Annotated in this window: 50 protein-coding genes, 4 tRNA genes, 1 other RNA gene and 1 pseudogene (2 of these 56 only partly in view); 23 read left to right on the top strand and 33 right to left on the bottom strand. The window is 72.3% G+C overall.

The window, feature by feature from the left end; all coding sequences use genetic code 11:
• Positions 1-1,010: pseudogene (locus M3148_RS00780) on the bottom strand (IS3 family transposase) (it extends 332 nt beyond the left edge of the window).
• A gap of 1,537 nt (positions 1,011-2,547) precedes the next feature.
• Here M3148_RS00780 and M3148_RS00785 point away from each other — a divergent pair.
• Positions 2,548-3,504 (top strand): class I SAM-dependent methyltransferase, encoded by a 957-nt coding sequence (locus M3148_RS00785; RefSeq protein WP_251302745.1) that lies wholly within the window; start codon positions 2,548-2,550, stop codon positions 3,502-3,504.
• On the opposite strand, the gene M3148_RS00790 is transcribed toward M3148_RS00785, so the two are convergent.
• From M3148_RS00790 to M3148_RS00815, 6 genes are all read right to left on the bottom strand, one after another.
• Positions 3,491-4,156 carry a hypothetical protein gene (locus M3148_RS00790; protein ID WP_251302746.1) on the bottom strand — a complete coding sequence of 222 codons (666 nt, stop codon included), beginning with the start codon at positions 4,154-4,156 and terminating at the stop codon, positions 3,491-3,493. The two genes, M3148_RS00785 and M3148_RS00790, sit on opposite strands and share 14 nt — an antisense overlap.
• Before the next feature lie 188 nt (positions 4,157-4,344).
• Positions 4,345-4,723, bottom strand: an RNA gene (gene rnpB, locus M3148_RS00795) — RNase P RNA component class A.
• 14 nt (positions 4,724-4,737) lie between these two features.
• A complete protein-coding gene (locus M3148_RS00800) occupies positions 4,738-5,916 on the bottom strand; it encodes a histidine phosphatase family protein (protein ID WP_251302747.1) in 1,179 nt (392 codons plus the stop codon).
• Positions 5,913-6,650: a zinc ribbon domain-containing protein gene (locus M3148_RS00805; protein WP_251302748.1), complete on the bottom strand. Its 738-nt coding sequence runs from the start codon at positions 6,648-6,650 to the stop codon at positions 5,913-5,915. Before M3148_RS00805 ends, M3148_RS00800 begins: the two co-directional genes overlap by 4 nt.
• The gene (locus M3148_RS00810) at positions 6,647-7,831 is read right to left on the bottom strand and encodes a Nif3-like dinuclear metal center hexameric protein (protein ID WP_251302749.1); all 1,185 of its coding nucleotides are present in this window, start codon (positions 7,829-7,831) and stop codon (positions 6,647-6,649) included. Before M3148_RS00810 ends, M3148_RS00805 begins: the two co-directional genes overlap by 4 nt.
• 229 nt (positions 7,832-8,060) lie before the next feature.
• Positions 8,061-8,495 (bottom strand): OsmC family peroxiredoxin, encoded by a 435-nt coding sequence (locus tag M3148_RS00815; protein ID WP_251302750.1) that lies wholly within the window; start codon positions 8,493-8,495, stop codon positions 8,061-8,063.
• A gap of 146 nt (positions 8,496-8,641) precedes the next feature.
• Between M3148_RS00815 and M3148_RS00820 the strand changes: the two genes are divergently transcribed.
• Positions 8,642-9,631 carry an aldo/keto reductase gene (locus tag M3148_RS00820; RefSeq protein ID WP_251302751.1) on the top strand — a complete coding sequence of 330 codons (990 nt, stop codon included), beginning with the start codon at positions 8,642-8,644 and terminating at the stop codon, positions 9,629-9,631.
• Positions 9,632-9,705: 74 nt separating this feature from the next.
• Here M3148_RS00820 and M3148_RS00825 read toward each other — a convergent pair whose 3' ends face one another.
• Positions 9,706-10,542, bottom strand: coding sequence for a formate/nitrite transporter family protein (locus tag M3148_RS00825; RefSeq protein WP_251302752.1), 837 nt, complete (start codon positions 10,540-10,542; stop codon positions 9,706-9,708).
• 132 nt (positions 10,543-10,674) lie between these two features.
• Between M3148_RS00825 and M3148_RS00830 the strand changes: the two genes are divergently transcribed.
• Positions 10,675-10,881, top strand: a complete 207-nt coding sequence (locus M3148_RS00830; RefSeq protein WP_251302753.1) for a DUF2945 domain-containing protein — start codon at positions 10,675-10,677, stop codon at positions 10,879-10,881.
• A 3-nt stretch (positions 10,882-10,884) separates the two neighbouring features.
• Complete coding sequence (locus M3148_RS00835) at positions 10,885-11,190, top strand: hypothetical protein (RefSeq protein WP_251302754.1); 306 nt, start codon at positions 10,885-10,887, stop codon at positions 11,188-11,190.
• Between the two features lie 10 nt (positions 11,191-11,200).
• Here the strand turns inward: M3148_RS00835 and M3148_RS00840 are convergent, their stop codons facing one another.
• Positions 11,201-11,614 carry a DUF3052 domain-containing protein gene (locus M3148_RS00840; protein ID WP_251302755.1) on the bottom strand — a complete coding sequence of 138 codons (414 nt, stop codon included), beginning with the start codon at positions 11,612-11,614 and terminating at the stop codon, positions 11,201-11,203.
• A 9-nt stretch (positions 11,615-11,623) separates the two neighbouring features.
• Positions 11,624-12,148, bottom strand: a complete 525-nt coding sequence (locus M3148_RS00845) for a beta-class carbonic anhydrase (protein ID WP_251302756.1) — start codon at positions 12,146-12,148, stop codon at positions 11,624-11,626.
• A 229-nt stretch (positions 12,149-12,377) separates the two neighbouring features.
• Between M3148_RS00845 and M3148_RS00850 the strand changes: the two genes are divergently transcribed.
• From M3148_RS00850 to M3148_RS00860, 3 genes are read left to right on the top strand one after another with little or no spacing between them, the layout of a single operon-like run.
• Positions 12,378-14,084, top strand: a complete 1,707-nt coding sequence (locus M3148_RS00850; protein WP_251302757.1) for an FAD-dependent oxidoreductase — start codon at positions 12,378-12,380, stop codon at positions 14,082-14,084.
• A gap of 17 nt (positions 14,085-14,101) precedes the next feature.
• Positions 14,102-14,377 (top strand): metal-sensitive transcriptional regulator, encoded by a 276-nt coding sequence (locus M3148_RS00855; protein ID WP_251302758.1) that lies wholly within the window; start codon positions 14,102-14,104, stop codon positions 14,375-14,377.
• A 40-nt stretch (positions 14,378-14,417) separates the two neighbouring features.
• Entirely contained in the window at positions 14,418-14,564 is a 147-nt protein-coding gene (locus tag M3148_RS00860) for a hypothetical protein (RefSeq protein ID WP_251303016.1), read from the top strand.
• A 54-nt stretch (positions 14,565-14,618) separates the two neighbouring features.
• Here M3148_RS00860 and M3148_RS00865 read toward each other — a convergent pair whose 3' ends face one another.
• The 5 genes from M3148_RS00865 to M3148_RS00885 form a co-directional block, all read right to left on the bottom strand.
• Positions 14,619-17,057, bottom strand: coding sequence for a glycosyl hydrolase 53 family protein (locus M3148_RS00865; protein ID WP_251302759.1), 2,439 nt, complete (start codon positions 17,055-17,057; stop codon positions 14,619-14,621).
• Between the two features lie 69 nt (positions 17,058-17,126).
• Positions 17,127-18,008 carry a sugar ABC transporter permease gene (locus M3148_RS00870; protein WP_251302760.1) on the bottom strand — a complete coding sequence of 294 codons (882 nt, stop codon included), beginning with the start codon at positions 18,006-18,008 and terminating at the stop codon, positions 17,127-17,129.
• A gap of 2 nt (positions 18,009-18,010) precedes the next feature.
• A complete protein-coding gene (locus M3148_RS00875) occupies positions 18,011-19,618 on the bottom strand; it encodes an ABC transporter permease subunit (protein ID WP_251302761.1) in 1,608 nt (535 codons plus the stop codon).
• 65 nt (positions 19,619-19,683) lie between these two features.
• Positions 19,684-20,952 (bottom strand): sugar ABC transporter substrate-binding protein, encoded by a 1,269-nt coding sequence (locus M3148_RS00880; protein ID WP_251302762.1) that lies wholly within the window; start codon positions 20,950-20,952, stop codon positions 19,684-19,686.
• Positions 20,953-21,063: 111 nt separating this feature from the next.
• On the bottom strand, positions 21,064-23,076 hold the full coding sequence (locus M3148_RS00885) for a beta-galactosidase (RefSeq protein ID WP_251302763.1): 2,013 nt from the start codon (positions 23,074-23,076) through the stop codon (positions 21,064-21,066).
• Positions 23,077-23,251: 175 nt separating this feature from the next.
• Between M3148_RS00885 and M3148_RS00890 the strand changes: the two genes are divergently transcribed.
• Complete coding sequence (locus tag M3148_RS00890; protein WP_251302764.1) at positions 23,252-24,295, top strand: LacI family DNA-binding transcriptional regulator; 1,044 nt, start codon at positions 23,252-23,254, stop codon at positions 24,293-24,295.
• Position 24,296: 1 nt separating this feature from the next.
• Here the strand turns inward: M3148_RS00890 and M3148_RS00895 are convergent, their stop codons facing one another.
• Complete coding sequence (locus M3148_RS00895; protein ID WP_251302765.1) at positions 24,297-24,722, bottom strand: VOC family protein; 426 nt, start codon at positions 24,720-24,722, stop codon at positions 24,297-24,299.
• A gap of 103 nt (positions 24,723-24,825) precedes the next feature.
• Here M3148_RS00895 and M3148_RS00900 point away from each other — a divergent pair, with 103 nt between their 5' ends.
• A complete protein-coding gene (locus tag M3148_RS00900) occupies positions 24,826-25,785 on the top strand; it encodes a helix-turn-helix transcriptional regulator (protein ID WP_251302766.1) in 960 nt (319 codons plus the stop codon).
• Positions 25,786-26,268: 483 nt separating this feature from the next.
• On the opposite strand, the gene M3148_RS00905 is transcribed toward M3148_RS00900, so the two are convergent.
• The 4 genes from M3148_RS00905 to M3148_RS00920 form a co-directional block, all read right to left on the bottom strand.
• A tRNA-Val gene (locus M3148_RS00905) sits at positions 26,269-26,342 on the bottom strand.
• Positions 26,343-26,379: 37 nt separating this feature from the next.
• Positions 26,380-26,526, bottom strand: coding sequence for a hypothetical protein (locus M3148_RS00910; RefSeq protein WP_251302767.1), 147 nt, complete (start codon positions 26,524-26,526; stop codon positions 26,380-26,382).
• A 92-nt stretch (positions 26,527-26,618) separates the two neighbouring features.
• Positions 26,619-27,065: a redoxin domain-containing protein gene (locus M3148_RS00915; RefSeq protein WP_251302768.1), complete on the bottom strand. Its 447-nt coding sequence runs from the start codon at positions 27,063-27,065 to the stop codon at positions 26,619-26,621.
• Positions 27,049-27,471, bottom strand: coding sequence for a DUF3052 domain-containing protein (locus tag M3148_RS00920; protein WP_251302769.1), 423 nt, complete (start codon positions 27,469-27,471; stop codon positions 27,049-27,051). Before M3148_RS00920 ends, M3148_RS00915 begins: the two co-directional genes overlap by 17 nt.
• A 267-nt stretch (positions 27,472-27,738) precedes the next feature.
• Between M3148_RS00920 and aceE the strand changes: the two genes are divergently transcribed.
• Positions 27,739-30,480, top strand: coding sequence for a pyruvate dehydrogenase (acetyl-transferring), homodimeric type (gene aceE / locus M3148_RS00925; RefSeq protein WP_251302770.1), 2,742 nt, complete (start codon positions 27,739-27,741; stop codon positions 30,478-30,480).
• Between the two features lie 85 nt (positions 30,481-30,565).
• Here aceE and adhP read toward each other — a convergent pair whose 3' ends face one another.
• Complete coding sequence (gene adhP, locus M3148_RS00930; RefSeq protein WP_251302771.1) at positions 30,566-31,597, bottom strand: alcohol dehydrogenase AdhP; 1,032 nt, start codon at positions 31,595-31,597, stop codon at positions 30,566-30,568.
• A 187-nt stretch (positions 31,598-31,784) separates the two neighbouring features.
• Positions 31,785-32,453, bottom strand: coding sequence for a hypothetical protein (locus tag M3148_RS00935; protein WP_251302772.1), 669 nt, complete (start codon positions 32,451-32,453; stop codon positions 31,785-31,787).
• 131 nt (positions 32,454-32,584) lie between these two features.
• Between M3148_RS00935 and M3148_RS00940 the strand changes: the two genes are divergently transcribed.
• From M3148_RS00940 to M3148_RS00960, 5 genes are all read left to right on the top strand, one after another.
• On the top strand, positions 32,585-33,778 hold the full coding sequence (locus M3148_RS00940) for a PucR family transcriptional regulator (RefSeq protein WP_251302773.1): 1,194 nt from the start codon (positions 32,585-32,587) through the stop codon (positions 33,776-33,778).
• Between the two features lie 122 nt (positions 33,779-33,900).
• Positions 33,901-34,827 (top strand): ACP S-malonyltransferase, encoded by a 927-nt coding sequence (locus M3148_RS00945; RefSeq protein ID WP_251302774.1) that lies wholly within the window; start codon positions 33,901-33,903, stop codon positions 34,825-34,827.
• Positions 34,824-35,831, top strand: coding sequence for a beta-ketoacyl-ACP synthase III (locus M3148_RS00950; RefSeq protein WP_251302775.1), 1,008 nt, complete (start codon positions 34,824-34,826; stop codon positions 35,829-35,831). The genes M3148_RS00945 and M3148_RS00950 overlap by 4 nt, the downstream gene beginning before the upstream one ends.
• A gap of 82 nt (positions 35,832-35,913) precedes the next feature.
• A complete protein-coding gene (locus tag M3148_RS00955) occupies positions 35,914-36,165 on the top strand; it encodes an acyl carrier protein (RefSeq protein ID WP_251302776.1) in 252 nt (83 codons plus the stop codon).
• A gap of 69 nt (positions 36,166-36,234) precedes the next feature.
• Positions 36,235-37,476 carry a beta-ketoacyl-[acyl-carrier-protein] synthase family protein gene (locus tag M3148_RS00960; RefSeq protein WP_251302777.1) on the top strand — a complete coding sequence of 414 codons (1,242 nt, stop codon included), beginning with the start codon at positions 36,235-36,237 and terminating at the stop codon, positions 37,474-37,476.
• A 38-nt stretch (positions 37,477-37,514) separates the two neighbouring features.
• Here M3148_RS00960 and M3148_RS00965 read toward each other — a convergent pair whose 3' ends face one another.
• The 4 genes from M3148_RS00965 to M3148_RS00980 all read right to left on the bottom strand — a co-directional run bounded on the left by M3148_RS00965 (position 37,515) and on the right by M3148_RS00980 (position 42,207).
• Positions 37,515-38,015, bottom strand: a complete 501-nt coding sequence (locus tag M3148_RS00965) for a DUF3145 domain-containing protein (RefSeq protein ID WP_251302778.1) — start codon at positions 38,013-38,015, stop codon at positions 37,515-37,517.
• 148 nt (positions 38,016-38,163) lie between these two features.
• Entirely contained in the window at positions 38,164-39,600 is a 1,437-nt protein-coding gene (locus tag M3148_RS00970) for a dicarboxylate/amino acid:cation symporter (protein ID WP_251302779.1), read from the bottom strand.
• A 317-nt stretch (positions 39,601-39,917) separates the two neighbouring features.
• Entirely contained in the window at positions 39,918-40,406 is a 489-nt protein-coding gene (gene def, locus M3148_RS00975) for a peptide deformylase (protein WP_251302780.1), read from the bottom strand.
• Between the two features lie 151 nt (positions 40,407-40,557).
• The gene (locus M3148_RS00980; RefSeq protein ID WP_251302781.1) at positions 40,558-42,207 is read right to left on the bottom strand and encodes an FAD-binding dehydrogenase; all 1,650 of its coding nucleotides are present in this window, start codon (positions 42,205-42,207) and stop codon (positions 40,558-40,560) included.
• Positions 42,208-42,391: 184 nt separating this feature from the next.
• On the opposite strand from M3148_RS00980, the gene M3148_RS00985 reads away from it, so the two are divergent.
• Positions 42,392-46,405 (top strand): endo-1,4-beta-xylanase, encoded by a 4,014-nt coding sequence (locus M3148_RS00985; protein ID WP_251302782.1) that lies wholly within the window; start codon positions 42,392-42,394, stop codon positions 46,403-46,405.
• A gap of 53 nt (positions 46,406-46,458) precedes the next feature.
• Here M3148_RS00985 and M3148_RS00990 read toward each other — a convergent pair.
• The 4 genes from M3148_RS00990 to M3148_RS01005 form a co-directional block, all read right to left on the bottom strand.
• Positions 46,459-46,533 (bottom strand) — tRNA-Asn (locus M3148_RS00990).
• Between the two features lie 83 nt (positions 46,534-46,616).
• Positions 46,617-47,471, bottom strand: a complete 855-nt coding sequence (locus tag M3148_RS00995) for an aldo/keto reductase (RefSeq protein ID WP_251302783.1) — start codon at positions 47,469-47,471, stop codon at positions 46,617-46,619.
• Positions 47,472-47,631: 160 nt separating this feature from the next.
• A tRNA-Asn gene (locus M3148_RS01000) sits at positions 47,632-47,704 on the bottom strand.
• Between the two features lie 82 nt (positions 47,705-47,786).
• Complete coding sequence (locus M3148_RS01005; protein WP_251302784.1) at positions 47,787-48,293, bottom strand: hypothetical protein; 507 nt, start codon at positions 48,291-48,293, stop codon at positions 47,787-47,789.
• A gap of 66 nt (positions 48,294-48,359) precedes the next feature.
• Between M3148_RS01005 and M3148_RS01010 the strand changes: the two genes are divergently transcribed.
• From M3148_RS01010 to M3148_RS01020, 3 genes are all read left to right on the top strand, one after another.
• A tRNA-Ile gene (locus tag M3148_RS01010) sits at positions 48,360-48,433 on the top strand.
• 293 nt (positions 48,434-48,726) lie between these two features.
• Positions 48,727-48,879, top strand: a complete 153-nt coding sequence (locus M3148_RS01015) for a hypothetical protein (protein ID WP_251302785.1) — start codon at positions 48,727-48,729, stop codon at positions 48,877-48,879.
• 317 nt (positions 48,880-49,196) lie between these two features.
• Positions 49,197-49,853, top strand: a complete 657-nt coding sequence (locus M3148_RS01020) for an SMI1/KNR4 family protein (RefSeq protein ID WP_251302786.1) — start codon at positions 49,197-49,199, stop codon at positions 49,851-49,853.
• A gap of 10 nt (positions 49,854-49,863) precedes the next feature.
• On the opposite strand, the gene M3148_RS01025 is transcribed toward M3148_RS01020, so the two are convergent.
• Positions 49,864-50,430 carry a nucleotidyltransferase family protein gene (locus M3148_RS01025; protein WP_251302787.1) on the bottom strand — a complete coding sequence of 189 codons (567 nt, stop codon included), beginning with the start codon at positions 50,428-50,430 and terminating at the stop codon, positions 49,864-49,866.
• Between the two features lie 57 nt (positions 50,431-50,487).
• Here M3148_RS01025 and M3148_RS01030 point away from each other — a divergent pair, with 57 nt between their 5' ends.
• The gene (locus M3148_RS01030; RefSeq protein ID WP_251302788.1) at positions 50,488-51,258 is read left to right on the top strand and encodes an endonuclease/exonuclease/phosphatase family protein; all 771 of its coding nucleotides are present in this window, start codon (positions 50,488-50,490) and stop codon (positions 51,256-51,258) included.
• A gap of 2 nt (positions 51,259-51,260) precedes the next feature.
• On the opposite strand, the gene dnaG is transcribed toward M3148_RS01030, so the two are convergent.
• Positions 51,261-53,276 (bottom strand): DNA primase, encoded by a 2,016-nt coding sequence (gene dnaG, locus M3148_RS01035; protein ID WP_251302789.1) that lies wholly within the window; start codon positions 53,274-53,276, stop codon positions 51,261-51,263.
• Between the two features lie 109 nt (positions 53,277-53,385).
• Between dnaG and M3148_RS01040 the strand changes: the two genes are divergently transcribed.
• Positions 53,386-53,922, top strand: a complete 537-nt coding sequence (locus tag M3148_RS01040) for a hypothetical protein (protein WP_251302790.1) — start codon at positions 53,386-53,388, stop codon at positions 53,920-53,922.
• Between the two features lie 21 nt (positions 53,923-53,943).
• On the opposite strand, the gene M3148_RS01045 is transcribed toward M3148_RS01040, so the two are convergent.
• Positions 53,944-55,212, bottom strand: a complete 1,269-nt coding sequence (locus M3148_RS01045; RefSeq protein WP_440136880.1) for a deoxyguanosinetriphosphate triphosphohydrolase — start codon at positions 55,210-55,212, stop codon at positions 53,944-53,946.
• 78 nt (positions 55,213-55,290) lie between these two features.
• On the opposite strand from M3148_RS01045, the gene M3148_RS01050 reads away from it, so the two are divergent.
• Positions 55,291-55,710: a pyridoxamine 5'-phosphate oxidase family protein gene (locus M3148_RS01050; protein WP_251302791.1), complete on the top strand. Its 420-nt coding sequence runs from the start codon at positions 55,291-55,293 to the stop codon at positions 55,708-55,710.
• A gap of 4 nt (positions 55,711-55,714) precedes the next feature.
• Positions 55,715-55,925 carry the beginning of a GNAT family N-acetyltransferase gene (locus tag M3148_RS01055; protein ID WP_251302792.1) on the top strand. 401 nt of this gene lie beyond the right edge of the window, so the window shows 211 of its 612 coding nt (coding positions 1-211); its start codon is at positions 55,715-55,717; its stop codon lies off the right edge, out of view.

The raw sequence follows: 55,925 nt of genomic DNA on the forward strand, positions 1-55,925 counted from the left end.
TGCAACACCGGGCTATTGGAGCGACTGTAGCTGCTCGGTGAACGCCTCGGCTGGTGTCTTCCAGCCGAGGACTTTGCGGGGCCGGTTGTTGACCGCCAGAGCGACGGCCTCGAGGTCCTCGGGCGACCAGCGGGACAGGTCGGTGTGCATCGTGGCAGCCACGTGCCAGGCCACGATCCGCTGGGAGAACACGTCGATGATGAACGCGACGTAGACGAACCCGGCCCACGTGCGGACATAGGTGAAGTCCGTGACCCACACGCGGTTGGGTGCCGCAGCGGTGAAGTCCCGGTTCAGGAGGTCACCGGCGCGGATGCCGTCCTTGGCCCGGATCGTGGTGCGGGTGCCCTTGTCGCGTCGCACGCCGACGAGTCCAAGGGTGGTCATTGCCCGGTCTACTGCCCCTGCGGCGGCGTCGGGGACGGTGGTGCGGCGCAGGTAGGCCGTCATCTTCCGGCGCCCGTACAGGCCCTCTGGGGTGAGCCGGCGCCGGCCGTGGTGGTCGGTGGTCCAGGCGGCCTCGCGCACCGCGTCAACGACCTGGGCGTCGCTCATTGTGCGGGCGGCGATCACGCGGCTGGCGCTCTTCCAGCTGCGATAGGTCCGCGCAGCGATCTGGCAGCCCTGCTCGCGCAGCACCCGACAGATCGACTCGACTGCGTGGCCCTGGGACCTCATGGTCTCGATGAATCCCATGATCAGCGGTTGCGGGGGTCGAGTTCCCCGACGAAGAAAACTGTGGCGGCTTTCAAGACCGCGTTGTCCTCTTCGAGGCGGCGGACCTTGGCCTTGAGCGTCTTGATCTCGGCCAGCTCCTCGGTGGTGGATCCGGAGCGCTGCCCGTCGTCGACCTGGGCCTGCATCACCCAGCGACGCACCGACTCCCTGCTGACGCCGAGCTGCTTGGCAACGGCGAACGACGCCGCCGTCAACGACGGGTACTCACCGGCGTGCTCGGTCGCCAACCGCACAGCACGGGCTCTCAGCTCTGGATCAATCTTCTTGGGCATGGTGCTCATCCTCCTGGACTCAAACAGGAGCGGCATCAAACCTGGGGCGCTTCAGACTGCTGCGTCTGGGCGCCCTCAACGAGCACACCCGCCGCGCCTGGCTCCACGCTGCAGCCGCCATCGCCCGAGGACTATGACGCATTATCCGGACTGCATGGTCGGGCCCCAATCTCCGCCTGGCTGCTGAGGGCTGTCGCGGGGCGCCCGGATAGTTCTCACAGTAAAGCGAATATCAGCTCCGAGGTGGTCCACAAAATGAATCCAAGTAGCTGAGCGCCTAGCAGGCAGCTGGGGAGGCCCACAGTGAGCATCTTACGCGGCCGCCACGGCGGTCTCTGAACTGCACGACGTGACGACCGCGCTTTCGGTTCTATTGCACCGACATTTGGGCCGGGCTCGACGGATTGTGCCCAGCCGCGAATCGTGTCCGCTATTCGAGCGTACCGGGGACTCGATCGAAGACCCTGTAGTTGAGAAGGGCCGTACGCCTCTACAATGCAGCGGTAGCCAGAGCGCGTCTCGATGATTATCCCGTTATGGCTCGTAACATCGGCGATGTCGTTTCTCTTGAACTCGACGATCGAGATTCCGTTGATGATGACCATTGTCGTGGAGTCGACCGCTACCCGCATCGAGGCCATGCTCCCTACAGCCCAAAGCAAAACTCCGAGTATCAGCATGTACTGGACATAGCCAGAGTAAGGGAGCTGCCAGCTCACTGGCGTAAGCGAGAGTCCTATCACGGCCAATAGTCCAGCGGCCGAAAGAAGAACGACGATTGGAAGTCGGGGAGGTGCAATCAAATGCCGCTTTTCTCGCCCGCTGGCGCCAGTCTCGGAGTGCGCAGGCCAGCTCACCATCTTCCACCTGTACGCCGGTTAACGCCGATCCGTGAGCCCGCCAGTATGCCACCTGAGATCGCGTTGGTTCTCACATTACGTGCTGTCCGGTGCGCGGCTGGACTTGGTCCTCTCGCCGCAGAATGTCTCGGACCTGGGCGGCGGACTATAGCCGAGCGCGACCAGCCCCTCGAGAGGACACGCCCGATTCCACCGCCGGCGGCCGCGAAGCCAATATCTGTGGCGAGTCGTCGACCATTGAATCCCAAGGGCACCCCGAACCACTCGAGGGCCGAACGCCGCGCACGGCGAGCCAAATAAAGCTCGTCAACAACCACGCCAGACTCCCCTGACCCAATCCCCGTCACCGGGACATCCAAAGCCGGACCCTCCCCTGTGGGAGCCCGGCCCCAGTCAGTTCGCGATCCGTCGCGCTGTGCGTGGTGGCAAGAAGGTAGCGCATGCCAGCCACGTCACGGAACACGATCCAAGAACGGGCGACCTCGGCGCAGGAGGAGGATCCAGGAGCACCACATGACACCCGGAAGCGCCAGGGGCTGGAAGTCCCTTACCCCGCGGCTGAAGGCAAAGCACCGCGACCCGCACCGGCCCGCGCCCGCTGAGGTCGCGCGGGAGCGGTGCCCACGGGCGTTGAAAACCGCTGGGCCCGGGGCCGTTGCGGCGGTACTGTCCCGGCGATGAGCACCTTCCCGCCGGCCGGTGACGCCCTGCCCGCCGACGCCCTGCCCGCCGACGCCCCGTCCGGCGACGCCCCGTCCGGCGCCAACGCCCCATCCGGCGCCGACGTCTCCGTCGACCGCGAGGACGCCCTGCGCGCCAACCGGGAGAACTGGGACGACCGCGCCGACATCCACGCCGCCTCGGCGATGTACGACCTGCCCGGGTTCGCCGCCGACCCGGGCCAGCTCAGCGAAGTCGCCGCCGAGGACCTCGCGATCCTCGGGCCGCACCTGCCGGGCGGGACCGTCGCCCGTCTGGACGTCGTGCACCTCCAGTGCCACGTCGGCAAGGACACGCTCTCCCTCGCCCGGCTCGGCGCCCGCGTCACCGGCGTCGACCTGTCCCCGCGCAGCCTGGAGATCGCCCGCGGCCTCGCGCGCGAGTGCGGCCTCGAGGCGCGCTTCGTCGAGGCCGACGTGCAGCACGCGGCCGACGCCGTCGACGACACCTTCGACGTCGTCTACACGAGCATCGGCACGGTCACCTGGCTGCCCGACCTCGGCGCCTGGGCACGCAGCATCTCCCGGCTGCTCCGCCCGGGTGGCACCTTCTTCATCCGTGACGGCCACCCGATGCTCTACACGCTCGACGACGCCCGCAGCGACCTCCTGGAGGTGCGCTACCGCTACTTCCCCTCGGCGCTCTCCCAGACCTGGGTGGACACCTTCTCCTACACCGGTGACCCGACACCGATCGAGCACCCGCGCACCTACGAGTGGCCCCACTCCCTGGCCGAGATCATCGGCTCCCTCCTCGGGGCCGGGCTGCGCATCACGAGCTTCGACGAGCAGCAGACCGTCCCGTGGCCAGCCCACCCCCTCATGGAGGAGACCGACGGCGTGTGGGCCTTCCCGGAGCCGCTACGGCAGACCGTGCCGACGACCTACAGCATCACGGCCGTCAAGGACGCCTGAGCCCCTCGGGGCACGGGCCCTCCTGCACGGCCTGGGTGGTGAGCATCCACCTCCCCCCGTGGTCGGTGAGGCTCACGACGACGAGGACCGGGTCGCCGTCGAGCGTGTGCACGACGGTGCCGTCGGTCTCCTCGAGGTCCCCCTCGATGTGCAGGCAGACGTCGAGCACCACGCCGAGCCCTGAGCCGTCCTCCTCCGGCACGACGAGGGAGTACAGCTCCATCCCCAGCACCTCGGCGTGACCGTCGACCACCTGGCCTGTCCCTGCGATAGCGCTCGCTTCCTGCTCCAGCGCGGCGAGGACGTCACCGGTCGCGGTGGCGAAGAGCGCGTCCACCAGGTCGGTGTCGCTGAACCCGGTGCGGGCGGCAGCGTCGTAGGCCGCGCGGTGGGCGAGGTAGGCCGCCTTCGCCTCCTCCACCATGCCGTCGACCTCCTCCTCCGGCGGCATGCGCGCGGCCAGCTCCGGCGGCAGCGTCGGCCCCTCGGGGGTGGCCGGCTCGGGCGTCACCGGCGGTTCGGTGGTGGCACTCGTCGCGGCCGTCGTCGACGTCGCGGCCGTCGGAGGTTCTCGCGCGGGCTCGTCCGCGGGCGCGCACGCGGCGAGGGCGAGTACGGCGAGGGCCGTGACGGGGACGAGAGCTGCGCGCATGCGGACCTCCTGCGGTACGCGGCGGACGGGCCCGCCGGGACCCCAGGATGGCGCGGCAGCGCAGCCGGTCGCCGGCGCGGGGGCGCCATCTGTGGACAGGGCCAGCCAGACGCAGGCCTGTGCACCAGCGCACGCCTGCGCCGCCGCTCCGCGGCCGGCGGGGGCCGGCCGCCGGGCGGCCCGAGGGGCGGATGAGTCGGCCGGTACGCCGGGTTCTGTCCCGCGGCCCGTTGCCGGTCCGCGGTGGCGGCCATCCATCTACGACGTGCGTTGCCGCACGCCTCCAGCGACCTACCCGCAGGCTCGGGCGAGCAGCCCTCGGGCGCCTGCTGTCTGGTCTTGCTCCGGGTGGGGTTTACCTAGCCGCACCGGTCACCCGGCACGCTGGTGGTCTCTTACACCACCCTTTCACCCTTACCGCCGCGGCCCGGAGGCTGCGACGGCGGTCTACTTTCTGTGGCACTGTCCCGCGGGTCACCCCGGGTGGGCGTTACCCACCACCCTGCTCTGCGGAGCCCGGACGTTCCTCGTCGCCCCGAGGGGCGCCGCGACCGCCTGGCCGACTCATCCGCCCGTCGAGTCTAGCCGACCTCGCTGCCCACCAGCTGCGCCGGGCAGCCCATGACGTGGACCTCGCCGCGCCCGCTCCACCGGCGGACCACGCTGATCGTGCCGGGCGCGATGCGGAACACGTCCCAGGCCTCGGTGGGCGCCTCCACGACCGTGCCGATGACCGCGGCGATGACGTCGGCGTGGGCGGCGACGACGATCGTGCAGCCGCCGCAGGTGTCGTCCAGCCGTGCCATCGCCCGCTCGACCCGGACGGCGAGCTCGGCGCGGGACTCGCCCGGCGCGGCGGCGGCGAAGTCGTCGTCGACCGTGGGGATGCCGAGGTCGGCGACCTCGCTGATGAGCACGGCGGTCTGCTGGGCGCGCACGAGCGGGGAGGCGAGGAGCATGCTCGGACGCGCCAGGTGCGGCCACAGCGTGAAGCCGATCGAGTCGACGACGGCGGCCGCAGCACCCGCGAGCTCCAGACCGTCGTCGGTGAGCTGGGGGTCCTCCTCGCCGTCGCGCGGGGTCCAGCCCGGGCTGACGAGGACGAGGGTGATTGCGTCGGGGTCTGACAGGGACGGCGCGTTGGTGTCGACGTCGGGGATGGGCGGCTCGTCGTCCCAGTCCTCGTCGGTGTCCGACGCCGGCCGCGCGCCGTCGTCAGCGCCGGCTGCACCGTCAGCGGGTCCTGCGCCCTCGGCGGAGGCGGCGTGGGTGCGGTCGATGGCGCCTCGGCTGTCCATGACGGCGTTGGCGAGCGCGTCCGCGGCGCCGTTCTCGGCGCGTGGCACCCATGTGTACGTGACCTGGCCGGCAGGCAGGATCCCGCGAGCCTCGTCGGCGAGGCGGCGCATGTCTGCGTGCTTGATCTTCCAGCGGCCCGACATCTGCTCGACGACGAGCCGGGAGTCCATACGGACCTCCACCTGCGCCGTGGGGTCGATCTGGGCGGCCGCGCGCAGCCCGGCGACCAGGCCGCTGTACTCGGCGACGTTGTTCGAGCACTCCCCGAGGTACTCGGCCCGCTCGGCGAGGACGGCCTCCCCCTCACGCACGAGCGCGCCGTAGCCGGCCGGGCCGGGGTTGCCGCGGGAGCCGCCGTCGGCCTCGACGACGAGCACGCGCCCGGAGGTGACCAGCCCCCGCTCGGCCGTGCCCTCCGCGGTGGCGAGGGGCTCGGCGTCGAAGAGGCTGGCCTGGCTCACTTCGGTTCCATCCTCACGATGATGTAGCCGTAGTCCTCGTGCTGGACGACCTGCTCGGCGGGCGCCGAGTGGATGGCGTCGAGCTCGGTGAGGGAGAAGTCGAGCTGGGTGCCCTCGGTCCGCGAGCCGTAGAGCGCGACGGCGGCGAGGCCACCGGTGCGGTCCCGGACGCGGTCGTACAGGGTCAGGAGCCCGGCGTCGGTCTGCTCGGCGGCAGCGGCACGCTCCCGGGCGACCGACTCGAGCTGGCCGTCGATGGTGCTCCACTCGGCGTCGCGGGCCGCGACGTGCCGGGCGACGTCCGCGGCGATGGCGGCCTCCTGCTCGCCGAGCTCGGCGAGGCGGGACTCGGCCTCCTCCAGGCGCTCCATGACCTCCAGCTCGGTCTCCTCGAGGTCGCCCTGGCGGCGGGCCAGCTGCTCGAGCTCGGACTGCAGCGCCTGGGCCTCCTTGGCGGAGACTGCGCCGGAGTCGAGGCGGGCCTGGTGGCGGGTGGCGCGCTGGCGCACCTGCTCGACGTCTGACTCCGCCTTGGCGACCTCGCGGCGGATGTCACCGACGACGGTGCGCTCCTCCACCTGGGCGCTGCGCAGGTCCTCGAGCCGGCCCTCGAGCTCGGCGATCGTCTCGAGCACGGGCAGGGTGCGGCGCTGGTGGGCCAGCTTCGCGGCGCGCGTGTCGAGCGTCTGGATGTCGAGCAGTCGGCGCTGGTCGGCCACCGGGGCTGTGGTCACGGGGTGACTCCCTCGTTGTCGGTCGTGGTGCCATTGTCGGGGGCGCCGAGGCGCAGCGTCCACGGGTCTGTGACGATCGTGCTCACGTGTGTGCGGAGGTTCGCGCCGCTCTCGCGCGCGTCCTCCTCCAGCCGGGCCGCGGCGACGGGCAGCCAGGGCCACTCGCTGGCCCAGTGCGTCGCGTCGATGAGGGAGGGCGGGCCGGCCTCCAGCGCCTCGGAGGCCGGGTGGTGGCGCAGGTCGGCGGTGAGGTAGACGTCGGCGCCCAGCGCGCGCACGGTGCCGAGCAGCGAGTCGCCCGAGCCGCCGCACACGGCTACCCGGCTCACCTCGGCGTCGAGGTCCCCGGCCACGCGGATGCCCTGCGCGGTGGCAGGCAGGACGGCGGCGACGCGCTCGGCCAGGGCGCGCAGCGAGGTGGGCTTCGGGAGGACGCCGATGCGGCCGATGCCGGTGCCCGCCGGGTGGGTGGCGTGCTCGACGACGGAGAAGGCCGGCTCCTCGTAGGGGTGGGCGGCGCGCAGCGCGGCGACGACGGCGGTGCGGCGCTCGCGCGGCAGGGTCATCTCGAGGCGGTCCTCGGCCACCTCGGTGACCTCGCCCCGCTCGCCGATCGTCGGGTTCGCGGCCGCGCCGGCGCGGAAGGTGCCCTGGCCGGCGACCGTGAAGGCGCAGCGGTCGTAGTCGCCGATGTCGCCCGCGCCGGCCGCGGCGAGCGCGTCGAGGACGGCGGCGGTGTCCTCACGCGGGACGAAGACGGTGAGCGTGTCGAGCGCGGCGGCGTCGTGCGGGGTGAGCGGTCGGCGCTCGCGCAGGCCGAGGAGGTCGGCGAGCGCGTCCGCCACTCCCCCGACGGCGGAGTCGGCGTTGGTGTGCGCGGTGTACAGCGCGCAGCCGGCGCGGACGAGGTCGTGAACCACCCGGCCCTTGGGGCTGGTCGCGGCCACCGAGGTGGTCCCGCGCAGGTAGAGGGGGTGGTGGGTGACGAGGAGGTCCACGCCCGCGGCAATGGCCTCGTCGACGACGGCCTGGACGGGGTCGACGGCGAACATCACCGTGCGGACGGGCGCGTCCGGGTCACCCGCCACGAGGCCGACGGCGTCCCAGGCCTCCGCCGTCCGCGGCGGGTATCGCTGCTCGAGGAGGCCGACGACGTCGGCCACGGTCAGGGTGCTCGCCATCCGCCCAGGCTATCGGTGCGGGCCCACCTTCCCGGCACGCGCCGTCGCCCGCGACCGGCGGTGCGGCTCGCTCACCGGAACGACTGGTGGCGCCCGCATCCGTCCCGCGCCGCAGGAGAGCACTTGGGGAGCGTGGTGCGGAGACGTTAGATTGATCCACCTGGCGGATCAATCTAACGTCTCGTGCACGCTCTCCCCTGCGGCAGCGGCGCGGCCGGAGGGCGGGGGCTCAGGCCAGCTGGACGTCGGCGAGGGTGATCTCGGTGCCGGCGAGCGCCTGGCTCACCGGGCAGGTCTCCTTGGCCTTGCGGGCCAGCTCGTCGAAGCTCGCGGCGTCGATGCCCTCGACGGTCCCGCGCACGGTGAGCTCGATGCCGGTGATCCCGGTGCCGGCGACGAAGGTGACCGCGGCGCTCGTGTTGAGCTGGGTGGGCGGGGTGCCGTTCTCCTTGAGCATGTTGGAGAACTGCATGGCGTAGCAGGTCGCGTGGGCCGCGGCGATGAGTTCCTCGGGGGTGGTCGTCCCGCCCTCCTGCTCACCGCGGGACTGCCACGCGACGTCGAAGGTGGCCTTGCCGGAAGTCTCCAGGGTGGTGGTGCCGGAGCCGGTGAACAGCTCGCCGTTCCACTCGGTGCTCGCCTTGTTGACCACGGGGTTGGGCATGGGACTCTCCTTCGCACACGGGGCGGCCCTGAGGCCGGCGGCGCCGGAACTGCGCCGACACAGCCATCCCACCACAGGGCGGTCCCGAACACATCGCAAAGGCGCCGGTAGCCTGGACGCACCCCCACCCGCATCGAAGGAGAAGCATGCAGTCGCGCACCCTGGGCCGTACCGGCCGTACCGTCTCGCCCATCGGCCTGGGCACCTGGCAGCTCGGCGCGGACTGGGGGGACGTGGCCGAGGCTGACGCCCTCGCCGTCCTCGACGCGTCCGCGGAGGCCGGCGTCACCTTCTTCGACACCGCCGACGTCTACGGTGACGGCCGCAGCGAGTCGATCATCGCCCAGTGGCGCCGCGCCAACCCCGGCGCGGACGTCACGGTCGCGACGAAGATGGGCCGGCGCCTGCCGCAGGAGCCCGAGAACTACTCGATGGACAACTTCCGGGCGTGGACCGACCGCTCCCGCCGCAACCTCGGCGTCGACACCCTCGACCTCGTCCAGCTCCACTGCCCGCCCACCGAGGTGTACGGCATCGACCGCGTCTTCGACGACCTCGACACCCTCGTCGCGGACGGCGTCACCGCCGCCTACGGGGTGAGCGTGGAGAAGGTCGAGGAGGCGCTGGCCGCGATCGCACGCCCGAACGTCGCGACCGTCCAGATCATCCTCAACGCCTTCCGCCTCAAGCCGCTGGAGCAGGTGCTGCCCGCGGCCCGCGAGGCCGGGGTCGGGATCATCGCCCGGGTGCCGCTCGCCAGCGGCCTGCTCTCGGGCCGCTACACCCCTGAGACGACCTTCGCGGAGAACGACCACCGCAGCTTCAACCGCCACGGTGAGGCCTTTGACGTCGGTGAGACCTTCTCCGGCGTCGACTTCGAGACGGGGGTGCGTGCCGCCACGGAGTTCGCCTCGGTCGCGCGCCTCCTCGTCCCGCAGGCGACGACGGCGCAGGTGGCGCTCGCGTGGGCGGCCGCCCAGGACGGCGTCTCCTCCGTCATCCCCGGTGCGCGCAACCCCGAGCAGGCCCAGGCCAACGCCGCGGCCGGCTCCCTGGAGCTGCCCGTCGAGATCGACGACGCGGTCCGCAGGATCTACGACCGCGACCTGCGGGAGTCCATCCACCCGCGCTGGTGACACCGGCTCCCGCCCCTCGTACGCGTCTCGTGCGGCGGGCGGGGGTTGTCGCCGCGTGGTGAGGCTGGGCCGGGCTACCGCTCGTGCGCGGCGTCCGGGTCCGCGGGCGCCTGCTCGCGCCAGTGGACGACGAGCTCCTTGGACCTCACCACCCGGAGCGTCGTCACCAGGACGATGCCGCCGACGACGTTGAAGAAGACGGTGTAGCCGAACCAGGCGAGCCAGTCGAGGAAGGCGATGTTCGCGCCCGCGTGGATGGCGCCGAAGATCAGCAGCGAGTCGAGGATCGAGTGGAAGAGCTGCAGGCCGGCGAGCAGGAAGCCGCTGGTCACGCCCGCGACGACGCGGACGATGTCGGAGTCCGTGCCCTTCTGCATGCGGGTCATCAGCGTCATGGTGCTGCCGCCGAGGACCGCGAGGCAGACCGTCTGCAGGGTGAAGGGGGCGTCGACGAAGTGCCGGGCGGACTCCTCGAGCGTGCCCCACCACTCCGGGAACGCCTGCACGACGATCCACATGAACACCCAGCCGCCGGCGAGGTTGGCCAGCAGCGTCCCCGCCCACAGCTTGCCGAGCTGCCAGACGCTCGCCTGGCGGGTCACCAGCCCCATGACGGGCACGAGGAAGTCCTCGGTGAACAGCTCGCTGTGCGCGAGGAGCACGGCGATGAAGCCGGCGCCGAAGGCGAGACCCGCGAGGAGGTGGTTGTCGGTCTCGTGGAGCACGGCCAGGTAGGCCATGACACCCAGGCCCACCTCCATCCCACCGAACAGCCCGGTGATGAGGACGGAGCGGAACGTGCGGTGCAACCGCTGGGCACCCTCGTCCATCACCTTGTCGAAGGCGTCCTTGAGCTCCTGCTCCACGGGGAAGTCGGTCTCGCCGAGCTCTCGGCGTCGTTCCTCGCTCATCCCGCTCCCCTGACGTGTCGGTCGCACCCCTCGGCCTGGACACGGTGACACGTCGCCCGTCGGTGCGCCTTCGCGGGCGTGCCGGTGGCCAGCCGCTGTGTCACCGTGGTGGCCCGACGGAACGGAGGAACCATGGCACTGTCCCAGGGCGACCGCGTCTCGTGGAACACGCCGCAGGGGGTCACCCACGGCGTCGTCGTCGACACCCGCACGAAGGACTTCCAGCTGGCCAAGCAGCACTTCACCGCGAGCGAGGACGAGCCGATGCTCATCGTCGAGTCCGAGAGCAGCGGCAAGCGCGCCGCGCACCGGCCCGAGGCCTTGACGAAGGAGGGCTGAGCCGTGGCGACACCACCCAAGGGCGTCCAGCAGGCGGCCGCCAGGGCCGTCCGCTGGATCGAGGAGGGCAAGGCGGGCAAGGGCTTCACCGAGGTCGGCCGGGGCCGCGCCTACCAGCTCGCGCGCGGTGAGGACGTGAGCGAGGCGGACCTCGCGAAGATGCACGCCTACTTCGCCCGGCACGACGTCGACCGCGACGCCCCCGGCTTCCGCGGCAACACTCCCGGCTTCCCCTCCCCCGGCCGCGTGGCCTGGGACGCGTGGGGCGGTGACGCCGGACGGCGCTGGGCGGACCGCCTGGCGGGCTGAGCGAACCGCCTCAGGCGCCGGGCAGCGTGCCGTAACTGTTGGCGTAGACCGTCCCTCGCTTGGGACGGGTGAACTTCAGGGCCGCCCACGTGTCATCCACGCGCAGGCACGTGCTCTCGACGAGGCCCAGGTCGTAGCCGATGGCGATGACCGACCGGATCGTGAGGTCGGTGCCGAGCCGCCCGCCCTTGGGCCACGACACCCACAGGGTGCCGCCCGGAGCCAGCCGGTCCCGCAGCGGCGGGAAGGCCGCGCGCATCTCGTCCTGTCGGGTGACGAAGAGGTGGCCGTAGTCGAGATCGCCGTCCGCGGCGTGCGCGAGCTCGGGGAGCTGGAGGGCCGCGATGGCCTCGGCCGGTGCCCCGACGACGTGCGCGCGGGATCCCGCTCGCACGCCCATCTTCTCCGCCACCGTGCGGCTCATGACCAGAGGCTAGTCCTGCTGCACCAGAGTGGAGGCGTCGCGCTGCTCGACCTCGGTGAGCGTCCCGTCGGTGACGGAGTAGACGAAGCCGCGGACCTGGCCCTTGTGGGGGACGAACGGGTTTGCCGCGATCCGCGCGAGGGACTGCCGCACGTCGTCGGCCGGGTCGCGGAAGGACTCCGGGGCCCACGGCGGTCGGATGCCCGTGTCGGCCTCGATCTGGGCCTTGAGGTCGTCGTCGGTGAAGGTGAGCATGCCGCAGTCGGTGTGGTGGATGAGGATGATCTCCCGGGTCCCGAGGAGGCGCTGGCTGATGACGAGCGAGCGGACCTCGTCCTCGGTGATCACCCCACCGGCGTTGCGGATGACGTGGGCGTCCCCCTCCTCCAGCCCGAGGAGGCCGAAGGGGTTGAGCCGCGCGTCCATGCAGGCGACGACGGCGACGTGCCGCGCCGGCGGCATGGGCAGGTCGCCCTTGGTGAAGCCGGCGGCGTAGGCCTCGGCGTTGCGGAGGAGCTCGTCAGTGACGCTCATGGTGCGGCCTCTCGGTGGACGGGCACGTCTCGCGGCCGACCCGGCCGCTGCGCCCATCCTCGTCCCTGCCCTCGCCGGCCCGGCGCCCGCCACCGATGCATCTCGCATCCTGGTCCGCCGGGCCTCCTCGTCCCACGGCTCGGGCCGCACGGTCGGCGCGACGCGGACGTGGCGGACGTCATGCCTCGCTCACGACCGCCCAATACCCCCAGGGGTATATTGTCGTCACATGGTTACTTCCACCCCTACCCGGATCGTCGTCGTGGGCGGCGTGGCCGGCGGCATGAGCTGTGCTGCCCGGGCGCGCCGGCTCGACGAGAGCGCGGAGATCATCGTCCTCGAGCGCGGCGAGCACGTCTCCTTCGCCAACTGCGGCCTGCCCTACTACGTGGGCGGGGAGATCGCCGAGGCAGACAGCCTCCTCGTGCAGACCCCCGAGCGGCTGCGCGCCGCTCTCGACCTGGACGTGCGTCCCGGCCACGAGGTCGTCGGCCTCGACGCGGAGGCACGCGAGGTCGTCGTGCGCACCGACCACGGCGAGGAGCGCATCGGCTACGACGCCCTCGTCCTCTCCCCCGGCGCCCGGGCCGTGCGGCCACCGCTGCCCGGCCTCGACTCCTCGCGCGTGCGCACCCTGCGCACCGTCGACGACGCCGTCGCCCTGCGCGAACAGGTCGACGAGGGCGCCCGCCGCGCCGTCGTCCTCGGGGCCGGGTTCATCGGTGTCGAGGCCGCCGAGGCGCTCGCTGCCCAGGGGGTGGCCACCACTCTCGTCGAGCTCACTCCGCACGTGCTGCCGCCGCTCGAGACGGAGCTCGCCTGGCCGGTCACCGAGGAGCTGCTTGGGCTCGGGATCTGCGTCCATGCCGGGGCCGGCGCACAGAAGGTGATCGCCGGCATCGACCACGATGTCGTCGTCCTCGCGGACGGTACCCGCCTCGAGGCGGACCTCGTCGTCCTGTCGGTCGGGGTCCGGCCCGACACCGAGGTCTTCGAGCGCGCCGGTGTGGCGACCGAGCGCGGCGCCATCGTCGTCGACGAGCACGGCCGCACCTCCCTGCCCGGCGTGTGGGCCGTCGGTGACGCGACCGTCAGCACCGACCCGGTCACGGGGGTGCGCCGCCCAGTGGCCCTGGCGGGACCCGCCAACCGGGCGGGCCGCCTCGTCGCCGACCACATCCTGCGCCCGCACACGGCACGCCCGGTGCCACAACCGCTCGGCACCGCGATCGTCCGGGTCGGTGGGCTGACGGCGGCGATGACGGGAGCCAACCGCGCCGCCCTCGACGGCGCCGGGATCGCCTACCGCACCCTGCACCTGCACCCGAACCAGCACGCCGGATACTTCCCCGGCGCCGACCAGATCCACCTCGTCGTCCACGTCCGCGAGGAGGACGGCCTCCTGCTCGGGGCGCAGGCGGTGGGCACGGACGGCGTCGACAAGCGCATCGACGTCCTCGCCACGGCGATCCGCCACCGGACGGTGGTCGCCGACCTCATCGACCTCGACCTCGCCTACTCCCCGCCCTACGGGCAGGCCAAGGACGCGGTCAACCTCGTCGGCATGGTGGGCGCGAACGTCCTGGACGGCACGCTGCGGCTGTGGGACGCGCGCGACGTCGACGACGTGCTCGCCGCCTCGCTCGTCCTGGACGTCCGCAGTGCGGGCGAGGTCGCGACGGGCATCCTGCCGGGCGCCCTCCACGTCCCCCACACCGAGCTGCGCGGCCGCCTCCAGGAGGTGCGGGAGGCCGCGGCCGGCCGCCCGGTGCGCGTCATGTGCGCCTCGGGCGTGCGCTCCGCCATCGCCCATCGCGTGCTCGTGCAGGCCGGGTTCGACTCCGCGTCGCTGTCCGGCGGCACACTCACCCTGCGCGCCGTCCTCGGCGACCGAGCCGCCACGCTGCTCGCCCCCCGCGTCCACCAGCCCGCCTGACCAGAGGGAGACCACCCGTGAAGACCCCCGACGACGCCGCCCGGCGCCGCATCGTCAACCGCCTGCGCCGCGCTCGCGGACAGCTCGACGGCGTCATCACCGCCGTCGAGACCCAGGCGGACTGCCGTGACGTCCTGACCCAGCTCGCCGCGGTCACCCACGCGCTCAACCGCGCGGGCTTCAGCATCGTCTCCACCGCGATGGAGGAGTGCCTCGCCGACCCTGGCGCCACGCAGGAGCGCGAGGGCCTCACCACCGCCGAGCTCGAGAAGCTCTTCCTGTCCCTCGCCTGACCACCACCATCCCCGAGGAGAGTCCCCGATGTGCCGACCAGTGACCTGCAAGACCTGCCGGAAGACGACCTGGGCCGGGTGCGGCGAGCACGTGGACGACGTCATGCGTGACGTGCCGCCCGCCGAGCGCTGCCCAGGCCACGAGAAGACCGACGCCGGCTTCCTCGCCCGCCTCCTCGGTCGCTGAACGAGAACGGGCCGTGACCACCCGCTCGGGGTGGCCACGGCCCGTTCGCCCGCGCTACCCCTGCCCGCCCACCCGGCGGCGCGTCACGAGCGCCGTGGCACCGAGGCCGAGGAGGAGGGCAACCGTGAGCAGCGGCACGGAGACGCCGGTCCGGGGCAGCTCGCCGTGTCCGTCACCCGTGCCGGGCCGGTCAGCGGGGCCTTCCACGTCGGCGTCCTCGGTCGGCGGCGCGACCGGGCCGGTCGGGTCCGTCGGCGGGTCGGTGGGGTCGTCCGTCGGCGGGTCGGTCGGGTCGGGCCGCTCCGCGAGGGCGTCCAGCGCCGCCTGCAGCTCGAGGACCGCCGCGTCCACGCTCGCCTGGCTGGGAGCGGGCGAGTCGAGGACGAAGCCGGCGCGCGCGAGCGCGGCGTCGAGGACAGCCAGCGACTCCTCCGTGTACGCCTCCCGGTCCAGCGCCTCGGCGGCCGCGACGAGCTCGACGAGCGCCGTCGTGTCCGCCGGGGCGGCGTCCTCACTCACCGCGACCAGTGAGAAGGTGTCGAGCGCGCCCCATGCTCCCCCGCTGAGGCTGAGGTCCGCGCGGATCGTCACGACGCCGTCGGCCCCGACGGTGACCGGCTCGGTCTGCGGGCGCTGCCAGCTCTGCCACCCGTCGATGGTGAAGTCCGCGGACACGGTCGAGATGCCCGAGGCCGCGGAGATGCTCATCGTGTCCCCCGGGCCGGCGCCGCCACCGTGGGCCACGGCGGAGAGCCGGTACTCACCCGGCGGGACGTCCCGGAGCACCTGCTCGATCGAGAAGCTGTAGGGCGTCGCGGAGTAGAAGTGCGCCGAGCGGGCTCCCTCGTGCGGGTCGCTCGTCGAGCTGATCGTGTACCCGGTGCCCGAGCCGGTCCACGGCTCCACGCCGTCCTCGAAGCCCGGGTTGACGACGAGGTTGACCCCCTCGGCGTCCTCGGACCGGACGGTGACGGTCGCGGTCACCGCGTGACCTGCCTCGGTCGTGCCGCGCACCGTGTAGGTGCCGGTGCCGAAGATCCAGTCGGTGGAGTCGTGCCAGGTGACCCCCTGCTCCTCGGTGGTGCCGTCGGTGTAGGAGACCGAGACCGTCTCCGGGAGCAGCACCGGCTCCCCCTCGAGCACCGACAGCTGCGGGCTGCTCACGGCGTCGAGCTCGCGCGGGGCCACCGAGCCGGTGCGCGCGTACTCGTAGACGCGCAGGGACTCCAGCGGGGTGCCGTCGTGGGCGAAGAGCGCCTGGTTGTCCCAGCCGGAGCCGCCGAAGTCGTCCGCCCAGTCGGTGGGGTCGAGGTCCTCGGACCAGCCGCCCGCGGGGTCGTAGAACTCCTGGGAGTAGGTGGTGGCCCAGCCGGAGCCGTCGCGCTGCCACAGCTCCCAGTTCTCCTCCACGTCCTCGGGCGGGCCGACCGGGATCCACGCGGGCTCCCAGTAGAAGGTGCCGATCCCACGCCCGTCGGACACGTTGGCCACGGCCTGCATGACGTCCCGCACCGCGAGCGCCTGGCCCTGGACGGAGGCCGAGTAGGGGCCGTCGACGCTGCGCACGGAGTTGGGCTGGCCGTCCCCGTCCTCCAGCGTGTAGGTCCACGACGTCTCGGCGACCGCCACCTCCTTGTCGTAGGTGGTGGCGACGTGGTCGAGCACGGCCGTGAGGTTCTCCGGCGTGCCGTGCCAGAAGGCGTAGTAGGAGCTGAGGAACACGTCGTAGTCGACGTCGCGCTCGTCGAGCTCCCGGGCGACGGACGCGTACTGGCCGGCCCGCTCGGGGTTGGTGAAGTGGACGGCGACCTTGACGTCGTCGCCCAGGGTGTCACGCACGGCGCGCGAGCCGGCGTCGAAGAGCTCGGCGGTCCGGTCCCAGCCGCGGGTGCCGGCGATCTCGCCGTTCGTCGTCTCGTTGCCGATCTGGACCATCCCGACGTCGACGCCGGCGGCCTCCATCTGCTCGAGGGTCTCGGTGGTGTAGTCGTACAGCGCCTCCACCCGCTGCTCCTGGCTCAGCTCGCGCCACGCCCGCGGGGAGTACTGCTGGCCGGGGTGGGCCCAGAAGTCGGAGTAGTGGAAGTTGACGAGCACCCGCATGCCCGCCTCGGTGGCGCGCACGCCGATCTCGGTGGCGCGGTCGGCGTCGACGTTGCCGGCGCCGTAGCCCTTCGTCGGGTCCGCCTCGAGGTAGGGCTCGTTCCACACGCGGATGCGGGCCCAGTTGACGCCTGAGTCGGCGAGCACCTCGAAGAGGTCGGCCTCGTTGCCCGCGAAGTCGTGGAAGGTCACGCCGCTCTCCTCGAGGGACAGCACCGAGGAGAAGTCGGCGCCGTTGATCCAGCCCTCCCCCATGCCCTCGACCCGGGGCACGGTGATCCCCGCGTCCACGGGTCCGTCGTCGGCCCCGGCGGGTGCGACGAGCGCCCCGCCCACGAGCGCGGCGCTCGCCGCGGCGACCACAGCCGCCCGTCCTGTACGTCCTGCCATGTCAGTCCTTCCGTCGATCGTCGTCGATCTGCTCCCGCGCGGGCCGCGCGGGAGGTCCTGCAGGTGTGCTCAGCCCTTGACGGAGCCGGCGGACAGGCCGCCGACGATGTACCGCTGGAGGGAGAGGAAGAGCACGAGGATGGGGACGGCAGCGACCATCGAGCCGGCCGCGAACAGGCCCCACCGCGAGGTGAGCTGGTTGGACACCCACTGGTACATCCCCACCGCGAGCGTCCAGTTGTCCTCCCCGGTGAGCACGATGCGGGCGAGGATGAAGTCACCGAAGGAGGAGATGAAGGCGAGGAGGCCGACGACGGCGAGGATCGGCGTCACGAGCGGCACGATGATCTGCCAGTAGATCTTCGCGTGCCCGGCGCCGTCGATGCGGGCCGCCTCGTCGATCTCGATCGGGATGGTGTTGAAGAAGCCGTACATGAGGAAGGTGTTGGCCCCGAGCGCGCCGCCGAGGTAGACGCAGATGAGCGCGATCTTGGAGTTGATGCCCAGCTGCGGCACGACCTCCCCGAGCGCGATGAGGAGGAGGAAGACGGCGACGAAGGCGACCGTCTGGGGGAACATCTGGATGATGAGCAGCGTGGTGAGCGACGCGCGCCGCCCCTTGAAGCGGAAGCGGGAGAAGGCGTAGGCGGCCGCGCCACCCATGAGCACCGCCCCGACGGCGGCCGCGCTGCAGACGAGCAGCGTGTTGGCCACCCACGTCCAGTACATCGTCCCGCCGAGCGCGGCGTAGTTCGCCTGGCTGAGCTCGCTGAACAGCGAGGAGGAGCCGGCGAGCGAGCCGCGCGGGTCCAGGGACGCGGACAGCGCGTAGACGAGCGGGAAGGCCGCGTAGAACACGACGACGACGGCGACGGGGTACTTCCAGCCGACCTCCGCCCACCAGCGCCGACGGCGGGTGGTCGGGCGGGGCGTCTTCTGCGACGAGGCCATGGCTAGATCTCCTCGAGCTTGCGGGTGCGGCGGAAGGCGAGGGCCGAGATCACTCCGATGACGATGAACACGATGATCGACAGCGCGCTGGCCAGGCCGTAGTCGGCCCGTCCACCGGAGACGCCGGAGATCTGGTAGATCGCGGAGATGAGGATGTCGGTGGACCCGAGCGGCACGGTGGCGCCGGGGAAGGCCGGGCCGCCGCCGGTGAGCATGTAGATGATCGTGAAGTTGTTGAAGTTGAAGGCGAAGGACGCGATCGCCAGCGGCGCCGTCGAGACCATGAGCAGCGGCAGCTGGATCGAGCGGAACTGGCGCCAGCGCCCGGCGCCGTCGATGCGGGCCGCCTCCATCGTCTCGGCCGGCAGGGCCTGCAGCGCGCCGGTGGTGACGAGCAGCCAGTACGGGTAGCTGAGCCACAGGTTGACCCACAGCACGGCAATCTTCGCCAGCCACGGGTCACTGAGCCACGGGACGCCCGCCCCGAGGAAGAACCACTCGTTGATGACGCCGAACTCCTGGTTGAGCATGCCGCGCCACAGGAGGGCGGACATGAACGCGGGGAAGGCGTAGGGAAGGATGAACACCGTGCGCAGCACCTTGCGGCCGCGCACCCGGGTGTCGTTGTAGATGAGGGCGATGAGCAGGCCCAGGCCGAAGCTCGAGAGCACCGTGAGGGCGGCGAAGGCGAAGGTCCACAGCGTGACCTTGAGGAGCGGACCGGCGTAGGCGGCGTCGGTGAAGGCGCGGACGAAGTTGTCGAAGCCCACGCCCACGTACCAGCCGGCCGCGAGCCGGTCCCCCTCGGGGCTGACGAAGCTGCCGCGGTCGTTCGGGGAGTAGACCGTGCCGGTCTCGGTGTCGGTGAGGGTCTGCGCCTGCGCGTCCCACTCGAGGCTGGAGGTGTAGACGGTGCCGGTGGAGCCCTCACGGGTGCGGATCGCGCCGTCCTCGGCGTCCTCGGACACGGGCACGCGCAGGTCGGCGGCCGCGCCCTGGAGGGCCGCGTCGGAGAAGAGGTCGGCGCGCGGGACGACCTCCCAGCCGGGGACCTCGACGGCGGCACCGCGCTCGTCGACGACGGCGCCGGAGACCGGGGTGAGCGGCTGCTCCTCCGTGCCCACGCGCACGACGCCGTCCTCACCGGTGACGGCGAAGCCCAGCTCCCCGCCCTCGCGGACGAGGGCCAGCGGGTAGGAGGGCGCGCCCTCGACCCGGCGCTCGTCCTGGATGAGGGCCGCGTCCACGGCCTGCTCCATCGAGCCGAGGTGCCCGGTGCCGTAGTTGGTGAAGGCGACGTAGCCGGTGTAGCCCATCGTGAAGATCTGGAAGACCCCGAGGAACACGAGCCCCGGGTAGAGGTACTTCAGCGGCACGGCCCGGCGGGTGAAGTAGATCCAGTCCGCCAGGACGAGCAGCAGCACGAGGACGCCGAGAATGACCCAGGACCGGGCGCTGTAGGCCGACAGGATCGCGGCCACGCCCAGGGCGTTGACCACCATCATGACGGCGAGCTTGAGCAGGAAGCCCCAGCCGGGTCCTCTCCAGCTGCGGGCGTGGCCCTCGGTGGGCGCGGACGGGCGCGTCACGCCCTCCTGACCGACGGACATCTCGACTCCTTCGGGTCTGTGCCGGCCGGGTCGGGGCGCGCTGCGCCCCGACCCGGCAGGCGCTGTCAGTCGGCGATCGCGGACTCGATGTTGCTGACCATGGTCGGCCAGACGTCCTGCGGGTCCTCACCCTTGATGAGGGCGATCTGGACGGGGTTCCAGAACTCCCACACGGCGCCCATCTCGGGGATGTTGGGCATGGGCACGCCGTTCTGGGCGGAGGACAGGAAGCCGGCGATGACCGGGTCGTCGGCCACCTGCTCGGCGACGGTGGTGAGGGCCGGGATGCGCGGGTCGGCCTCGTAGAGCGCCTGCTGCGCCTCGTCGGTGGACATGTAGTTGGCGAGGAACTCGTTGGCGAGCAGCGCGTTGCCGGACTGCGCGGAGAGGTAGAAGCCCTGGACGCCGACGAAGGGCGCGGCGGTCTCCCCGCCCGCGGACGGCACCGGGCCGACGGCGACGTTCACGCCGGCGTCCTGGTAGGTCGGGATGGTCCAGGGGCCCTGGACGATGAAGGGCGACTCACCGGTGGAGAAGAGCTCGTTGCCGATGTCGTAGTCGACCGTGTCGGTGAAGTAGCCGGTGCCGGCCTGGCCGTTGTCGTACAGCCACTGCGCGTAGGCCAGGCCCGGCTCGCCGCCGAGGCCGACCTCGCTGGTGTAGGAGCCGTCCTCGTCCTGGACGAAGACCGGTGCCCCGAAGGAGGTCTGGAAGGCGTAGGAGGTGTACATGTCACCCTCCGTGCCGTTGGTGTAGAAGACGATCGGGCGCTCGGCGAAGCCGGCCTCCTCGGCCATGGCGATGAGCTCGTCCCAGGTCTCGGGGGTCTCCTCGCCGACGAGGTCGACGTTCTGGATGAGCGCGACGGTCTCCTGCGCGTAGGGCAGCGCGTAGAGCTGGCCGTCGTAGGTGAGGGCGTCGAGGGTGACCTGCTCGAAGTCCGCGGCGCGCTCGCCGAGGTCGATGGTGTCGACGACGCCGGACTCGACGAACTCGCCGAGCCAGTCGTGGGCGCCGACCGTGATGTCGGGGCCCTCCCCGGTGGGCACCTGCGCGAGGAAGTCCGCGCGCAGGTCCTCGAAGTTCTTCTGCACCACCGTGACGGTGGCGCCGGTGTCGGCCTCGAAGGCCGCTGCTGCGGCGGCGATGGCCTCGTTGCGCTCGGCGTCGGACCACACGACGAGCTCGGCGCCCTCCGCGTCACCCCCGCCGGTCTGCTCCTGGGTGGCGGCGGGCTCGGCGCTCTCCGCAGGCTCGGGGTCGTCGCTGCCGCAGGCCGCGACCAGGGCGACCGTCGCCACGAGCGAGGCACCGACTCCTAGATACTTGCGCATTGCTCTTCCTCTCTGAAGGGGCACCTTCGGTACCTCTGGTGGTGGCCACGTCGTCGCGGCCACCGTCGTGCTGCTGTCCTTCACCGCCCCCCACGGGCCTCCCCGGCCGCGTCAGCGACCACCCCCGGGCGTCGTGCGGACCACGGCCACCTCGCCCGCCGGGAGCGTGAGCGTGCCGGTCACGGCGGCGCCGCTGAGCAGCTCGGTGCCCTCGACGGGCACGGTGACGGCGTCGTCGCGGTGGTTGACCGCGACGACGTAGTCCGCGGTCTGGCCGTGGCGGGTCATGAGCTCCACGCCCTCGGGGGCCGACGACGGCGCGATCCCGGCGTCGTCGTACACGGCGGCGAGGACGGGGGCGAGCGCCGCGACGTCGAGCCGGGTGCTCACGTACCAGCCCACGCCGTCGCCGTGCTCGTGACGCGTGACGGCTGGGGCGCCGTCGGCCGGCCCGCCGCGGTAGGTGCCGCGGACCTGCGCGCCGTCGACGGCGAGGTCCTCGGCCCACACGTCTGCGGGCAGGCACTGCCCGTCCAGCTCGACGGCGCAGCTCTCGCCCTCGCGCATGGGGAGGAACTCCTCGACGGTGAGGCCCAGCGCGTCGCGCAGCGGGGCGCCGAAGCCGCCACGGTGGACGGCGTCGTGCTCGTCGACGACGGCCGCGAAGCAGGAGACAAGCAGGGTGCCGCCGCCCGCGACGTAGCGGGTGAGGTTCTCCCCCTGCGCCTCGGTGAGGAGGTAGGAGGCCGGGGCGACGACGAGGCGGTAGCCGGAGAGGTCGTCGCCCGGGTGGGCGAAGTCGACCTGGACGCCGTCACGCCACAGCCGCTCGTAGTAGGCGCGCATGCGCTCGCGGAACTGCAGGGCGTCGGAGGGACGCCACTCGAGGTCCTGCGCCCACAGCGACTCCCAGTCGTAGAGCACGGCGACCTGCGCCCGCAGCCTGGTGTCCTGCAGCTCCCCGATCGCGCCGAGGCGCGCGCCGAGGGAGGCGACCTCGCGGAAGACGCGGCTCGTGGGGCCGGCGTGGGGCACCATCGCGGAGTGGAACTTCTCCGCGCCGGAGCGGGAGGCGCGCCACTGGAAGAACATGATCCCGTCGGCGCCCCGGCCCACGTGGGTGAGCGCGTTGCGGTGCATCTCCCCCGGGCGCTTGGCGATGTTGCGCCCCTGCCAGTTGACGGCTGAGGTGGAGTGCTCCATGAGGATCCACGGGCGGCCGCGGGCGACGGAGCGGGTGAGGTCGGCGGACAGCGCGAGCGCGACGTGGGCGTCGGGGTCCGGTGACCACAGGTAGTGGTCGTCGGAGACGATGTCCACCTCCTGCGCCCACTTCCACAGGTCGGTGTTCCACGACTGGTGGGCCATGAAGTTCGTCGTCACCGGCTGGTCGGCGTGGGCGCGGATCGCGTCGCGCTCGGCGCGGTAGCAGGCGCGCAGCTGGTCGTCGGTGAAGCGGGCCCAGTCGAGCTTCATCGCCGGGTTCACCGTGGTGGGGGTGGCGGCGGGGGCGACGACGTGCTCCCAGCGGCCGTAGCGCTGGCCCCAGAAGGCGGTGCCCCAGGCGGCGTTGAGGGCGTCGAGGCTGCCGTAGCGCTCCTGCAGCCACTCGCGCCAGGCAGCGACGGCGTTCGGGGAGAAGTCCTCGCCCACCGGCACGCCGTACTCGTTGTGGACGTGCCACATGACGACGGCGGGGTGCTGGCCGTAGCGGCGGGCCAGCTCCCCTGCGATCCGGGTGGCGGCCTGCCGGTACTCCGGCGCGGAGTGGGAGGCCATGCCGCGCGACCCGAAGCCCTGGACGACGCCGTGCTTGTCGACGGAGAGCGCATGGGGGTAGGTGGCGAAGAACCAGGCGGGCGGGGAGGCGGTCGGGGTGCCGAGGTCCACGGCGATGCCGTTGGCGTGGAGGAGGTCGAGGAGCTCGTCGAGCCAGGAGAAGTCGAAGACCCCCTCCTCCGGCTCGAGGAGCCCCCAGGAGAAGATGCCGACGCTCACCATCGTCACGCCGGCCTCGCGCATGAGGACGACGTCCTCGTCCCACACCTCCCGAGACCACTGCTCGGGGTTGTAGTCACCGCCGTACGCGATCGTCGCGGGGGTGGGCCAGGGGTGGTTCGACATTGACGCTCCGTCGCCTCGGTGTGACCGGCGCCGATCCTGCGCCGTGCGCTCACTGTGACCGTGCACAGGCAGGAATGTCAAGTGCGACAACGGTCGGGAATGTTCGAGGACGGGACTAATCTGTGATCGTGCACAGTTCACCCGCGGACGACCGCGACGGCGTAGGGTCTGGCGCGTGAGAACGACGTCGACAGCGCCCGCCACGCCGACCGGCGACGTGCAGCGCCGCCGCCCCACCATCCGCGACGTCGCGGCCGAGGCCGGCGTCTCGCGCGGGACGGTGTCGCGCTACCTCAACGGCGGCAAGTGGGTTTCCCCCGAGGCGCGGGACGCCGTCCAGCGGGCGATCCACCAGACCGGCTACCGCGCCAACCAGCACGCCCGCTCCCTGGTGACCGGCCGCGCGAACGCCATCGCCTTCCTCCTCGCCGAGCCGCAGGACCGTCTGTTCGCCGACCCGACCTACGCCCCGCTGCTGCGTGGGGCCGCCGAGGCGCTGGCCGCGCGGCAGATGACGCTCACCCTCCTCGTGGCGGGCACGCCGGACGAGCGGGAGAACGTCGTCGCCTACCTGGCGGCCGGGCACGTCGACGGGGCGATGCTCATCTCCTCCCACGAGAACGAGCCGCTGCTGGACGAGCTCCTTGCGGGCGGCGTCCCGATCGTCTCCTGCGGCTTGCCACTGGGACGCACCGACCGCGTCGCGTCGGTCTCGGTCGACGAGGCCGGCGGCGCCCGGGAGATGGTCGCCCATCTGCGTTCGCGCGGCCGACGGCGCATCGCGACGATCACCGGGCCGCTCGACCTGCCCGGTGGCCGCTACCGCTTCGAGGCCTACCGCGAGGAGCTCGGCGCGGACTACGACCCGGCCCTGGTGGCCCACGGCGACTTCGGCACCGAGTCCGGCGTGGCAGCGATGGCCGAGCTCCTCGAGCGGGCCCCGGACCTCGACGCCGTCTTCGCCGCCTCCGACGCCATGGCCGCCGGCGCGATCACCGTGCTGCGGCGGGCCGGGCGGCGCATCCCGGAGGAGGTCGCCGTCGGCGGCTTCGACGACTCCGGCCTGGCCGTCAACCTCGACCCGCCCCTCACGACGATGCGCCAGCCCTTCGACCGGATCAGCGCCGAGATGGTCTCCCTCCTGCTCGAGGTCGTCGCCGGCAGCGCGACGAAGTCCGTGACGATGCCGGCGACGCTTGTCGTGCGGGAGAGCACCTAGCTCAGACGCTCACCCACGCGGCCTCGACGTCGAGCACCCAGGTGACGCCGAAGGGGTCGGTGAGCATGCCGTACAGCGGGGCCCACGGGGCCGGGCCGAGCGGGACGAGGACCGTGGCGTCGGCGGCCAGCGCCTCCCAGTAGCCGCGGACCTCCTCGGCGTCGGTGCCGCGCACCGAGACGAAGAACGTCATCGTGCCCGGCTCCCACGCATCCGTGGAGGGGACGTCGTAGACCATGACGCGCACGCCGGCGGCGGAGACGAGCTGGCCCCAGCTGATGTCACCCTCCTCCCCCGCCGGGACGGGGCGGCCGGTGTCTGCGTGCGTGATCGCGAAGGCCTCACCGCCGAAGACGGACCGGTAGTGCTCGAGCGCCTTGCGCGCCTGGCCGCGGAAGTTGAGGTGAGGGGTGACGGCGACGGTCATGGTGGCTCCTTCGAGAGGTGTGACGCCCCCGCTGCGGGGACGTGTCCCACGCTGCCAGCAGTGGCGGTCAGATCGTGTCCTCGACATCCCCTACCGTGGAGGCATGACGACGCCGACGTCCCGGCTGCTCCGGCTGCTGTCCCTCCTCCAGACGAGACGGGACTGGCCCGGACAGCACCTGGCCGAGCGGATGGGCGTGAGCCCGCGGACCGTGCGCCGCGACGTCGAGCGCCTCCGGGAGCTGGGCTACCGCGTCACGGCCGTCATGGGGCCCGACGGCGGGTACCGGCTCGAGGCGGGCTCCGAGCTGCCGCCCCTGCTCTTCGACGACGACCAGGCCGTCGCGCTCGCCGTCGCCCTGCGCACGGCCTCTGCAGGCGGCGTGGCCGTGGACGACGCCGCGGCGCGGGCTCTCGCGACGGTGCGCCAGCTCATGCCCGCGGCCCTGCGCCACCGGGTCGACGCCGTCGACGTCACCGCCGTCGGCCGCCCGGGCGACGCGCCCGCCGTCGCCCCGGCGGTCCTCGTGGCCGTCAGTGCGGCTGCCCACCGCCACGAGGTGCTGCGCTTCGACTACGGCGCGGGCGACGACGACCGGCCCCCGCGCCGCGCCGAGCCGCACCACGTCGTGAGCTCCGCGGGGCGCTGGTACCTCGTCGCGTGGGACCTCGACCGGGAGGACTGGCGCACCTACCGGCTCGACAGGCTCCGTCCCCGGATGCGCACGGGCGTGCCCTTCATGCCGCGGCCACTGCCCGGCGGGGACGTCACGGCCTTCCTCACCGGGACCTTCCGAGGCGCGGTTGGCGGCAGCGACTGGCCGTGCCGTGGGGAGGCCACGCTCGCCCTCCCGGTGCAGGAGGTTGCCCCCTTCGTCGGTGACGGCACGGTCGTCGCGCTGGCCGACGGCCGCTGCCGGGTGTCGGTCGGCTCGTGGTCGTGGGCTGCCCTGGCCGCCGCGCTCGGCCGCTTCGACGCGGACATCGACGACGTCTTCCCCGTCGAGCTGCGCGAGGCGTGCACCCTGCTCGCCGAGAGGTACGCCCGCGCGGGGCAGGGCTGACAGCGGCCGGGCGTCGACGCACCCGATCGTCGGCAGGGCGCTCGAGCGGGACCTGGGCCGAGCCACTCGGCAGTAGTGCGTACGCAGTCTGTGACCACGGGCTGGACCTGCGCGCTCCGTTGGAGCGCGCGTGGGCGCGTTCGCCCGTTCGAACGTCCGGGACTCACGTGACAGGGACGTGCCCGGCCTCGACCACACGTCGGTGCACGAGACCCCATCCCTTGTCAGCTCCAGCCCCGAGGAACGCGTCACACAGTCCGGACCGGGCGGACTGCGCGCCTTCGGCCGCGCCCCGCGCGCCCGTGGCACTCGACATCGCTCGCGGGATCGCTCGCGACGGCAGCCGCGCGCACAAGGCCGCCCTCCGCGGTGAGCTGCGTTGGGACGACCCGTCGACGTGGGTCGACCTCGCGCTCGGCCGCGGGCCCCTGGAACGTCTCACCGCCCGGGTGCCTGCGCGGCTGGCACCTCGCCCCATGACGGTGGGCCCGGCCGGCCTCGAACCGACGACCTCCGCGGTGTAAACGCGGCGCTCTGACCAACTGAGCTACAGGCCCCACGCAGCCGAGCGGCTGCCAGGGTCAAGCGTACTGGTCACGGCCGGTCGTCCGCGCCGAAGCCCTTGCGCGCACCGCGCTCCTCCCGCGTCTCGGTCTGCTGGAAGAGGGTGGTCTGCAGTCCGGCCGGTGCCTCCAGGAGGGAGCTCACCGACCGCCACGGCGTCATCGCCGGCTCCGACACCACCCGTCCTCGGCGCAGGCGAGCTCCACCGCCACGGCCTGACCGCTCGTGCGGGTCGCCGACGGCAGGTGGGCAGGAGCTGTCGGCGGCGGTCATCCCGTGAGGGCGCCGACGGCGGCGCGGTAGTCGGCGACGGACCGCGCCACCCCGGCGGGCGAGCGCACGGACCAGGCCACGACGCCGTCGTGGTCGAGGAGGAAGGTGGCCCGCAGCGGGGCGCCGGACCCGTCGTCGAGCGCCCCGTAGGCGCGCGCGGCCTGCCCGTGCGGCCAGAAGTCCGACAGCAGTGGGAAGGTCGCGCCCTCCTGCTCCGCCCACGCGCGGAGGGTGAAGACGGGGTCGCAGGTGACGGCGACGACGTCCGCGCCGCCTACCGGCTCCTCGACGAGCGCACGCAGCTCACCGCCACACACGCGCGAGAACGCGAACGGGAGGAAGACGAGGAGCTGGGGCCGCGCGCGCACACCACCGACACGCACGGGGGTGCCGTGCGTGTCGGGCAGCTCGAGGACTGGCGCCCGGTCAGCGACCGCGACCACGGGCGAGCAGGCGCAGCCCGTTCCAGTCGGCCCCGGCGCCGACGGAACCGGTCGGCTGGAGGCCGGCGGTGCGGGCCGCGTCCTCCACGACGGCGGGGCCGACGTGGCCACCACGGCCCGGCTTGGGGGTGAGGACGACGATCGTCCCGGCGTCGTCCAGGTTGTCGAGGGCGTCGACGAGGAGGTCGGTGAGGTCACTCTCGTCGCCGTCGTCCTCGCGCCACCAGATGATGGCGCCGTCGACGACGTCGGAGTACTCCTCGTCCACCAGGTCCGTCCCCGTCACGTCCGAGACGGCCGAGCGGACCGCCTCGTCGACGTCGGTGTCGTACCCGAACTCCTGGATCTCCTGCCCGGGGGTGAAGCCGAACCGGCTGCCGGCATCAGGGCCAGCGGTCGCTGCCACGTGTACTCCCACTCTCATCTCGGTGGCGCTCGGTCGCGCCGATCCACCCCACCGGTCGTGGGGACGGGCCCAACGCTACTGCCGCGACGTTCCCAATCCCAGACGAACCGCCTCGCGTCGCGTCAGCGCCTGTTGCGAAGGTCATAGGAGTGCACGCTCCAGGCCATGGTTTCGACTGCCACGACGCGCAAGAATGGGCCTAGTCTGGTTGATACCGAGCACCAGCCACGCGCGTCGGCGCGCCGACGCCTGAGGGAAAGAGGACGTGTGAGTCCACAGGACGGATCTGGACCGCTCATCGACGGCCTGCTGAGCCAGGTGAGGGACATCGACACCGCTGAGACCCAGGAGTGGCTCGAGTCTCTCGACGGTCTCATCGACGAGCGCGGCGGCCCCCGGGCCCGCTACATGCTGCTCAACCTGCTGCGCCGCGCACGGCAGCGCAACGTGGCCGTGCCGGCCCCCATGACCACCCCGTACGTCAACACCATCGGCATCCACGAGGAGCCGTACTTCCCGGGCGACGAGGCCTCCGAGCGCAAGTACCGCGGCTGGATCCGCTGGAACGCCGCCGTCATGGTCACCCGCGCCCAGCGCCCCGGCGTCTCCGTCGGTGGCCACATCTCCTCCTACGCCTCGATCGCCACGCTCTACGAGGTGGGCCTCAACCACTTCTTCCGCGGGAAGGACCACCCCGGTGGCGGCGACCAGGTCTTCTTCCAGGGCCACTCCGCGCCGGGAAACTACGCCCGCGCCTACCTCGAGGGCCGCCTGAGCGAGGACGACCTCGACGGCTTCCGCCAGGAGCACTCCCACCCCGGTGGCGGGCTGCCCTCCTACCCGCACCCGCGCCTCATGCAGGACTTCTGGGAGTTCCCCACGGTCTCCATGGGGCTGGGCCCGGCCGAGGCCATCCACCAGGCCTTCACCAACCGCTACGTCCACGAGCGCGGGATCAAGGACACCTCCCAGCAGCACGTGTGGGCGTTCCTCGGCGACGGCGAGATGGACGAGCCCGAGTCGCGCGGCATGCTCCAGCTCGCCGCCCAGCAGGGCCTGGACAACCTCACGTTCGTCGTCAACTGCAACCTGCAGCGCCTCGACGGCCCGGTCCGCGGCAACGGCAAGATCGTCCAGGAGCTCGAGGCCTTCTTCCGCGGCGCCGGCTGGAACGTCATCAAGGTCCTGTGGGGCCGCGAGTGGGACTCCCTGCTCAACGCCGACAAGGACCGTGCTCTGGTCAACCTCATGAACCAGACGCTCGACGGCGACTACCAGACCTACAAGGCGAACGACGGCGCCTACGTCCGTGAGCACTTCTTCGGCCGCGACCCGCGGACCAAGGAGCTCGTCAAGGATATGACGGACGACGAGATCTGGGCGCTCAAGCGCGGCGGCCACGACTACCGCAAGATCTACGCCGCCTACAAGGCCGCCATGGACCACACCGGGCAGCCCACGGTCATCCTCGCGCAGACGGTCAAGGGCTACGGCCTGGGCCCGAGCTTCGCTGGTCGTAACTCCACGCACCAGATGAAGAAGATGAAGACGACGGACCTCAAGATGCTCCGGGACGCCCTGCGCATCCCGATCCCCGACGAGCAGCTCGAGGACCCGTACAACGCGCCGTACTACCGCCCCGAGGACGACGACCCCGCGCTGCAGTACATGCTCGAGCGGCGCAAGGCGCTGGGCGGCTTCGTCCCCGAGCGCCGCGGTGACAAGGGCACCTTGCCCCTGCCCGACGCCAAGCCCTACGAGGTACTCAAGAGCGGCTCGGGCAAGCAGGAGGTCGCCTCGACCATGGCCTTCGTCCGGCTCCTCAAGGAGCTGATGAAGGACAAGGAGATCGGCAGCCGGATCGTGCCGATCATCCCGGACGAGGCGCGCACCTTCGGCCTGGACGCCATCTTCCCGACCGCGAAGATCTTCAACACCCACGGCCAGAACTACACCGCCGTGGACGCCGACCTCATGCTCTCCTACAAGGAGTCCGAGACCGGCCAGATCATGCACATGGGCATCAACGAGGCGGGCTCGGCGGCGGTCTTCCAGACCGTCGGCACGTCCTACGCCACCCTCGGCGAGCCGCTCATCCCGGTCTACATCTTCTACTCGATGTTTGGCTTCCAGCGCACCGGTGACGCCTTCTGGGCCGCCGGGGACCAGCTGACCCGCGGCTTCGTCATCGGCGCCACCGCCGGACGGACCACGCTGGCCGGTGAGGGCCTGCAGCACATGGACGGGCACTCCCTCGTGCTCGCCCAGACGAACCCCGCGTTCGTCAACTACGACCCGGCCTACGCCTACGAGATCCGTCACATCGTCCGCGATGGCCTGCAGCGCATGTACGGCGCCGACGACCCGCGCGACCCGAACGTCATGTACTACCTCACGGTGTACAACGAGCCGATGGTCCAGCCGGCCGAGCCGGAGGACGTCGACGTCGAGGGCATCCTCAAGGGCATCCACCGGCTCGCGGCGTCCGAGGGCGAGGGGCCGTGGGTCCAGCTGCTCGCCTCCGGCGTCGGGGTGCCGTGGGCGCTGCACGCCCGCGAGATCCTCGCCGAGGACTGGGGCGTTCGCGCCGGCGTGTGGTCGGTGACGAGCTGGGGCGAGCTGCGCCGCCAGGCCCTGCAGGTCGAGCGCCAGCGGCTGCTCGAGCCGGGCGGCGACCACGGCGAGGCCTACGTCACCGCCAAGCTGCGTGACGCCGGTGGCCCGTACATCGCCACGAGCGACTGGGACCACATGGTCCCGGACCTGATCCGTCAGTGGGTGCCGGGCGACTACCACGTCCTCGGTGCGGACGGCTTCGGCTACTCCGACACCCGCCCGGCGGCCCGCCGCCAGTTCCTCATCGACTCCCACTCGATGGTGGTCAAGGCGCTGCAGGCCCTCGCGGCCCAGGGCGCGATCGACGCCGACGCCCCGCGCCAGGCGGCCGAGAAGTACCGCCTGTCCGACGTCAACGCCGGCGAGTCCGGCACGGCGGGCGGTGACTCCTAAGACCCCCGCACCACACAAGAAGCGCCGAGCGCTGAGTTGTTCCTGGAACAACTCAGCGCTCGGCGCTTTTTCGGGGGGGCGGGTGTCAGTCGGCCATGCTCATCACCACGCGGCCGTCGATCCGGCCGGCCTCCATCTCGGCGAAGATCTCGTTGATCTCCGCCATGGGCCGCACCGTGTAGGTGGGGCTGATCTTGCCGCGCGCGAAGAAGTCGAGCGCCTCGGCCATGTCCTTGCGGGTGCCGACGATCGAGCCGCGCACCGTGAGGCCGAAGAGCACGGTGGTGAAGATGTCGAGCGGGAACTGCTCCGGCGGCAGGCCGACGAGGGACACCGTGCCGCCCCGGCGCAGCGCCCCGACGGCCTGCGGGAAGGCGTGGGCATTGACGGCGGTGACGAGGGCACCGTGCACGCCACCGGTCGCGGCCTTGATCTCCGCGGCCGGGTCCTCGCTCGTGCGGGCGTTGACGGCGACCTCCGCCCCGTGGCGGCGGGCGAGCTCGAGCTTGCTGTCGTCGACGTCGACCGCGGCGACGCGCAGCCCCATGGCGACGGCGTACTGGACGGCGATGTGGCCGAGCCCACCGATCCCCGAGATGAGCACCCACTCCCCCGGCTTGGTGTCGGTGACCTTCAGGCCCTTGTAGACGGTGACCCCGGCGCACAGGACCGGCGCGGCGGCGGCCGCGTCCACGCCGTCGGGGATGACGGGGCAGTACCGGGAGTCGACGAGCATGTACTGGCCGAAGGAGCCGTCGACCGAGTAGCCGCTGTTCTGCTGGGACTCGCACAGCGTCTCCCAGCCGGTCTGGCAGTACTCGCACTCGCCGCACGCGCTGGCGAGCCACGCGTTGCCGACGGTGTCACCGACCGTGACGCGCTCGACGCGGTCGCCGACGGCGACGACGGTCCCCACACCCTCGTGGCCGGGGATGAAGGGGGCGACGGGCTTGACCGGCCAGTCGCCGTGGGCGGCGTGGAGATCGGTGTGGCAGACGCCGGTGTACTCCACCTTGACGAGCGCCTCGTAGGGCCCGGGGGTGGGGACGGGGACGTCCTCGATGCTCAGCGGCTGGCCGAGCTCGGGGACGACGGCGGCGCGCATCGTGTCTGACATGTTTCCTCCTCGGGTGGCCGAGGGCCGCGGGTGATGACCCTCGGGGGTGGCACCGGGTGCGGTGATGCCACCAGTCAAGCAAGCGAAAAGGGTGCGGAGGAGGGACCGATGTCCCCCCGTTTCATCCCTACATGCGCCGAGAGCCGGATTCCTCCGGGGAGGAATCCGGCTCTCGGCGAAAGGGGTGTCAGAGGCGTTCGGCGGCCGCCACGCGGGGCTCGAGCTCGGTGACGGCGGCGCGGGTCTCGGCGTCGTCGCGGGCCTTGAGCTCCTCGAGGTGGCGGCGCGCGTCGAGCGGGCGCTCGGCGTCCAGGGCGGCGAGCACGATCTGCCGCCCGGCCTCGACGACGTGGTCGCGCGGGGACCACTGGCCCACCCCCAGGCCGAGCCCGTCGCCCGGCAGTTCTGCCTCGCGGAGCGTGCGGACGCCCTCGGCCAGCGCGAGACCGGTGTGCTCGCGCTCGCAGGCGGCGTTGAGGCGGCGCATCGCCCCCTCGTGGTCGTCGTGGAGGGACAGGCGGGCGAGCTCGATGAGCGGGTACCAGGCCCGCGGGTTGCCCGCGAGCTCCTCGGCCAGTGCCCAGATGGCGACGTCCGCGCCGATGTGGTGCTCCGCGCGCTCGTGCTCGGCGATGAGCGGGTCGACCGGCTCCACCGAGTCGGCGCGGCGGCGGACCAGCTCGGCCAGCTCCCGGAACGCCTGGATGTCGTTGGGGTCGTCCACCAGCTTGGCCCGCAGGGTGGCCTCCTGGGGGAGGTCCTCGCTGCGGGCAGCGGTGGTGGCCTGCCGGGTACCCGGCCGCCGCATCGGGCTGCGCCGGGTGAGCAGCGCCTTCAGTCGTGCGAGGAGAGCCATGCCGTCGACCCTACTGTCAGATGGCTCTCCCCTCATGCCGACGGCGTCGCCCACCTCAACATCGGCCACAGATTCTCATCAGCCGGGCGCTCTTGTCGGCTCCCCACAAGCGCTCCCCTATGCTCTGGCCCATGGTCCCTGGCAGCACGTCCGCCGACGCGCACGACAGCTCCGACGTCGTCCGTCGCCTGCGCGGCGGGACCGACTTGCTCACCACGGCCGCGCTCAAGCGCCTGGACGCCGAGATCCCCTGGTACCGCGAGCTCGCCGCCGAGGACCGCTCGTGGATCGGGCTCGTCGCCCAGTCCGGCATCGCCGCCTTCATCACCTGGTTCGAGAGCTCCTCGGCGGCCACCTACAACGCCGCCGAGATCTTCCGGGCGGCGCCCCCGGAGCTCACCCGCTCGATCTCCCTGCAGCACACGCTCCAGCTCGTGCGGCTCGTCGTCGAGGTCGTCGAGGACAACGCCGTCCAGCTCGCCGCCCCGGGGCAGCAGCGCGACCTGCGCGACGCCGTCCTGCGCTACTCCCGCGAGGTCGCCTTCTCCGCCGCGGAGGTCTACGCCCGCGCCGCCGAGGCCCGCGGCGCGTGGGACGCCCGCCTCGAGGCACTCGTCGTGGACTCCCTCGTCCGCGGGGACACCGACGCCTCGCTGCGCTCGCGCGCCTCGGCGCTCGGGTGGTCGGGCACCGGCTCGACCGTCGTCCTCGTCGGCACCACCCGCGGCCCGCTCGACGAGCGCAGCACCGCCGAGCTGCGCCGCGCCTGCCGCCGCGCCGCCTCCGACGCCCTCGTGGGGATCCAGGGCGACCGGCTCGTCGTCGTCCTCGGTGGTGAGGAGCTGCGCGCCGCCGCCGACTCCCTCATGCCGCGCCTGCGCCCCGGCACCGTCGTCATCGGCCCGCAGGTCGCCGACATCGCCGACGCCGGACGCTCGGCCCGCGCCGCGCTCGCCGGCCTCATCGCCGCGCCGGCCTGGCCCGACGCCCCCGAGCTCGTCGAGGCGGACGAGCTCCTGCCCGAACGCCTCGTCAACGGCGACCCACTCGCCCGCCGCACCCTCCTCACCGAGATCTACCGGCCCCTGGCCACGACCGGCGGCCCGCTCCTGGAGACCCTGGGCGAGTACCTCGCCCAGGGCCGCTCCCTCGAGGCGGCCGCCCGGGCGCTGTACGTCCACCCCAACACCGTCCGCTACCGCCTGCGCCGCATCTCCCAGGTGGTCGGCTGGGACGCGACCGTCCCGCGCGAGGCCTTCGTCCTCCAGGTGGCGCTCGTCGTCGGCCGGCTCTCCGCCGGGGCGGGAGACCACTCGGGCGTGTGACCGGCGTCGCACCCTGACGACGCCAGAGCCCGACGTTTGTGGACACTCCACAAGGCCTCGGAAACGAGTTGGTAGGCGTCGTAGGCGTGGACGGACATCGTTTTGTTGGCAGAGTGGAATCCGTGCTTGCCATCCTCTGCCCCGGTCAGGGCGCCCAGGCCCCCGGCATGCTCAGCCCCTGGCTCGAGCTGCCCGCTCTCGACGCGTCCCTCGAGGCTTTCAGCGAGGCCGCACAGGCGGACCTGCGCCAGCTCGGCACCCAGGCTGACGCCGAGACGATCCGGGACACGCAGTACGCGCAGCCGCTCATCGTCGCCGCGTCCCTGCTCTCGCTGCAGGCCCTGCTCGGTGAGGACACCGGCGCAGTCGGCGTCACCGCCGGCCACTCCGTCGGTGAGCTCGCCGCCGCGGCCGTCGCGGGCACGCTGAGCGCCACGGACGCCCTCACGCTCGTCGGGGTGCGTGGACGAGCCATGGCCGCGGCCGCCGCCGTCACGCCCACCGGGATGAGCGCCGTCGTCGGTGGGGACCCGGCCGAGGTCGAGGCGACGCTCGCCGCCCACGGGCTCACCGCCGCGAACGTCAACGGCGGTGGGCAGGTCGTCGCCGCGGGCACACTCGAGCAGCTCACCGCGCTCGCCGACGCGCCGCCCGCCAAGGCCCGCGTCGTCCCGCTCCAGGTGGCCGGCGCCTTCCACACCGAGCACATGGCCCCCGCCGTCGAGCAGGTCCGCGCGGCCGCCGGGCAGATCACGCCGGCCGACCCGAGCGCCACCCTCCTGTCCAACGCCGACGGCGCCGCCGTCGGCTCGGGCGCCGACGCCCTCGAGCGGATCGTCGCGCAGGTCGCGCGCCCGGTCCGCTGGGACCTGTGCTGCCAGACGATGCTCGAGCTCGGCGTCACCGCCGTCATCGAGCTCGCGCCCGCCGGTGTCCTCACCGGCCTGGCCCGACGTACGCTGCCCGGCGTGCAGACCCTCGCCCTGAAGTCCCCCGACCAGATCGACGCGGCCCGCGAGCTGGTGCGCGAGCACGGAGGCTCCCGATGACCCGTCCCACCCTGCGCTCGGCGCAGCCGACCACCTACTCGCGCATCCTCGGGATCGGCGGCGTGCGCGGTGAGAACGTCGTGCCCAACGACGACATCGTCGGACCCATCGACAGCTCCGACGAGTGGATCCAGCAGCGCACCGGCATCATCGAGCGCCGCCGGGCCACCGAGGAGCAGACGATCGCGGCGATGACCGAGGAGGCCGCCCGCCGGGCGCTGGCCGCCGCGGGCGTCGAGGGCTCCCAGCTCGGCGCCGTCATCGTCGCCACCGTCACCCACCTCGAGCAGACGCCCGCGCTGGCGACGATCATCGCCGACCGCATCGGCGCCACCCCCGCCGCCGCCTACGACATCTCCGCCGCGTGCGCCGGGTACTGCTACGGCATCGCCCAGGCCGACGCGCTCGTGCGGGCCGGCACCGCCGAGTACGTGCTCGTCGTCGGCGCGGAGCGGATGTCGGACTTCATCGACCCGACCGACCGGACGATCTCCTTCATCCTCGGCGACGGCGCGGGCGCCGCCGTCGTCGGCCCGTCCGACACCCCGGGCATCGGCCCCACCGTGTGGGGCTCCGACGGCGGTCAGGCCGACGCGATCTACCAGACCCACTCCTGGCTCACGTTCCGCGACGGGACCGACACCTCGTGGCCGACCCTGCGCCAGAAGGGCCCCACGGTGTTCAAGTGGGCGAGCTTCGAGATGGCGAAGGTGGCCAAGGAGGCCATCGAGGTCGCGGGGCTGCGCCCGGAGGACATCGAGGTGTTCATCCCCCACCAGGCCAACATGCGCATCATCGACCAGCTCGCCAAGCAGCTGGGGCTGCCCGAGTCCGTGGTCATCGCGCGTGACATCGCCCAGACGGGCAACACCTCCGCCGCCTCCATCCCCCTCGCGACCGAGCGGCTGCAGCGGGAGGGTGCGGTGGAGTCCGGCGCCCTGGCCCTGCAGATCGGCTTCGGCGCCGGTCTCGCCTACGCCGCCCAGGTGGTGGCGCTGCCGTGACGGGCGCGTCGCCCGGAACGACGAGCACGTCGTAGACCACACTGTTTTTTCGACCAACCCACACCGAATTGGAGCAACACCCATGGCTTACAGCGAGCAGGAGATCCTGGCCGGACTGGCGGAGATCGTCAACGAGGAGACCGGCCTGCCGGTCGACGCGGTCCTTCCGGAGAAGTCCTTCACCGACGACCTCGACATCGACTCCCTGTCGATGATGACGATCGTGACGCTGGCCGAGGAGAAGTTCGAGGTCCGTATCCCCGACGAGGAGGTCGCGGGCCTCGCGACCGTCCAGGACGCCGTCTCCTTCATCCAGGGCGCCCAGAACGCCTGACCGAGTCGACCGGGGCGGCGCTGCCGCCCCGGTCGTCCCCCACACCCCCGCCACACCCGAGGAGCTGTCATGGCCACCCCCACCGTCGTCGTCACCGGGCTCGGCGCCACCACGCCGCTGGGCGGCGACGTGCCCTCCACCTGGGCCGGTGCCCTCGCCGGGCGCTCGGGTGTGCGCACCCTCGAGAACGACTGGTCCGAGCGCTACGAGATCCCGGTGACCTTCGCCGGCCAGCTCGCCGTGCCCGCCGCCGACGTCCTGGCGCGCAACGAGACCCGCAAGATGGACCCCAGCGCCCAGTACGCCGTCATCGCCACGCGCGAGGCCTGGGCCGACGCCGGCGCCCCCGAGGTCGAGCCGGAGCGCCTCGGCGCCGTCGTCTCCTCCGGGATCGGTGGCGTGTGGACGCTGCTCGACGCCTGGGACACGGTCAAGGAGCGCGGCGCACGTCGCGTCATGCCGCTCACCGTGCCCATGCTCATGCCCAACTCCCCCGCCGGGTACGTCTCCCTCGAGGTCGGCGCCCGCGCCGGGGCCCACGCCCCGGTGTCCGCCTGCGCCTCCGGCGCGGAGGCGATCGCCATGGGCGTCGAGATGATCCGCTCGGGCCGCGCCGACGTCGTCGTCGCCGGCGGCACCGAGGCCGCGATCCACCCGATGCCGCTCGCCGCCTTCGCCAAGATGCAGGCGCTGTCCACCCGCAACGACGACCCGGCGGGCGCCTCGCGGCCCTACGACACCACCCGTGACGGCTTCGTCATGGGTGAGGGCGCCGGGATCGTCGTCCTGGAGAGCGCGGAGCACGCCGCCGCCCGCGGCGCGCGCGTGTACGCCGAGATCTGCGGCGTCGGCATGACGTCCGACGCGTACGCCATCGCCCCGCCCGACCCCACCGGCGCCGGGCAGGAGCGCGCCATGCGCCTTGCGCTGGAGGACGCCGGTGTCACCGGCCGCGACGTCGTCCACGTCAACGCCCACGCGACGTCCACGCCCGTGGGCGACGGCATCGAGGCCGCCGCGATCCGCCGCGGCCTGGGCGCCGAGGCCGACCACGTGACCATCTCCGCGACGAAGTCGATGACCGGGCACCTCCTCGGTGGCGCCGGCGCGCTGGAGACCATCTTCACCGTCCTGGCGATCAAGGAGCGCACCGCTCCCCCGACGATCAACGTCACCGAGATGGACGCGGACCTCGAGATCGACCTCGTCCGGGGCACACCGCGCGAGCTGCCCGCGGGCGACGTCGTCGGCGTCAACAACGCCTTTGGCTTCGGCGGCCACAACGTCGCCCTGGCGCTGCGCAACGCCTGACGTCTCCCGGGCGCCTCGCGCTTCGCGGGGCGGGCGGGTCAGCCGACGCGGTGGAGCCAGCGCACGGGGGCACCGGCGCCGGCGTAGCGGAAGGGCTCGAGCTCGTCGTCCCAGGCCTGGCCGAGCGCGAGGTTCATCTCGTGGCGCATGCGGGCGGGGTCGGCGGCGAACTCCAGGGCCGCGCGGATGCGGTCCTCGGGGACGACGACGTTGCCGTGGGCGTCGGTCTGGGCGTGGAAGATCCCCAGCTCGGGGGTGTGGGACCAGCGGCCGCCGTCGACGCCCGGCGCGGGGTCCTCGGTGATCTCGTAGCGCAGGTGCGTCCAGCCGCGCAGCGCCGAGGCGAGACGTGCCCCGGTCCCCACTGGTCCGGCCCACGAGTACTCGGCGCGGAAGAGTCCGGGCGCGGCAGGCTGCTCCGTCCACTCCAGGGTGACGCGTCCGTCGAGGACCGTCCCCGCCGCCCACTCGATGTGGGGGCACAGCGCACGGGGCGCAGAGTGCACGAAAATGACACCGCGGGTGCTGGCACCACTCATGTCGACCCTCCTGGTTCCGGTTGAGGTACGTCTTCCCCTACGACCTCAGGGCTGGAACCAGCGGCTCTTCACGATCACGGCGTGACGGGCTCATCATGCCACACCGGTGCCGGGACGGGCCCTGCGTGGGACCGTCCCGGCACTCGGCTCAGGCGCGTACCGGCTGCGGCTCGGCCACCTCGGGCCGGCCGCTCACCTGCTCCGGCGCCTGGGCGGCGTACTCCTCGTCGTCGTCGGAGAAGATGTTCTCCGCGTTGGCGGAGTTGTACCGCTCGAGGTCGAGAATGCCCTCGCGCTTGGCGACGACGGTCGGCACGAGCGCCTGGCCGGCGACGTTCGTCGCCGTGCGGCCCATGTCGAGGATCGGGTCGATGGCCAGGAGCAGGCCCACACCCTCGAGCGGCAGACCCAGGGTCGACAGCGTGAGGGTGAGCATGACGATCGCGCCGGTGAGTCCGGCCGTCGCCGCGGAGCCGACGACGGACACGAACGCGATGAGGAGGTAGTCGGTGACGCCGAGCTCGAGCCCGAAGAACTGGGCGACGAAGATGGCGGCGAGGGCCGGGTAGATCGAGGCGCAGCCGTCCATCTTCGTCGTCGCGCCGAGCGGCACGGCGAAGGAGGCGTAGGCCGGCGGGACACCGAGGTTGCGCTCGGTCACCCGCTGCGTGAGCGGGAGGGTGCCGATCGAGGAGCGGGAGACGAAGGCGAGCTGGATGGCCGGCCAGGCGCCGCGGAAGAAGCGCATGACGCCGAGACCGTTCGTCTTGAGGACGATCGGGTAGACGACGACGAGGACGAGCGCGAGACCGATGTAGACGGCGCCGGCGAAGGTGCCGAGCGGCGCGAGGGCGTCCCAGCCGTAGGTGGCGATGGCGCGGCCGATGAGTCCGAGCGTGCCCAGGGGCGCGAGGAGGATGATCCACCACAGCAGCTTCTGGATGATCGCGAGGAGGGAGCGGTTGACCGAGAGGAAGGGCTCGGCCTTGTCCCCCACCTTGAGCGCGGCGATGCCGACGACGAGGGCCATGACGAGGATCTGCAGGACGTTGAAGCTCAGCGAGCTGCCCACGCCGAGGATGTCGCCAGCCGCGTTCCGCTCGAGCGAGGCCGAGGTCTCCAGGCCGAGGAAGTTCACCGGCACGAGGCCGCTGAGGAAGTCGAGCCAGCTGCCGGAGCGGCCGGGGTCGCTCGCGGCGTCGGCACCGACCGAGGTGTTGATGCCCGGCTGCATGACCAGGCCCAGCCCGATGCCGATGACGACCGAGGCCGCCGCGGTGATGGCGAACCACAGCAGCGTCTGACCGGCGAGGCGGGCGGCGTTCGCGACGCCGCGCAGGTTGGCGATCGAGGCGACGATCGCGGTGAAGACCAGCGGCGGCACCGTGGCGCGCAGCAGGCTGACGAAGGTCGAGCCGATGGTGCTGAGCGCGACGGTGAGCCCGTTGGGCTCCTCGCCCGGGCCCTCACCGATCGCGAGCGCCCACCAGCCGAGCAGCACACCCAGGACGAGGGCGGCGAGGATCTGGACGGTGAAGGACGGCGCCCGCAGACGCCGTCGGGTAGGAGCAGTGGACGTGGACATGACTGCCTTTCCGGGTACGCGAAGGTGACAAGGGTGGCGGCGCGCGCGAAAGGCGCACACGCCGACGCGGGTACTCGGACGCGTGCCGACACGGGTCGGCGGGATGGTTCAGGGTCGGCGTCGTCGCCGGGGGCGTCCGGGACTCAGGTCCCGCGGGTGCTCAGGGTCGACAACACAGCGCGCTGGCCAGACGACCGAGGTCGCGGTCGTAGCGCGCGGTGAGGTTCCAGAGGTTGAGCACGCACCCTCCCCAAGGTGAGGTCCGACGGCCGGACCAGCCGCTCACTTTAACCGACAATCAGCGTCGGCGGAAGGGCTCAGAGCATCTCGCGGATCGCGCGCATCGCCTTCTTGCGCTGGGCGCGCTCGAGGCGGTCGATGTAGAGCATGCCGTCGAGGTGGTCGCACTCGTGCTGGAGGCAGCGGGCCATGAGCTCCTCGCCCTCGACGACGACCTTCTTGCCGTCCAGGTCGGTGCCCTCGACGCGCGCGTACCAGGCGCGCTCGGTGGGGAACCACAGGCCCGGCACGGAGAGGCAGCCCTCGTCGCCGTCCTGGTACTCCTCCTCCGAGACCTCGACGAGGCGCGGGTTGAGCACGTAGCCGATCTCGTCGTCGATGTTCCACGAGAAGGCGCGCAGGCTGACACCGATCTGGTTGGCCGCCAGTCCGGCCCGTCCCTCGTGGTCGACCGTCTCGAGGAGGTCCTCGACGAGCATCGTGACACGCTCGTCGATGTCCGTGATCGGTTCGCACGGGGTGCGCAGGACGGGGTCACCCACGACGCGGATGTCTCGCATAGCCATGGGGACCAGTTTCCCACGACCGCGAGGTGCTCGGGCACGCCGCGTGCGCCCACCAGCCGGGCCGAGGTGTGGCATCCGCGACGTCGGAGGACCAGAGGTCCACACCTAACCGGCGACGACGGCGGCGGCGCCCTCCCCGCCGCCCCGACCGCTACGTCGCCGCGATGGCCCCGCGGCCGGCTTGCCGGCCGGAGAAGAGGCACCCGCCGAGGAAGGTGCCCTCGAGGGAGCGGTACCCGTGCACGCCTCCCCCGCCGAAGCCCGCGGCCTCACCAGCGGCGAAGAGGCCCGGGACGGGGACGCCGTCGGCGGTGAGGACCCGGCCCTCGAGGTCGGTCTCGATCCCGCCCAAGGTCTTGCGGGTGAGGACGTGGAGCCTGACCGCGACGAGCGGCCCGGCCTCGGGGGCGAGGAGGCGGTGGGGCGGGGCGACGCGGATGAGGCGGTCCCCGCGGTAGGTGCGGGCCTGGCGCAGCGCCGTCACCTGGGCGTCCTTGGTGAACTCGTTGGCCATCTCCCGGTCACGGGCGTGGACCTCCCGCGCGACGACGTCGAGGTCGAGCGGCGCCTCGGGCGTCACCCGGTTCATCCCCGCGACGAGCTCCTCGAGCGTGTCGGCGACGACGAAGTCCGCTCCCTGCCGCATGAACTCGGCCACCGGCCCCGGTGCACCGGCACGGAGCCGCTCGGCGAGCCGGCGCAGGTCCTTGCCGGTGAGGTCGGGGTTCTGCTCGCTGCCGGAGAGCGCGAACTCCTTCTCGATGATCCGCTGGGTGAGGACGAACCAGCTGTGGTCGTACCCGGTGCTGCGCAGATGGCGCAGGGTGGCCAGGGTGTCGAAGCCCGGGAACAGCGGGGCGGGCAGGCGGCGGCCGGCGCCGTCGAGCCACAGCGACGACGGCCCCGGCAGGATCCGGATGCCGTGCCCCGGCCACACGGGGGCGTAGTTCTCGATGCCCTCGGTGTAGTGCCACATGCGGTCGCGGTTGACGAGGTTCGCGCCGGCCTCCGCGGCGACCTCGAGCATCGAGCCGTCGACGTACGCGGGGACGCCGGTGAGCATCCGCTCCGGTGGCGTGCCGAGGGACTGCGGCCACCAGCGCCGCACGAGCTCGTGGTTGGCACCGATCCCGCCGGACGCGACGACGACGGCCTGCGCCCGGAGCGCGAAGTCTCCGACGACCTCCCGGCTCGTCGGCCCACCCCGCACGGCGGTGTCCGGCGCGAGGACCTGCCCCGCGACGCCGTCGACCACTCTCCCGCTCGTGGTGAGCCGGGTGACGCGGTGACGCGGGGCCAGGCGCACGAGTCCGTCGTCGACGGCGGCACGTAGCTGGCGGGCGAAGGGCGCGACGAGCCCGGGGCCGGTCCCCCAGACGATGTGGAACCGCGGCACGGAGTTGCCCGGGCCGGTGGCCAGGGTGCCGCCGCGCTCGGCCCAGCCGACCACCGGGAAGAACCGCACGCCCAGGGAGTGGAGCCAGGTGCGCTTCTCCCCCGCGGCGAAGTCGACGTACGCGCGCGCCCAGCGCTCGGGCCAGCGGTCCTCGCGCGGACGGTCGAAGCCGGCAGTGGCCTGCCAGTCCTGCCAGGCGAGCTCGACACCGTCGTGCACACCCATGCGACGCTGCTCGGGCGAGTCGACGAGGAAGAGCCCGCCAAAGGACCAGTAAGCCTGCCCACCGAGGTTCTGCAACGGCTCCTGGTCCACGAGCACCACTCGGCGCCCGGCACCGGCGAGCTCGGCCGTGGCGACCAGCCCGGCCAGTCCCGCCCCGACGACGATGACGTCCGCGTCCATGCGACCACCCTCCTCGCGACGGCTCCCGCACCGTCGCGGCCAGGCTAGCGGCCCCCACCGCGCGTGGGCCGCCGTCGGGACGCTCGCGCGGTCGCACATCCGGACCGACACCGTTATCGACAACGTTTTCGAAAACGGTTACGGTGCAGTGCGTCACCAGTTGACCATCTGCGAAGGAGCAGTGATGACGCGGAACCGACCACGTTGGAGACCCCTGGGCGCCGGCCTCCTGGCCCTCACGTTGACCGGAGGGGTCACGGCCGCGGCAGCGCCGGGCGATCCCCCGGCGCCCGCGGCGGCAGGCGACCCCGCCGTCGTCGTGAGCATCGACTTCGAGGACGACTCCTGGGAACCCTGGGCGCTCAGCGGTGAGCCCACCCTGTCCGTCGTCGACGTCGACGGCACCAAGGCCCTGCACGTCGCGGGCCGCAGCGCGGACTACATCGGCATCCAGACGCCGGCCGGGCTCCTCGAGGAAGGCACCGAGTACACCTTCTCCATGCGCGCCCGGCTCGCCGAGGGCACGTCCGGCGAGGCCGGCGTCCGCTTCGTCATGAAGCCGGGCTACACGTGGATCGGCAACACGACGATGATCGCCGACGCCTGGACCACCGTGACGGGCACCCTCACGGCACCCGCCGACGGCCAGGTCTACATCGGCACCGGTGACCTGCCCGAGGGCACCTACACCTACCTCCTCGACGACCTCCTCATCACGTCCGCGCCCGACGACGGCGGCGGCGGCGAGGACTGGGAGCCGACCCCGGACCCGGACTTCGTCCCCGGCGGGGCGACGAGCCCGGTCGAGGCGCAGGTGACGACGGCGCGCGGCACCGGTGACGTCGCCGCCCTCACCTTCGACGACGGCCCCAACCCGGGCGAGACCGCGGACCTCCTCGACCTCCTCGCCGAGAACGACCTGGCCGCGACGTTCTGCGTCATCGGTCAGAACATCCAGGCTGAAGGCGGTGCCGAGCTGCTGCGCCGGATGGTCGACGAGGGCCACACCCTGTGCAACCACACGACGAGCTACGCCGACATGGGCGCCTGGTCCCAGGAGGAGGTCGAGGCCGATCTCAAGGAGAACCTCGCGATCATCCGCGAGGCGCTCGGCGACCCCGACCACCCGGTCCCCTACTTCCGGGCCCCGAACGGCAGCCGGGGCGTGACGCCCGAGGTGGCCGTCGCGCTCGGTATGCAGCCCCTCGGCCTGGGCAACGTCATCTTCGACTGGGACGGCAACGACCTGTCCGAGGCGACGCTGACCGCCAACCTCCGCGCCGCCGTCGCCCCGGGGGCCGTCGTCCTCGTGCACGACGGCGGCGGGAACCGGGCGGGCTCGATCGCGGCTGTCCGCACCGTCGTCACCGAGCGGCTCGCCGAGGGCTTCACCTTCACGCTTCCCAGCGGGGGGCTGCTCGACTCCGTCGCGCCGCTCGACCTCACCTTCGACTTCGAGGACGGCCTGCAGGGCTGGACGCCGCGCGGCGACGCCGACGGGGACCCGACCGTCTCGGTGACGGACGCCGAGGCACACGGCGGCACACAGGCCGCCCTGGTCTCGGGTCGCACCTCCCAGGGCGACGGCATCGGCTTCGACCTCACCGGACGGGTCGAGACCGGCACGACCTACGAGGTGACCGCGTGGGTGAAGATGGCGGCCGGTGAGGACACCGACGACATCTGGCTGAGCATGCAGCGCACCACCGACGGCGCCGACTCCTTCGACACCCTCGCGCAGGTCCCTGGCGTCACCTCCTCGGGGTGGACGCAGGTGACGGCCACCTTCACCATGCCGGCCGCCGACAGTGCCCGGATCTACGTCGAGACGAGCTACAACACCGGCGGCTCCGGGGACTTCCTCGTCGACGACGTGACGATCCGGTCCCAGGACAGCACCGGCGTCGAGGACCTCACGCCGCTGCAGGACACCGTGCCCTTCCCCGTGGGCGTGGCGATCGACCGGCGTGAGACCCTCGGTGACTCCGCCGAGCTCACCACCCGCCACTTCAACCAGGTGACCGGCGAGAACCACATGAAGCCCGAGGCCTGGTACGACGACGCGGGCGCCTTCCGGATGCACCCCGAGGCCGCGGCGATCATGGACTTCGCCCAGGCCAAGGACCTCGACGTGTACGGCCACGTCCTCGTGTGGCACAGCCAGACCCCGGCCTGGTTCTTCCAGGACGCGGCCGGCGCCCCGCTCACGACGAGCGCGGCGGACCAGCAGGTCCTGCGCGAGCGGATGCGGGAGCACATCTTCTCCATCGCCGAGACGATGAGCGCGGAGTACGGGCTCTTCGGCAGCGAGACCAACCCGCTGAACGCGTGGGACGTCGTCAACGAGGTCGTCTCCGACAGCGGCGAGTTCTCCGACGGGCTGCGCCGCAGCGAGTGGTACCGGATCCTCGGCGAGGACTTCATCGACCTCGCCTTCGAGTACGCGGACGAGGCGTTCAACGACGTCTATGCCGCCCCGGGCACCGACCGCCCCGTCACGCTGTTCATCAACGACTACAACACCGAGCAGTCCGGCAAGCAGACGCGGTACTACGACCTCGTCGACCGGCTCATCGACCGGGGCGTGCCGATCGACGGCGTGGGGCACCAGTTCCACGTCAACCTCGCCATGCCGGTCCAGGCGCTGGAGGACGCGATCGTCCGCTTCCAGGACACCGGGCTCGTGCAGGTGGTCACCGAGCTGGACGTCACCACCGGCACGCCGGTGACCCAGGCGCTGCTCGTCGAGCAGGGCTACTACTACCGCGACGCCTTCCGCGTCTTCCGGAAGTACGCCGAGGACCTGTACTCGGTGACCGTCTGGGGGCTCATCGACACCCGCAGCTGGCGCAACGACAACGGCGCGCCGCTGCTCTTCGACGGGAGCCTGCGCGCCAAGCCGGCGTACTTCGGAGCCGTCGACAGTGAGGAGCTGGCGCCGCGGCAGCGCTCGGCCTTTGTCTTCTCCGGCGACGTCCCGCTCGACGAGGAGGCGTGGGAGGCAGTCGAGTGGGCCCAGCTCCCGCTCCACACGGTCCAGGACGAGGCGCTCGACGAGCTCGCGGCCTTCCAGCTGCGCTGGGAGGAGGACCACCTCACGGTGCTCGCCGCCGTCACCGGGGATGCGGACGCGATCGAGATCGTCGTCGGCGAGGACACCTACACCGTCGCGCGCGACGGCTCGGGTGACGCCGAGGCGGTCACCGAGGACGTCGACGACGCCTGGCTCGCCGTCGTCCACGTCCCGCTCGACGGCGCCGCGGAGGGCGACCTCCTCGGCTTCGACCTGCGGGTGCTGGTCGAGGACGGCGCGGTGGGCTGGAGCTCGCCGGGCACCCTCGCCCAGCTCACGCTCGTCGAGCCGCTGTCCTACCTCGAGGTCGCGCCGGCCGAGGCGCTGCCGGAGGTCGACGGCGACGTCGACGACGTGTGGGAGTCGGCGAACGTCGTCACCACCGACAAGCAGACGCTCCTCACCGACGGGACGGATCCCGACGGGACGGCGACGGCCGAGGTGCGCACGCTGTGGGACGAGAACACGCTCTACGTCCTCATGGAGGTGACCGACGACGAGCTGAACGCCGAGCACAGCGACCCGTGGGCGCAGGACTCGGTGGAGATCTACCTCGACGCGGGCAACTACAAGAACGGCCCGTACCGCTACGACGACACCCAGATCCGGATCAGCTACGAGAACGTCGTGTCCTTTGGCACCGGCGACGAGGCCTTCCAGGCCAACCGGGTCCAGAGCGCGACGTCCGTGACCGAGGACGGGTACGTCGTCGAGGTGGCCATCAGTCTCCTCGAGGAGGGCGGCCTGGGGACGTTCCACGGCCTGGACTTCCAGGTCAACGACGCGAGCACCGTCGACGGCGTCGCGACCCGCACGTCCATCCGTAACTGGGCCGACCCGACGGGGCTCGGCTACCAGAGCACGGCGCGGTGGGGCGTGGGCCAGCTCGTGGACGCGCCCGAGGAGCCGACGACGCCGCCCACCGAGGAGCCGACGGAGCCGCCGACCGGCTCCCCGGCCCCGACGGACGGCGCCACGCCGCCTTCCGCGGGCGGACCGGACGGCCCGGGCCGCGGGGGCCTGCCCGTCACGGGTGTGGAGCTCACCGCTCTGCTGCTCGCGCTGCTCCTCGTGGCCGGCGGTGGCGGACTCGCCGCCCGCCGTCGGACGACCACCACGGGATGACCGGCTGAGTGAGGAAGGGCCCCGCCAGGCAGCTGCCTGGCGGGGCCCTTCTGTGGCTCCCGCGGCTGGATTCGAACCAGCAACCGTCCGATTAACAGTCGGATGCTCTGCCGTTGAGCTACGCGGGATTGCGGGGACGATGCTACCAGGGCCCGAGCCGCCGCTCCGCCGTTGTCCTCATGCGACGACGGCGGAACGCCGGGCGCACGGGTCAGTCGAGCCGGACGCTGCCCAGCTTCTTGGCGACCTCCGGGTCGTGGTGGTCCAGAGCGACGGAGCGGCCGGTCTCGAGCTCGGCGATCCGGCCCATCTCCTCCTCGCTCAGCTCGAAGTCGACGATGTCGATGTTCTCCGCCATCCGCTCCGGGCGCACGGACTTGGGGATGACGACGACGTCGCGCTGGACGAGCCAGCGCAGCGCGACCGGCGCGACGGACTTGCCGTGCGCCTCCCCGATCGACGTGAGCGTGGGGTTGGAGAAGATGTCGTTCTTCCCCTCGGCCAGCGGTCCCCACGACTCGATCTGCACGCCGAGGCCGGCCATGACCTCCTGGTCGGCGGTGCGCTGGTAGAAGGGGTGGGTCTCGATCTGGTTGACCGCCGGGACGACGTCGGTGTGCTGGACGAGGTCGACGAGGCGGTCGGGGAAGAAGTTCGAGACGCCGATCGCCTTGGCCGCGCCCTCACGGTGGAGCCCGGACATCGCGCGCCAAAAGGAGTAGTAGTCACCGAAGGGCTGGTGGATGAGGTAGAGGTCGACGTGGTCGAGCCCGAGCTTCTCCAGGGACGCCTCGAAGGCGCGGCGAGTGCCCTCCTCCCCGCCGTCGTGGTTCCACAGCTTGGTCGTGACGAAGAGGTCCTCGCGGGGGATGCCACTGGCGGCGATCGCGCGCCCGACGGCGTCCTCGTTGCGGTAGCCGGCCGCGGTGTCGAGATGGCGGTAGCCGGCGGCGAGCGCGTCGGTGACGACCTTCTCGGTCTCCTCCGGCGGCACCTGGAAGACGCCGAAGCCGAGGATGGGCATCGTCGTGCCGGTGTTGAGCGTGACGGTGGGGATCTGGGTCATGCGCGTGCCTCCCGGTGGGTGGGTGTGGGGTCCTCGCGGCGAGGTCGTCGCTCCCGCGTGCGGCCCAGCCATGGTGCGCGCCGGGCCGGCCGTGCGCGAGCGCAGCGGAGTCCCGGAAAACACAAAGGCCCGGAACCGTTGCGGTGCCGGGCCTCGCCTGCTCCCGCGACTGGACTCGAACCAGTAACCGTCCGATTAACAGTCGGATGCTCTGCCAATTGAGCTACGCGGGATCGTGCGGGCTCGACTCTAACAGGACGGCGGAGTGGTCCGGGAGCCGCCCGCGGGCGCCCCGGCTGTGAGTTGGGCCGCACTTCAGCCGGTGAGGCCGACGGCCTCGCGGACCCGGCGCTCGAGCGCGTCGATCTCACGGTCGGCGTCCTCGCCACGGGGCAGCGGCCCGAAGGCCGTGACCTGGGAGTACAGACTCCCGTCCTCGCGGCGGCGGACGATGGCGCGCACCCGGGTGCCCCCCACCTCCACGGTCTCGTGGTGGACCACGGAGGACTGCACCCGCTCGCGGAGCGTCGAGGTGAAGACCTCGACCTCGTCCGACTCCAGGACGAGCGGCTCGTCCGGGCGCTCCCGGTCGGCCCACGTGATCGTGAACGTCCGGGTCTCCCCGTCCCAGGAGCCGTTCTCGATCTCGTGCCACGCCGTGCGCTGACCGAGCCCGTCCTCACCCACGACGATCAGCGCGTCACGGACGACGACGGCGTAGGACCCGTTGGTCATCGCGGCGAAGGCGAGCGGCCGGTCACCCTTGGGCAGGTGCGCGGCGACGGCGTCGGGCAGGCGGGCGGAGCGACGGAAGATCGGCACGTCCTCACGGTATCCCGACCGCCTGCCGTTAGGATTGCCGGGCCGTGGCGGCCCCTGCCGCCCCGCGCCCCAGTAGCTCAGCCGGTCAGAGCAGCGGACTCATAATCCGTCGGTCGTGGGTTCAAGCCCCACCTGGGGCACCGGCCGCGGGCACATCGGCGCACGTCTCCGGTGGACGGGCGCCGTCCCGCTCGGGTCGGTCGGCCGGGGGGAGCCTCGGACTCAGGGCTGCGAGACGGCGCCGCACCCTGGCCTATCGGCGCCCACCGCCGAACCCTGAGGAGTGCATCCTCCTTTAGGAGGCCTCCTCCCTCATGCGCAAGCACGGCTTCGCCGCAGGTCCGCCATATCGCATCCCAGCCCGGGTTACGTTGTAGCCAGCTGTTGATCGGCGCCACGGGCGGTGGCGTCGGCACCCAACGGGAGGGCGCCCATGGGCAAGCACACGATCACCCCGACAACACCGGAGACGAGCACCACGCGCTGGTCGTCCTGGCATGACGTCGTCACGGCACGGCACGAGTTCCAGCAGGCGCGGCTCCGTGTGGCCATCGAGGACGACGGCGACACGGAGGAGTACCTGTAGGTCGGCTCTCCCGCAGCTCGGCCCGGTACCGCGCGAACCGCACTGCCGGCGCCCGCACATGTAGGCACCGCCCCGGGCGGCGTCCCTACCTCTGGGGGGAGAAGGAGGAACCCGTGGTCCGGGGCGGTGCAGTCCTACATTAGTAGCAGATCGCCCTCCTCCGGAAGTAGGAGAGGCCAAATGTGGCGTACCGCACTGCAGCGGACCGCGGTCCAAGGCGACATTTCGGGACACACCGGGACAGAACCTCTTCCGGAGGGCGCAGACACCGGGTGCGGCACCTCAGACAGCTTCGCCTCCTCCGGCACACTGCTGCCATGACCGCACCCGACATCCCGCGCGTGCTCCGCGCCTGGCGCGCCGCCGGTGCCCACGTCAACTTCGGCGAGCCCGCGGACGAGGCTCTCGTCGCTCGGGCGCAGTCCGGACTCGGGTTCCCGTTGCCGCAGGAGGTCCAAGACCTCTGGGCCGCGGCCGACGGGATGTCACTCGCGTCCGGGGACCTGGTCCTCCACCCGCTCGTCGGCCCGGAGCACCGAGGCGTCACCACCGCGTCCCGGCAGCTGCGGGAGTGGGACTGGCCGGTGCCCGAGGAGTTGCTCGTCCTCGGGGACAACGGCGCGGAGGAGGTGATCGGCGTCTGGGTGGTTCCGGAGGCACGTCGCACCCTCGTCGTGATGATGGGCTCGCCGTCGGGCGAACCGGACCTCGCGGTCCTCGGCACCAGCCTCGGCGGCTTCCTCGCCGCGTGGTCGGCCTTCTTCCTCCCGCTGGGCGACCCGGGCGCCGACCCGGCCATCGCCGACTGCCTCGCCGAGCTCGGCGCGCCTGCGCCGCTCACCAGCCCCGACGACGAGGAGCACTTCCTGCGCCTCCTCGCCTGGGCCTCCCCCGACCTGCCCGACCCGCGCCCCGACCCCTACGAGCGCCCGCTCTCCCCCGCCGAGCTCAGCCGCCTCGCGCAGCAGCCCTGACGGGCCTGCCTCAGCTGGGCCTCGCCGGCTCGACGATCTGCAGGTCCTCCACCAGCTGGAGGAACGCCCGCGCGTAGGGGCTGTAGGACACCTCGTCGCGCACGCGCTCCCAGTCGATCTGCTCCCGCAGCGCGCGGGTGAAGGGCAGCAGCCGCCCGAAGTCGCAGTAGTGCTCCCCCAGCACCCGCAGCTTGGAGGACAGCACGTCGGTGGCGCTGAGCACCGGCATGCGCACGGCCAGCACCTCGAGCATGTCGGCCCGCTCGAAGAGCTCGTCATGCACCGGCTCCCCGGACATCCGGTAGAGCACGTCGACGAGCTGGCCCTTGTGGTACGCCTTGAACAGCCAGTTCTCCGGCGGCTCGTGGACGTCGAGGCCCGCCGCGCCGATCGCGGCCCGCGCCTGGTCGATGTGCTCCTCCTTGATGACGAAGTCCGCGTCGTGCTCCGGCTCCGGCGCACCGCGCACCCAGGCGGCGTAGCTGCCGCACAGCGCGAAGGGGATGTCGGCCTCCGTCAGCGCCACGGCCGCCATCCGCAGGGCGTCGTGCAGCGCCTCTCGTTCCTCGTCTGCCATGGCACGGGTCTACACGAGGGTGTGCGCTCCTGCACCGCGAGAACCACAATCGAGGTCATGCGCCTGGCCACCTTCAACATCCTGCACGGACGCTCCCTCGTCGACGACGCGGTGGACCTGGACCGGTACGCCCGCGCGGTCCGCGCCCTGGACGCCGACGTCCTCGCCCTCCAGGAGGTGGACCGCGACCAGCCCCGTTCCCACGGCGCCGACCTCACGACGATCGCTGCCGAGGCGATGGGCGCCGTCGACCACCGCTTCGCCGCCACCCTCGCGGGGCTTCCGACGACGTGGTCGGCCGCCACCGGCGACCTCCAGCCGGGCACGGCGAGCTACGGCGTCGCGCTCCTGTCGCGCTGGCCGGTCCGCTCGTGGACCGTCATCCCGCTCGAGGCCATGCAGGGCCCGGTACCGGTCGTCTTCGACGGCGCGGAGGAGCCGACCATGGTGACGGACGAACCGCGCGTCGCCGTCGTCGCCGTCGTCGAGACGCCCGAGGGGCAGATGACGGCGGTCTCCACCCACCTCACCTTCATCCCCGACTGGGCGACGGTCCAGCTCGAGCGGCTCGTCGCCTCCCTCGCCGAGATGCCGCGCCCCGCGGTCCTCATGGGGGACCTCAACATGGCGGGCTCGCGCCCCACCGTCGTCACCGGCTGGCGGTCCCTGGCCGACGCCCTCACCTTCCCCGTCTCCCAGCCCGACCGGCAGATCGACCACATCCTCGCCGAGGGGGCGGTCCGCGCCGCCGAGGCCCGGTCCGTGGCCACCGGTCTCTCCGACCACCGGGCGCTCGTCGTCGACGTCGAGCGCGGCTGGCTCGGCTGAGCTCAGCTGTCCTCGCGCAGGGCGCGGCGCCGGCTCTCCATGGCGACGAGCTCGCCGAAGAGCGCCACCGCCTCCTCGCTGTCCGGCGGCGTCCGCTGGAGGCGGCCCTTGAGGTCGGCGATCTGCCGGGTCAGCCCCATCTGGATGAGGGACGTGAGGACGCCGCGGGCGTAGTTGCCCAGCGCCTCGGGCCGGTCCTCGGGCAGCGGCGCGACCGCAAGCTCGGTGATGACGCCGGCGACGGGCCCGACGGCGTTCTCCCGCAGCGTCTCGGTCCACCAGCTGGCGGCGTGACGCTCACCGTCGGCGCGGCCACGCTCCTGGCTCGCACGGTCGAGCTCGGCCCCGTAGGCCCGGGTCCCGCCGGCCGCGCGGATCGCGTCGTGGACGCCGCGGTAGGCCGGGACGGTGAAGGTGTCCGGCGGGAGGTCGTCGAAGCCGGAACCCAGCGCCAGGTGCGGCAGCTGGAGGACGACCTCGAGCACCTGTCGCTCGAGGCGTGCCACCGGGTCCTCGCGGCCCGGACGGTTCGCCTGCCGGGCGGAGGAGGACTCGGCCGGGTGCCGTCCGCCGTCGTTGCCGCGTGAGGAGCCGCTGTAGCGCCCGCCCTGCTCACCGCGCCCACGCTGCGGGGCCTCGGCGGCGCCCCCGCCGCTGCGTTCGGCCTGGCCGACGGCGCGACGCACCGCGACCTCGTCCATCCCCAGCCAGCCGGCCAGCTCGCGGGCGTACTCGGCGCGCAGGGCGCGGTCGCGGATGCCGGCGACGACGGGCGCGGCGGACCGCAGCCCGGACACTCGCCCCTCGGCGGTGTTGAGGTCCACGCGCCGCAGCGCCGAGCGGATGGCAAAGGCGAAGAGCGGCTCCCGGCTGTCGACGAGGCTGCGGACGGCCGCCTCGCCCCGCTGCTGGCGCAGGTCGCACGGGTCCATGCCGCTGGGCTCGACGGCGACGAAGGTCTGCGAGGCGAACTTCTGGTCCTCGCCGAAGGCCCGCAGCGCCGCCTTCTGGCCGGCCTCATCGCCGTCGAAGGTGAAGATGACCTCCCCGCCGCGCGTGGCGCCGGAGGAGAGCATGACGCCGGACGCGGCGTCACCGCTGTCCCCGAGCAGCCGGCGCACGATGCGCACGTGGTCGGGGCCGAAGGCGGTGCCGCAGGTGGCGATCGCCGTCCCCACGCCCGAGAGGTGGGCGGCCATGACGTCGGTGTAGCCCTCGACGACGACAACCCGCTTGTCCTTGGCGATCGCCCGCTTGGCGAGGTCGATGCCGTAGAGGACGGAGGACTTCTTGTAGATCGGCGTCTCGGGGGTGTTGAGGTACTTGGGCCCCTGGTCGTCCTCGGACAGGCGGCGCGCGCCGAAGCCGATCGTGTCCCCGGTGACGTCGCGGATCGGCCACACGAGCCGGCCGCGGAAGCGGTCGTAGACGCCGCGGTTGCCCTGGCTGACGAGCCCGGAGGCAATGAGCTCGGGCTCGGTGAAGCCGCGGCCGCGCAGGTGGCGCAGCAGGCCGTCCCAGCCCTGGGGGGCGAAGCCGACCCCGAAGGTGGCTGCGGCCTGCTCGTCGAAGCTGCGCTCCGCGAGGAAGCGGCGTCCGATCTGCGCCTGCGGGGTGAGCAGCTGCTCGCGGAAGAACTCCTCGGCCACGCGGTGGGCGTCGATGAGGCGCTGGCGGCGGCCGTGGTCACCGCCCGGGCGGGCCGGCCGGCCGTCCTCGTAGCGCAGCTGGATGCCGGTGCGCCCGGCGAGGTGCTCGACGGCCTCGGCGAAGGTGAGGCCGTCGATCTTCTGGACGAAGGAGATGACGTCGCCGCCCTCGTCGCAGCCGAAGCAGTGCCACAGGCCGAGCTGGGGACGGACGTGGAAGCTCGGTGTGCGCTCGTCGTGGAAGGGGCACAGACCCTTCATCGAGCCGACGCCGGCCTGGCGGAGCGTCACGTGCGCGCCCACGACCTCCTCGATGCGGGCACGCTCACGGACGGTCGCGATGTCCTCCCGCTTGATCAGCCCTGCCACGCCCCGAGTGTAGGTGCTCGCGCGGCGCCCGAGGCCGTCCCGCCGCGCGCTCGGGGCCTGGGGGCGAGAGACTCGACTCTCCTGATGGCAACGAGCGACGGAGCATGGGATGTCTCAACAGAACACACTCGTACGCAGCCTGCACGACGTCGGGCTCGCCGCATGGTTCGGCGGCTCGCTGATGGGCGCCATCGGGCTCAACGGCGCCGCCGCTGAGGCCGAGAACCCCCGCGAGCGGCTCACCTTGTCCTCAGCGGGCTGGGCCCGGTGGGCACCGGTCAACGCCATCGCCATCGCCGCACACGTCTACGGCGGACTCGGACTTCTCGCCGGCAACAAGGTACGCCTGTCCAAGCAGCCCGAGACGCAGGCGAACACGGCGCTCAAGACCGCGGTCACCGGCGCCGCCATCCTCAGCACCGCCTACAGCGGCCTGCTCGGCAGGAAGGTCGCCAAGCTCGCCGACGAGGGGACCCACGGGGTGACCGAGCCGCGCGCGGGCGCGTCGGCCAAGCTCAAGCGGGCACAGCGCCGGCTCCGCACGCTGCAGTGGATGACACCCGGGCTCACCGGCGCCCTCGTCGTCCTCACCGCGCAACAGGGCGAGCAGCAACGCCCGCTGGCGGGCTTGCTGCACCGCCGCTGAGCGTCCGGCCGGCCGGCTCGGCTACCGGTCCGCGCTCCCGCAGAGGCGCTGGTGCCAAGCCTGGGCGCTGGTGTCGGTGAGGGAGGCGACCTGGTCGACGACGACACGCAGCCGGGCGCCGTCGTCCTCCGCCTCCTCCCAGTCCGCGACGAAGGTCGGCTCGAGCTCGCCCGGCCCGGCCGCGAGGAGCGCCCCGGTGAGCTGCGTGAGCATCGTCCGCTGCCGCTGGTAGACCGGCTCGCTCTCCCGCGGCGCCATGACGTAGTGCGCGGTGACGCCCTTGAGGACGACGATCTCCGCGAGCGTGTCGTCGGGGACGACGAGGTCCGCGCCGTAGCGCGTGAGCGGGCCGTCCCCGAAGCGCTCGCGGGTGGCGTCGTGGGCGGCGTTGCAGAAGCGGCCGATGAGCTGGCTCGTCATGTCCTTGAGCGCTGCGCGGTCGCGCCGGCTCTCGCTCCACGTCTCCAGCCACACCGGCAGCGCGACGAGACGCTCGAGGGCCGCGCCGAGCACGTCGTCGGACACGGGCGGGTTGTACCACTGGCGGGTCTGGACGACGACGGCCGCCTGCTGCTCCGTCCGGCGCAGCACCGCGAGGTCGATGCGTCCCCCGACGACGGCGTCCTCGACGTCGTGCACCGAGTAGGAGATGTCGTCGGCCAGGTCCATGACCTGCCCCTCGATCGACAGGCGCCGGTCCGGAGCGCCCTGTCGCATCCAGGTGAAGACGGGCAGGTCGTCGGCGTAGACACCGAACTTGCGCGAGGGGCGCCCGCCCGGCTTCTTCGGCGCCTCCTCCACCGGCCAGGGGTACTTCGTGGCGGCGTCCAGGCTCGCGCGGGTGAGGTTGAGCCCCACGGGGCTGCCGTCCGCGGTGAAGGCCTTGGGCTCGAGGCGGGTGAGCAGCCGCAGCGTCTGGGCGTTGCCCTCGAAGCCGCCGATGTCCGCGGCCGCCTCGTCCAGCGCCCGCTCCCCGTTGTGCCCGAACGGCGGGTGGCCGAGGTCGTGGGCCAGGCACGCGGTGTCGACGACGTCGGGATCGCAGCCCAGCGTCTTGCCGAGCTCGCGGCCCACCTGCGCCACCTCGAGGGAGTGGGTGAGCCGCGTGCGGACGAAGTCGTCGCTCGAGGGCCCCAGCACCTGCGTCTTCGCGCCGAGACGCCGCAGCGCCGAGGAGTGGACCACGCGGGCGCGGTCCCTCTCGAAGGCGGAGCGGTTGGGGTTCTTCGGCTCCTCCTGCCACCAGCGCTCACGGTCGGCATCGCGGTACGGCGCGTACAAGTCCTCCACGAGCCCGAGCCTATGGCGGATCGGCGGCAACGCGGTGCTCATCCACCCGGTGTCGGACCCCCGCACTAGCGTGGGGCCATGGCACTGACCCGTGAGGACCGTGAGCAGTTCCTGGCCGAGCCGCACATCGGTGCGCTGTCCGTGGCGGCCGAGCCGGGCCGGGCGCCGCTCGTCGTGCCGATCTGGTACCAGTACACGCCCGGCGGGCGGCTGTGGGTGCTCACCGGCGGGCAGTCACGCAAGGCCCGCCTCGTCGAGGCCGCCGGCCGCTTCAGCCTCATGGCCGAGCGCGTCACCCCCACCGTCCGGTACGTCTCCGTCGAGGGACCGGTGACCGGCGTGCTCCCGCAGACCGACGAGCACCTCGTCGAGATGACCTACCGCTACCTGTCCGGGGAGGCCGCCGAGGGCTACCTCGCGATGGCGCGCCGCGAGCTGGTCGACCACGTCGTCATCGAGATGCAGCCCGAGCGCTGGCTCAGCGCGGACCTCGGGTAGCGCCGTGGCCCCCTCACCCTGGGCGCACAAGCCCGTCCTCACCGGCACCCTCACCACCCTGCGCCCCTACCGCGACGCGGACCTGCCGCACATCCTCGAGGCACTCGCCGACCCGGAGCTGCTGCGCCTCACCGGCAGCGTCCACAGCGACGAGGAGGCCCGCGCCGCGGAGCAGGACCCCGCCCAGTTGCACGACTGGTACTCCGGCCTCGCGG

The sequence above is a fragment of the Georgenia satyanarayanai genome (assembly GCF_023715365.1).
In the GTDB taxonomy this organism is placed as follows: domain Bacteria; phylum Actinomycetota; class Actinomycetes; order Actinomycetales; family Actinomycetaceae; genus Oceanitalea; species Oceanitalea satyanarayanai_B.

What these genes read in the sequence shown, in the direction of transcription:
- M3148_RS00785 (WP_251302745.1), top strand. Translation starts at nt 2,548, where the DNA reads ATGAGCACCTTCCCGCCGGCCGGTGACGCCCTGCCCGCCGACGCCCTG.
- M3148_RS00790 (WP_251302746.1), bottom strand. Translation starts at nt 4,156, where the DNA reads ATGCGCGCAGCTCTCGTCCCCGTCACGGCCCTCGCCGTACTCGCCCTC.
- M3148_RS00810 (WP_251302749.1), bottom strand. Translation starts at nt 7,831, where the DNA reads ATGGCGAGCACCCTGACCGTGGCCGACGTCGTCGGCCTCCTCGAGCAG.
- M3148_RS00815 (WP_251302750.1), bottom strand. Translation starts at nt 8,495, where the DNA reads ATGCCCAACCCCGTGGTCAACAAGGCGAGCACCGAGTGGAACGGCGAG.
- M3148_RS00820 (WP_251302751.1), top strand. Translation starts at nt 8,642, where the DNA reads ATGCAGTCGCGCACCCTGGGCCGTACCGGCCGTACCGTCTCGCCCATC.
- M3148_RS00825 (WP_251302752.1), bottom strand. Translation starts at nt 10,542, where the DNA reads ATGAGCGAGGAACGACGCCGAGAGCTCGGCGAGACCGACTTCCCCGTG.
- M3148_RS00830 (WP_251302753.1), top strand. Translation starts at nt 10,675, where the DNA reads ATGGCACTGTCCCAGGGCGACCGCGTCTCGTGGAACACGCCGCAGGGG.
- M3148_RS00840 (WP_251302755.1), bottom strand. Translation starts at nt 11,614, where the DNA reads ATGAGCCGCACGGTGGCGGAGAAGATGGGCGTGCGAGCGGGATCCCGC.
- M3148_RS00845 (WP_251302756.1), bottom strand. Translation starts at nt 12,148, where the DNA reads ATGAGCGTCACTGACGAGCTCCTCCGCAACGCCGAGGCCTACGCCGCC.
- M3148_RS00850 (WP_251302757.1), top strand. Translation starts at nt 12,378, where the DNA reads ATGGTTACTTCCACCCCTACCCGGATCGTCGTCGTGGGCGGCGTGGCC.
- M3148_RS00865 (WP_251302759.1), bottom strand. Translation starts at nt 17,057, where the DNA reads ATGGCAGGACGTACAGGACGGGCGGCTGTGGTCGCCGCGGCGAGCGCC.
- M3148_RS00870 (WP_251302760.1), bottom strand. Translation starts at nt 18,008, where the DNA reads ATGGCCTCGTCGCAGAAGACGCCCCGCCCGACCACCCGCCGTCGGCGC.
- M3148_RS00875 (WP_251302761.1), bottom strand. Translation starts at nt 19,618, where the DNA reads ATGTCCGTCGGTCAGGAGGGCGTGACGCGCCCGTCCGCGCCCACCGAG.
- M3148_RS00880 (WP_251302762.1), bottom strand. Translation starts at nt 20,952, where the DNA reads ATGCGCAAGTATCTAGGAGTCGGTGCCTCGCTCGTGGCGACGGTCGCC.
- M3148_RS00885 (WP_251302763.1), bottom strand. Translation starts at nt 23,076, where the DNA reads ATGTCGAACCACCCCTGGCCCACCCCCGCGACGATCGCGTACGGCGGT.
- M3148_RS00895 (WP_251302765.1), bottom strand. Translation starts at nt 24,722, where the DNA reads ATGACCGTCGCCGTCACCCCTCACCTCAACTTCCGCGGCCAGGCGCGC.
- M3148_RS00900 (WP_251302766.1), top strand. Translation starts at nt 24,826, where the DNA reads ATGACGACGCCGACGTCCCGGCTGCTCCGGCTGCTGTCCCTCCTCCAG.
- adhP (WP_251302771.1), bottom strand. Translation starts at nt 31,597, where the DNA reads ATGTCAGACACGATGCGCGCCGCCGTCGTCCCCGAGCTCGGCCAGCCG.
- M3148_RS00935 (WP_251302772.1), bottom strand. Translation starts at nt 32,453, where the DNA reads ATGGCTCTCCTCGCACGACTGAAGGCGCTGCTCACCCGGCGCAGCCCG.
- M3148_RS00940 (WP_251302773.1), top strand. Translation starts at nt 32,585, where the DNA reads ATGGTCCCTGGCAGCACGTCCGCCGACGCGCACGACAGCTCCGACGTC.
- M3148_RS00950 (WP_251302775.1), top strand. Translation starts at nt 34,824, where the DNA reads ATGACCCGTCCCACCCTGCGCTCGGCGCAGCCGACCACCTACTCGCGC.
- M3148_RS00955 (WP_251302776.1), top strand. Translation starts at nt 35,914, where the DNA reads ATGGCTTACAGCGAGCAGGAGATCCTGGCCGGACTGGCGGAGATCGTC.
- M3148_RS00960 (WP_251302777.1), top strand. Translation starts at nt 36,235, where the DNA reads ATGGCCACCCCCACCGTCGTCGTCACCGGGCTCGGCGCCACCACGCCG.
- M3148_RS00965 (WP_251302778.1), bottom strand. Translation starts at nt 38,015, where the DNA reads ATGAGTGGTGCCAGCACCCGCGGTGTCATTTTCGTGCACTCTGCGCCC.
- M3148_RS00970 (WP_251302779.1), bottom strand. Translation starts at nt 39,600, where the DNA reads ATGTCCACGTCCACTGCTCCTACCCGACGGCGTCTGCGGGCGCCGTCC.
- def (WP_251302780.1), bottom strand. Translation starts at nt 40,406, where the DNA reads ATGGCTATGCGAGACATCCGCGTCGTGGGTGACCCCGTCCTGCGCACC.
- M3148_RS00980 (WP_251302781.1), bottom strand. Translation starts at nt 42,207, where the DNA reads ATGGACGCGGACGTCATCGTCGTCGGGGCGGGACTGGCCGGGCTGGTC.
- M3148_RS00985 (WP_251302782.1), top strand. Translation starts at nt 42,392, where the DNA reads ATGACGCGGAACCGACCACGTTGGAGACCCCTGGGCGCCGGCCTCCTG.
- M3148_RS00995 (WP_251302783.1), bottom strand. Translation starts at nt 47,471, where the DNA reads ATGACCCAGATCCCCACCGTCACGCTCAACACCGGCACGACGATGCCC.
- M3148_RS01015 (WP_251302785.1), top strand. Translation starts at nt 48,727, where the DNA reads ATGGGCAAGCACACGATCACCCCGACAACACCGGAGACGAGCACCACG.
- M3148_RS01020 (WP_251302786.1), top strand. Translation starts at nt 49,197, where the DNA reads ATGACCGCACCCGACATCCCGCGCGTGCTCCGCGCCTGGCGCGCCGCC.
- M3148_RS01025 (WP_251302787.1), bottom strand. Translation starts at nt 50,430, where the DNA reads ATGGCAGACGAGGAACGAGAGGCGCTGCACGACGCCCTGCGGATGGCG.
- M3148_RS01030 (WP_251302788.1), top strand. Translation starts at nt 50,488, where the DNA reads ATGCGCCTGGCCACCTTCAACATCCTGCACGGACGCTCCCTCGTCGAC.
- M3148_RS01040 (WP_251302790.1), top strand. Translation starts at nt 53,386, where the DNA reads ATGTCTCAACAGAACACACTCGTACGCAGCCTGCACGACGTCGGGCTC.
- M3148_RS01050 (WP_251302791.1), top strand. Translation starts at nt 55,291, where the DNA reads ATGGCACTGACCCGTGAGGACCGTGAGCAGTTCCTGGCCGAGCCGCAC.